Origin of the sequence: Pseudomonas sp. SK3(2021) (assembly GCF_016772375.1) — a bacterium.
In the GTDB taxonomy this organism is placed as follows: Bacteria; Pseudomonadota; Gammaproteobacteria; order Pseudomonadales; family Pseudomonadaceae; genus Aquipseudomonas; species Aquipseudomonas chlororaphis_I.
Genome location: NZ_CP061943.1, coordinates 5,962,329 through 6,018,737, shown reverse-complemented (window position 1 = coordinate 6,018,737; position 56,409 = coordinate 5,962,329). Strand labels below are relative to the sequence as shown.

The 56,409-nt window shown below is 59.2% G+C and carries 59 protein-coding genes (2 of these 59 running past the window's edge); 41 read left to right on the top strand and 18 right to left on the bottom strand.

Annotated features, from left to right (window positions below; genetic code table 11):
* The 36 genes from rpoB to bfr all read left to right on the top strand — a co-directional run.
* On the top strand, positions 1-728 hold the 3' end of the coding sequence (rpoB, locus tag IF690_RS26785) for a DNA-directed RNA polymerase subunit beta (RefSeq protein ID WP_007925957.1). The gene continues 3,346 nt to the left of window position 1, outside the view; only the last 728 of its 4,074 coding nucleotides appear in the window; the start codon falls outside the window, past its left edge; the stop codon is at positions 726-728.
* A 64-nt stretch (positions 729-792) separates the two neighbouring features.
* Positions 793-4,992, top strand: coding sequence for a DNA-directed RNA polymerase subunit beta' (gene rpoC / locus IF690_RS26780; RefSeq protein ID WP_202698089.1), 4,200 nt, complete (start codon positions 793-795; stop codon positions 4,990-4,992).
* A 200-nt stretch (positions 4,993-5,192) separates the two neighbouring features.
* Positions 5,193-5,564, top strand: coding sequence for a 30S ribosomal protein S12 (gene rpsL / locus IF690_RS26775; protein WP_003186084.1), 372 nt, complete (start codon positions 5,193-5,195; stop codon positions 5,562-5,564).
* 110 nt (positions 5,565-5,674) lie between these two features.
* A complete protein-coding gene (gene rpsG, locus IF690_RS26770) occupies positions 5,675-6,145 on the top strand; it encodes a 30S ribosomal protein S7 (protein WP_007925959.1) in 471 nt (156 codons plus the stop codon).
* Between the two features lie 30 nt (positions 6,146-6,175).
* Positions 6,176-8,302 (top strand): elongation factor G, encoded by a 2,127-nt coding sequence (gene fusA / locus IF690_RS26765; RefSeq protein WP_180922995.1) that lies wholly within the window; start codon positions 6,176-6,178, stop codon positions 8,300-8,302.
* A gap of 30 nt (positions 8,303-8,332) precedes the next feature.
* Positions 8,333-9,526, top strand: a complete 1,194-nt coding sequence (tuf, locus tag IF690_RS26760) for an elongation factor Tu (RefSeq protein ID WP_016702644.1) — start codon at positions 8,333-8,335, stop codon at positions 9,524-9,526.
* Between the two features lie 140 nt (positions 9,527-9,666).
* The gene (gene rpsJ / locus IF690_RS26755; RefSeq protein WP_003186070.1) at positions 9,667-9,978 is read left to right on the top strand and encodes a 30S ribosomal protein S10; all 312 of its coding nucleotides are present in this window, start codon (positions 9,667-9,669) and stop codon (positions 9,976-9,978) included.
* Positions 9,979-10,058: 80 nt separating this feature from the next.
* Positions 10,059-10,694, top strand: a complete 636-nt coding sequence (gene rplC, locus IF690_RS26750) for a 50S ribosomal protein L3 (RefSeq protein WP_007924205.1) — start codon at positions 10,059-10,061, stop codon at positions 10,692-10,694.
* A 12-nt stretch (positions 10,695-10,706) separates the two neighbouring features.
* Positions 10,707-11,309: a 50S ribosomal protein L4 gene (gene rplD / locus IF690_RS26745; RefSeq protein WP_058436289.1), complete on the top strand. Its 603-nt coding sequence runs from the start codon at positions 10,707-10,709 to the stop codon at positions 11,307-11,309.
* On the top strand, positions 11,306-11,605 hold the full coding sequence (gene rplW / locus IF690_RS26740; RefSeq protein WP_002555488.1) for a 50S ribosomal protein L23: 300 nt from the start codon (positions 11,306-11,308) through the stop codon (positions 11,603-11,605). The genes rplD and rplW overlap by 4 nt, the downstream gene beginning before the upstream one ends.
* Positions 11,606-11,619: 14 nt before the next feature.
* The gene (gene rplB, locus IF690_RS26735) at positions 11,620-12,444 is read left to right on the top strand and encodes a 50S ribosomal protein L2 (protein ID WP_007924198.1); all 825 of its coding nucleotides are present in this window, start codon (positions 11,620-11,622) and stop codon (positions 12,442-12,444) included.
* 16 nt (positions 12,445-12,460) lie between these two features.
* Positions 12,461-12,736, top strand: a complete 276-nt coding sequence (rpsS, locus tag IF690_RS26730; RefSeq protein WP_002555486.1) for a 30S ribosomal protein S19 — start codon at positions 12,461-12,463, stop codon at positions 12,734-12,736.
* A 13-nt stretch (positions 12,737-12,749) separates the two neighbouring features.
* Positions 12,750-13,082 carry a 50S ribosomal protein L22 gene (gene rplV, locus IF690_RS26725; RefSeq protein ID WP_003103908.1) on the top strand — a complete coding sequence of 111 codons (333 nt, stop codon included), beginning with the start codon at positions 12,750-12,752 and terminating at the stop codon, positions 13,080-13,082.
* Between the two features lie 13 nt (positions 13,083-13,095).
* The gene (gene rpsC / locus IF690_RS26720) at positions 13,096-13,782 is read left to right on the top strand and encodes a 30S ribosomal protein S3 (protein ID WP_007924192.1); all 687 of its coding nucleotides are present in this window, start codon (positions 13,096-13,098) and stop codon (positions 13,780-13,782) included.
* 12 nt (positions 13,783-13,794) lie between these two features.
* Positions 13,795-14,208 (top strand): 50S ribosomal protein L16, encoded by a 414-nt coding sequence (rplP, locus tag IF690_RS26715; protein WP_003228729.1) that lies wholly within the window; start codon positions 13,795-13,797, stop codon positions 14,206-14,208.
* Positions 14,208-14,399, top strand: a complete 192-nt coding sequence (gene rpmC / locus IF690_RS26710; RefSeq protein WP_002555481.1) for a 50S ribosomal protein L29 — start codon at positions 14,208-14,210, stop codon at positions 14,397-14,399. Before rplP ends, rpmC begins: the two co-directional genes overlap by 1 nt.
* 2 nt (positions 14,400-14,401) lie before the next feature.
* Positions 14,402-14,668: a 30S ribosomal protein S17 gene (rpsQ, locus tag IF690_RS26705; RefSeq protein ID WP_003194644.1), complete on the top strand. Its 267-nt coding sequence runs from the start codon at positions 14,402-14,404 to the stop codon at positions 14,666-14,668.
* Between the two features lie 23 nt (positions 14,669-14,691).
* Positions 14,692-15,060 carry a 50S ribosomal protein L14 gene (gene rplN, locus IF690_RS26700; RefSeq protein WP_002555479.1) on the top strand — a complete coding sequence of 123 codons (369 nt, stop codon included), beginning with the start codon at positions 14,692-14,694 and terminating at the stop codon, positions 15,058-15,060.
* 11 nt (positions 15,061-15,071) lie between these two features.
* Positions 15,072-15,386, top strand: a complete 315-nt coding sequence (gene rplX, locus IF690_RS26695; RefSeq protein WP_003186046.1) for a 50S ribosomal protein L24 — start codon at positions 15,072-15,074, stop codon at positions 15,384-15,386.
* 20 nt (positions 15,387-15,406) lie between these two features.
* On the top strand, positions 15,407-15,946 hold the full coding sequence (rplE, locus tag IF690_RS26690) for a 50S ribosomal protein L5 (protein WP_007924186.1): 540 nt from the start codon (positions 15,407-15,409) through the stop codon (positions 15,944-15,946).
* Between the two features lie 13 nt (positions 15,947-15,959).
* The gene (gene rpsN / locus IF690_RS26685; protein ID WP_003228726.1) at positions 15,960-16,265 is read left to right on the top strand and encodes a 30S ribosomal protein S14; all 306 of its coding nucleotides are present in this window, start codon (positions 15,960-15,962) and stop codon (positions 16,263-16,265) included.
* 208 nt (positions 16,266-16,473) lie between these two features.
* Complete coding sequence (rpsH, locus tag IF690_RS26680) at positions 16,474-16,866, top strand: 30S ribosomal protein S8 (protein WP_003228724.1); 393 nt, start codon at positions 16,474-16,476, stop codon at positions 16,864-16,866.
* A gap of 12 nt (positions 16,867-16,878) precedes the next feature.
* On the top strand, positions 16,879-17,412 hold the full coding sequence (gene rplF, locus IF690_RS26675; protein WP_007924185.1) for a 50S ribosomal protein L6: 534 nt from the start codon (positions 16,879-16,881) through the stop codon (positions 17,410-17,412).
* 10 nt (positions 17,413-17,422) lie between these two features.
* Positions 17,423-17,773 (top strand): 50S ribosomal protein L18, encoded by a 351-nt coding sequence (gene rplR, locus IF690_RS26670; protein ID WP_003186037.1) that lies wholly within the window; start codon positions 17,423-17,425, stop codon positions 17,771-17,773.
* 3 nt (positions 17,774-17,776) lie between these two features.
* Positions 17,777-18,277 (top strand): 30S ribosomal protein S5, encoded by a 501-nt coding sequence (gene rpsE / locus IF690_RS26665; protein WP_007924184.1) that lies wholly within the window; start codon positions 17,777-17,779, stop codon positions 18,275-18,277.
* A gap of 2 nt (positions 18,278-18,279) precedes the next feature.
* Positions 18,280-18,456 (top strand): 50S ribosomal protein L30, encoded by a 177-nt coding sequence (gene rpmD, locus IF690_RS26660; protein WP_003176408.1) that lies wholly within the window; start codon positions 18,280-18,282, stop codon positions 18,454-18,456.
* Between the two features lie 3 nt (positions 18,457-18,459).
* Entirely contained in the window at positions 18,460-18,894 is a 435-nt protein-coding gene (rplO, locus tag IF690_RS26655; protein WP_010220318.1) for a 50S ribosomal protein L15, read from the top strand.
* Positions 18,895-20,223, top strand: a complete 1,329-nt coding sequence (gene secY, locus IF690_RS26650) for a preprotein translocase subunit SecY (RefSeq protein ID WP_007924182.1) — start codon at positions 18,895-18,897, stop codon at positions 20,221-20,223. It begins immediately after the preceding gene.
* A 24-nt stretch (positions 20,224-20,247) separates the two neighbouring features.
* Positions 20,248-20,364: a 50S ribosomal protein L36 gene (rpmJ, locus tag IF690_RS26645; RefSeq protein WP_002555468.1), complete on the top strand. Its 117-nt coding sequence runs from the start codon at positions 20,248-20,250 to the stop codon at positions 20,362-20,364.
* A gap of 130 nt (positions 20,365-20,494) precedes the next feature.
* A complete protein-coding gene (gene rpsM, locus IF690_RS26640; protein WP_009045849.1) occupies positions 20,495-20,851 on the top strand; it encodes a 30S ribosomal protein S13 in 357 nt (118 codons plus the stop codon).
* Between the two features lie 30 nt (positions 20,852-20,881).
* Complete coding sequence (gene rpsK, locus IF690_RS26635) at positions 20,882-21,271, top strand: 30S ribosomal protein S11 (RefSeq protein ID WP_007924177.1); 390 nt, start codon at positions 20,882-20,884, stop codon at positions 21,269-21,271.
* A gap of 18 nt (positions 21,272-21,289) precedes the next feature.
* Positions 21,290-21,910 (top strand): 30S ribosomal protein S4, encoded by a 621-nt coding sequence (rpsD, locus tag IF690_RS26630; RefSeq protein ID WP_003176404.1) that lies wholly within the window; start codon positions 21,290-21,292, stop codon positions 21,908-21,910.
* A 22-nt stretch (positions 21,911-21,932) separates the two neighbouring features.
* Positions 21,933-22,934, top strand: a complete 1,002-nt coding sequence (locus IF690_RS26625; protein WP_007924176.1) for a DNA-directed RNA polymerase subunit alpha — start codon at positions 21,933-21,935, stop codon at positions 22,932-22,934.
* A 42-nt stretch (positions 22,935-22,976) separates the two neighbouring features.
* Complete coding sequence (gene rplQ, locus IF690_RS26620) at positions 22,977-23,363, top strand: 50S ribosomal protein L17 (RefSeq protein WP_007924175.1); 387 nt, start codon at positions 22,977-22,979, stop codon at positions 23,361-23,363.
* Between the two features lie 230 nt (positions 23,364-23,593).
* Positions 23,594-25,042, top strand: a complete 1,449-nt coding sequence (locus tag IF690_RS26615; RefSeq protein ID WP_202698088.1) for a catalase — start codon at positions 23,594-23,596, stop codon at positions 25,040-25,042.
* Positions 25,043-25,196: 154 nt separating this feature from the next.
* Positions 25,197-25,661, top strand: a complete 465-nt coding sequence (bfr, locus tag IF690_RS26610) for a bacterioferritin (protein ID WP_202698087.1) — start codon at positions 25,197-25,199, stop codon at positions 25,659-25,661.
* A 92-nt stretch (positions 25,662-25,753) separates the two neighbouring features.
* Here the strand turns inward: bfr and uvrA are convergent, their stop codons facing one another.
* The gene (gene uvrA, locus IF690_RS26605; protein ID WP_081359606.1) at positions 25,754-28,588 is read right to left on the bottom strand and encodes an excinuclease ABC subunit UvrA; all 2,835 of its coding nucleotides are present in this window, start codon (positions 28,586-28,588) and stop codon (positions 25,754-25,756) included.
* 180 nt (positions 28,589-28,768) lie between these two features.
* Between uvrA and IF690_RS26600 the strand changes: the two genes are divergently transcribed.
* Positions 28,769-30,163 (top strand): MFS transporter, encoded by a 1,395-nt coding sequence (locus IF690_RS26600; protein WP_202698086.1) that lies wholly within the window; start codon positions 28,769-28,771, stop codon positions 30,161-30,163.
* A 9-nt stretch (positions 30,164-30,172) separates the two neighbouring features.
* Complete coding sequence (locus tag IF690_RS26595; protein WP_009045846.1) at positions 30,173-30,685, top strand: single-stranded DNA-binding protein; 513 nt, start codon at positions 30,173-30,175, stop codon at positions 30,683-30,685.
* Between the two features lie 72 nt (positions 30,686-30,757).
* Here IF690_RS26595 and IF690_RS26590 read toward each other — a convergent pair whose 3' ends face one another.
* From IF690_RS26590 to IF690_RS26540, 11 genes are all read right to left on the bottom strand, one after another.
* The gene (locus tag IF690_RS26590) at positions 30,758-32,149 is read right to left on the bottom strand and encodes an amidase (protein WP_202698085.1); all 1,392 of its coding nucleotides are present in this window, start codon (positions 32,147-32,149) and stop codon (positions 30,758-30,760) included.
* Positions 32,146-33,537: an MFS transporter gene (locus IF690_RS26585; RefSeq protein WP_202698084.1), complete on the bottom strand. Its 1,392-nt coding sequence runs from the start codon at positions 33,535-33,537 to the stop codon at positions 32,146-32,148. Before IF690_RS26585 ends, IF690_RS26590 begins: the two co-directional genes overlap by 4 nt.
* 52 nt (positions 33,538-33,589) lie before the next feature.
* Complete coding sequence (gene purD, locus IF690_RS26580; RefSeq protein ID WP_202698083.1) at positions 33,590-34,840, bottom strand: phosphoribosylamine--glycine ligase; 1,251 nt, start codon at positions 34,838-34,840, stop codon at positions 33,590-33,592.
* Positions 34,841-34,867: 27 nt separating this feature from the next.
* A complete protein-coding gene (locus IF690_RS26575; RefSeq protein WP_202698082.1) occupies positions 34,868-36,070 on the bottom strand; it encodes an ATP-grasp domain-containing protein in 1,203 nt (400 codons plus the stop codon).
* Between the two features lie 27 nt (positions 36,071-36,097).
* Positions 36,098-36,562 carry a GNAT family N-acetyltransferase gene (locus IF690_RS26570; protein WP_202698081.1) on the bottom strand — a complete coding sequence of 155 codons (465 nt, stop codon included), beginning with the start codon at positions 36,560-36,562 and terminating at the stop codon, positions 36,098-36,100.
* A gap of 40 nt (positions 36,563-36,602) precedes the next feature.
* Positions 36,603-37,658, bottom strand: coding sequence for a TauD/TfdA family dioxygenase (locus tag IF690_RS26565; RefSeq protein WP_202698080.1), 1,056 nt, complete (start codon positions 37,656-37,658; stop codon positions 36,603-36,605).
* 10 nt (positions 37,659-37,668) lie between these two features.
* A complete protein-coding gene (locus IF690_RS26560) occupies positions 37,669-38,769 on the bottom strand; it encodes a ThiF family adenylyltransferase (RefSeq protein WP_202698079.1) in 1,101 nt (366 codons plus the stop codon).
* Positions 38,766-40,178: a glutathionylspermidine synthase family protein gene (locus IF690_RS26555; protein WP_202698078.1), complete on the bottom strand. Its 1,413-nt coding sequence runs from the start codon at positions 40,176-40,178 to the stop codon at positions 38,766-38,768. Before IF690_RS26555 ends, IF690_RS26560 begins: the two co-directional genes overlap by 4 nt.
* A 24-nt stretch (positions 40,179-40,202) precedes the next feature.
* On the bottom strand, positions 40,203-41,501 hold the full coding sequence (ectB, locus tag IF690_RS26550) for a diaminobutyrate--2-oxoglutarate transaminase (protein WP_252189521.1): 1,299 nt from the start codon (positions 41,499-41,501) through the stop codon (positions 40,203-40,205).
* Positions 41,502-41,587: 86 nt separating this feature from the next.
* A complete protein-coding gene (locus IF690_RS26545; protein ID WP_252189520.1) occupies positions 41,588-42,781 on the bottom strand; it encodes an iron-containing redox enzyme family protein in 1,194 nt (397 codons plus the stop codon).
* Between the two features lie 716 nt (positions 42,782-43,497).
* Complete coding sequence (locus IF690_RS26540) at positions 43,498-44,052, bottom strand: cysteine hydrolase family protein (protein WP_202698076.1); 555 nt, start codon at positions 44,050-44,052, stop codon at positions 43,498-43,500.
* A gap of 103 nt (positions 44,053-44,155) precedes the next feature.
* Between IF690_RS26540 and IF690_RS26535 the strand changes: the two genes are divergently transcribed.
* The 3 genes from IF690_RS26535 (at position 44,156) to IF690_RS26525 (ending at position 47,192) form a co-directional block, all read left to right on the top strand.
* Positions 44,156-45,163, top strand: coding sequence for a GlxA family transcriptional regulator (locus IF690_RS26535; protein ID WP_202698075.1), 1,008 nt, complete (start codon positions 44,156-44,158; stop codon positions 45,161-45,163).
* A 174-nt stretch (positions 45,164-45,337) separates the two neighbouring features.
* Positions 45,338-46,447, top strand: a complete 1,110-nt coding sequence (locus IF690_RS26530; RefSeq protein ID WP_202698074.1) for a DUF3182 family protein — start codon at positions 45,338-45,340, stop codon at positions 46,445-46,447.
* Positions 46,437-47,192, top strand: coding sequence for an alpha/beta hydrolase family protein (locus tag IF690_RS26525; protein ID WP_180922977.1), 756 nt, complete (start codon positions 46,437-46,439; stop codon positions 47,190-47,192). The genes IF690_RS26530 and IF690_RS26525 overlap by 11 nt, the downstream gene beginning before the upstream one ends.
* A 68-nt stretch (positions 47,193-47,260) precedes the next feature.
* Here the strand turns inward: IF690_RS26525 and IF690_RS26520 are convergent, their stop codons facing one another.
* The 6 genes from IF690_RS26520 to IF690_RS26495 form a co-directional block, all read right to left on the bottom strand.
* Complete coding sequence (locus tag IF690_RS26520; RefSeq protein WP_202698073.1) at positions 47,261-48,256, bottom strand: lysylphosphatidylglycerol synthase domain-containing protein; 996 nt, start codon at positions 48,254-48,256, stop codon at positions 47,261-47,263.
* Complete coding sequence (gene clsB / locus IF690_RS26515) at positions 48,243-49,544, bottom strand: cardiolipin synthase ClsB (protein ID WP_202698072.1); 1,302 nt, start codon at positions 49,542-49,544, stop codon at positions 48,243-48,245. Before clsB ends, IF690_RS26520 begins: the two co-directional genes overlap by 14 nt.
* On the bottom strand, positions 49,541-50,338 hold the full coding sequence (locus IF690_RS26510; protein WP_202698071.1) for an endonuclease/exonuclease/phosphatase family protein: 798 nt from the start codon (positions 50,336-50,338) through the stop codon (positions 49,541-49,543). The genes clsB and IF690_RS26510 overlap by 4 nt, the downstream gene beginning before the upstream one ends.
* On the bottom strand, positions 50,335-51,261 hold the full coding sequence (locus IF690_RS26505; protein ID WP_202698070.1) for a DUF72 domain-containing protein: 927 nt from the start codon (positions 51,259-51,261) through the stop codon (positions 50,335-50,337). Before IF690_RS26505 ends, IF690_RS26510 begins: the two co-directional genes overlap by 4 nt.
* A gap of 278 nt (positions 51,262-51,539) precedes the next feature.
* The gene (locus IF690_RS26500) at positions 51,540-52,751 is read right to left on the bottom strand and encodes an MFS transporter (protein ID WP_202698069.1); all 1,212 of its coding nucleotides are present in this window, start codon (positions 52,749-52,751) and stop codon (positions 51,540-51,542) included.
* A gap of 184 nt (positions 52,752-52,935) precedes the next feature.
* Positions 52,936-56,409: the 3' portion of a DEAD/DEAH box helicase gene (locus tag IF690_RS26495; RefSeq protein ID WP_202698068.1), read on the bottom strand. Its footprint extends 843 nt past the window's final position; only the last 3,474 of its 4,317 coding nucleotides appear in the window; the start codon falls outside the window, past its right edge; it ends in the stop codon at positions 52,936-52,938.

The window sequence follows — 56,409 nt, the reverse complement described above, 5'->3', positions numbered from 1 at the left end:
ACCCGTTGGGCGTACCTTCGCGTATGAACGTTGGTCAGATTCTCGAAACCCACCTGGGCCTCGCGGCCAAGGGGCTGGGCGAGAAGATCAACCGCATGGTCGAGGAGCAGCGCAAGGTCGCGGAACTGCGTAAGTTCCTGGACGAGATCTACAACCAGATCGGTGGTCGTAACGAAGATCTGGATAGCTTCTCCGATCAGGAAATCCTGGATCTGGCGAAAAACCTGCGCGGCGGCGTGCCGATGGCCACCCCGGTGTTCGACGGTGCCAAGGAAAGTGAAATCAAGGCCATGCTGAAACTGGCGGACCTGCCAGAAAGCGGCCAGATGCAGCTGACCGACGGCCGTACCGGCAACAAGTTCGAGCGCCCGGTTACTGTTGGCTACATGTACATGCTGAAGCTGAACCACTTGGTAGACGACAAGATGCACGCTCGTTCTACCGGTTCGTACAGCCTGGTTACCCAGCAGCCGCTGGGTGGTAAGGCGCAGTTCGGTGGTCAGCGTTTCGGGGAGATGGAGGTCTGGGCACTGGAAGCATACGGTGCTGCATACACTCTGCAAGAAATGCTCACAGTGAAGTCGGACGATGTGAACGGTCGGACCAAGATGTACAAAAACATCGTGGACGGCGATCACCGTATGGAGCCGGGCATGCCCGAGTCCTTCAACGTGTTGATCAAAGAAATTCGTTCCCTCGGCATCGATATCGATCTGGAAACCGAATAACACGTGACGCGAATCGAGAGCGGGGCAGGATTGCCCGCTCTCTGCTCCGCCAGGAGGAAAGGCCTTGAAAGACCTACTGAATTTGCTGAAAAACCAGGGTCAAGTCGAAGAGTTCGACGCCATCCGTATCGGATTGGCCTCGCCTGAGATGATCCGTTCGTGGTCGTTCGGTGAAGTTAAAAAGCCGGAAACCATCAACTACCGTACGTTCAAGCCTGAGCGTGACGGCCTGTTCTGCGCCAAGATCTTTGGCCCGGTCAAGGATTACGAGTGCCTGTGCGGTAAGTACAAGCGCTTGAAGCATCGTGGCGTGATCTGCGAGAAATGCGGCGTTGAAGTAGCGCTGGCCAAGGTTCGTCGTGAGCGCATGGCGCACATCGAGCTGGCTTCGCCGGTTGCCCACATCTGGTTCCTGAAATCGCTGCCGTCCCGTATCGGCTTGCTGATGGACATGACCCTGCGTGATATCGAGCGCGTTCTCTACTTCGAGAGCTACGTCGTTATCGACCCGGGCATGACCACTCTGGAAAAAGGTCAGCTGCTCAATGACGAGCAGTACTTCGAAGCGCTGGAAGAATTCGGTGACGACTTCGACGCCCGAATGGGTGCCGAGGCTGTCCGCGAGCTGCTGCACGCTATCGATCTGGAGCACGAAATTGGCCGTCTGCGCGAAGAAATTCCGCAAACCAACTCGGAAACCAAGATCAAGAAGCTGTCCAAGCGTCTGAAATTGATGGAAGCCTTCCAGGGTTCCGGCAACCTGCCAGAATGGATGGTGCTGACTGTTCTGCCGGTTCTGCCGCCAGATCTGCGCCCACTGGTCCCGCTGGACGGCGGTCGTTTCGCGACTTCCGACCTCAACGACCTGTATCGTCGAGTGATCAACCGTAACAACCGTTTGAAGCGCCTGCTGGATCTGTCCGCTCCGGACATCATCGTGCGCAACGAAAAGCGTATGTTGCAGGAAGCTGTCGACGCACTGCTCGATAACGGTCGTCGTGGCCGCGCTATCACCGGTTCCAACAAGCGTCCTCTGAAATCCTTGGCCGACATGATCAAGGGTAAGCAAGGTCGTTTCCGTCAGAACTTGCTCGGTAAGCGTGTTGACTACTCCGGTCGTTCGGTAATTACCGTAGGCCCGACCCTGCGTCTGCACCAGTGCGGCCTGCCTAAGAAAATGGCTCTCGAGCTGTTCAAACCGTTCATTTTCGGCAAGTTGGAAATGCGTGGCCTGGCCACCACCATCAAAGCCGCGAAGAAGATGGTCGAGCGCGAGCTGCCAGAGGTTTGGGACGTTCTCGCCGAAGTGATTCGCGAACACCCAGTGCTCCTCAACCGTGCACCGACCCTTCACCGTCTGGGTATCCAGGCGTTTGAACCAGTACTGATCGAAGGCAAGGCTATCCAGCTGCACCCTCTGGTCTGTGCTGCGTACAACGCCGACTTCGACGGCGACCAAATGGCCGTGCACGTACCGCTGACGCTGGAAGCCCAGCTGGAAGCACGTGCGTTGATGATGTCGACCAACAACATCTTGTCGCCAGCCAACGGTGAGCCAATCATCGTTCCGTCGCAGGACGTTGTATTGGGTCTGTACTACATGACTCGTGAAGCGATCAACGCCAAGGGCGAAGGTCGTGTGTTCGCGGATCTGCAGGAGGTTGACCGTGTGTTCCGTGCCGGCGAAGCCGCACTGCATGCCAAGGTCAAGGTGCGGATCACCGAAACCGTCAACGATCGTGATGGTGGCAGCGTGACCAACACTCGTATTGTCGACACCACTGTCGGCCGTGCGCTGTTGTTCCAGGTTGTGCCAAAAGGTCTGTCGTACGACGTCGTCAACTTGCCGATGAAGAAGAAGGCGATCTCCAAGCTGATCAACCAGTGCTACCGCGTGGTTGGTCTGAAAGAGACCGTGATCTTCGCTGACCAGTTGATGTACACCGGTTTTGCCTACTCGACCATTTCCGGCGTTTCCATCGGTGTTAACGACTTCGTTATCCCGGATGAAAAAGCCCGCATCATCGGTGCAGCCACCGACGAAGTGAAGGAGATCGAGAGCCAGTACGCCTCCGGCCTGGTAACCCAGGGCGAGAAGTACAACAAAGTGATCGACCTTTGGTCGAAAGCGAACGATGAAGTCTCCAAGGCGATGATGGCCAATCTCTCGAAAGAGAAAGTCATCGACCGTCACGGTGACGAGGTCGAGCAAGAGTCCTTCAACTCGATGTACATGATGGCCGACTCGGGTGCGCGGGGTTCCGCAGCACAGATTCGTCAGCTGGCCGGTATGCGTGGCCTGATGGCCAAGCCGGACGGTTCCATCATCGAAACGCCGATTACTGCGAACTTCCGTGAAGGTCTGAGCGTACTCCAGTACTTCATCTCGACTCACGGTGCTCGTAAAGGTCTGGCGGATACCGCGTTGAAAACTGCGAACTCCGGTTACCTGACTCGTCGTCTGGTAGACGTGGCGCAGGATCTGGTTGTAACCGAGATCGACTGTGGCACCGAACATGGCCTGGTAATGACTCCGCATATTGAAGGCGGTGACGTTGTTGAGCCGTTGGGTGAGCGCGTGTTGGGTCGTGTTATTGCCCGTGACGTATTCAAGCCAGGTACCGAGGACGTCATCGTTCCTGCCGGTACTCTGGTCGACGAGAAGTGGGTTGAGTTCATCGAGCTGAACAGCATCGACGAAGTGATCGTGCGTTCGCCGATCAGCTGCGAAACCCGCTACGGTATTTGCGCCAAGTGCTACGGTCGCGACCTGGCTCGTGGTCACCAGGTGAACATCGGTGAAGCTGTCGGCGTTATCGCTGCTCAGTCGATCGGTGAGCCAGGTACCCAGCTGACGATGCGTACGTTCCACATCGGTGGTGCGGCAAGCCGGACCTCCGCGGCCGACAGTGTTCAGGTGAAGAATGGCGGTACCGTCCGTCTGCACAACCTGAAGCACGTTGAGCGAGTGGATGGTCACCTGGTTGCTGTGTCCCGTTCCGGTGAACTGGCGATCGCTGACGACTTCGGCCGTGAGCGCGAGCGTTACAAGCTGCCGTACGGCGCTGTGATTTCGGTTAAAGAAGGTGACAAGGTCGACGCTGGCTCTATCGTGGCCAAGTGGGATCCGCACACTCACCCAATCGTGACCGAAATGAAAGGTACCGTGACCTACGTGGGCATGGAAGAAGGCATTACGATCAAGCGTCAGACTGACGAATTGACCGGTATGACCAACATTGAAGTTCTCGATGTCAAAGACCGTCCAGCCGCTGGTAAGGACATCCGTCCTGCAGTGAAGATGGTGGGTGACGATGGCAAGGATCTGCTGTTGCCAGGTACCGACGTACCGGCCCAGTACTTCTTGCCCGCCAACGCCTTGGTCGGTGTTGCGGACGGTGCGCGGATTGCGATCGGTGACGTTATCGCTCGTATTCCGCAAGAAACTTCGAAGACTCGTGACATCACCGGTGGTCTGCCGCGGGTTGCCGACCTGTTCGAGGCTCGTCGTCCGAAAGAGGCTTCGATCCTGGCTGAAGTCAGCGGCACCATCGCGTTCGGTAAAGAGACCAAGGGCAAGCGCCGTCTGGTCATTACCCCGAACGACGGTAGCGATCCGTACGAAGAGCTGATTCCGAAGTGGCGCCACCTGAACGTCTTCGAAGGCGAACAGGTAAACCGCGGCGAAGTTATCTCCGACGGTCCAAGCGATCCACACGACATCCTGCGTCTGCTGGGTGTGAGTGCGCTGGCCAAGTACATCGTGAACGAGATCCAGGACGTTTACCGTCTGCAGGGCGTGAAGATCAACGACAAGCACATCGAGACCATCCTGCGTCAGATGCTGCGTAAGGTTGAGATCTCCGAGTCCGGCGATTCCAGCTTCATCAAGGGCGACCAGATGGAACTGACTCACGTACTGGTAGAGAACGAACGCCTGAGCACGGAAGACAAGTTTGTCGCCAAGTTCACCCGCGTCCTGCTGGGTATCACCAAGGCGTCGTTGTCGACCGAATCGTTCATCTCGGCGGCCTCTTTCCAAGAGACCACTCGCGTACTGACCGAGGCGGCGGTAACCGGCAAGCGCGATTACCTGCGCGGCCTGAAAGAAAACGTGGTCGTGGGTCGCTTGATCCCGGCGGGTACCGGCCTGGCGTATCACAGCGAGCGTAAGCGTCGTCGTGATGCCGACAAGCCACTGCGCGTAAGCGCAAGTGAAGTTGAAGCTGCACTGACCGAAGCGCTGAATTCCAGCGGTAACTGAGGTCTGCAGTAGATTGAGATAGGGCCCCGGCTTTTCCGCTCACGAATCAAGACGATTTTGTCGAGGTTCGCTGATGGGGGAGGCCGGGGCCTTGCCTTGACTGGGGGCAAGATCCTCTTTAGACTCTTGTACCCCTAAATTTGGTGGGGCTTGCGCCCTGCCATTTTGTTTATGTCGAAAGACAACAGTGGAGCTAGTAGATGGCAACTATCAACCAGCTGGTACGTCAGCCGCGTAAGCGTATCGTCGAGAAATCCGACGTGCCTGCGCTGCAGAACTGCCCGCAACGTCGTGGCGTGTGCACTCGCGTGTATACCACTACGCCGAAAAAACCTAACTCGGCACTGCGTAAAGTATGCCGTGTGCGTCTGACCAACGGTTTCGAGGTTTCCTCGTACATCGGTGGTGAAGGCCACAACCTGCAAGAGCACAGCGTGGTGCTGATCCGCGGCGGTCGTGTAAAAGACTTGCCAGGTGTTCGTTACCACACCGTTCGCGGCTCCCTGGATACCTCCGGCGTTAAAGGTCGTAACCAAGGTCGTTCGAAGTACGGTACCAAGCGTCCGAAGTAATCGGCCGTTTTGCAGTTAATTATTTTATTGAGTCGATAAGAGTAAGGTCGGGCACGAGTCCTTTGGATCAACTGTCCCGAGCTAACCTGAAGACCGTTTGAGGGCTTATCATGCCAAGACGTCGCGTAGCAGCCAAACGTGAGATTCTGGACGATCCGAAATACGGAAGCCAGATCCTCGCCAAGTTCATGAACCACGTAATGGAAAGCGGCAAGAAAGCCGTTGCCGAGCGTATCGTTTATGGCGCGCTGGAAAAAGTTAAAGAACGCAAGAACAGCGATCCCCTGGAAATCTTCGAGAAAGCTCTCGACGCCATCGCTCCGCTGGTCGAAGTGAAGTCGCGCCGTGTTGGCGGTGCTACTTACCAGGTTCCGGTCGAAGTTCGTCCGTCCCGTCGTAACGCTCTGGCAATGCGCTGGTTGGTAGACTTTGCCCGTAAGCGCGGCGAGAAGTCTATGGCTCTGCGCTTGGCTGGCGAACTGCTGGACGCTGCCGAAGGCAAAGGTGCTGCAGTTAAGAAGCGTGAAGACGTACACCGTATGGCTGAAGCCAACAAGGCTTTCTCGCACTACCGCTTCTAATATCGGCATCATTCATTTTGCGAGGGCTTTATGGCTCGTACTACAGCAATCAACCGCTACCGTAACATCGGTATCTGTGCCCACGTTGACGCGGGCAAGACTACCACTACCGAGCGGATCCTGTTCTACACAGGTCTCAGCCACAAGATGGGTGAGGTGCATGACGGCGCTGCTACCACCGACTGGATGGTGCAGGAACAGGAGCGTGGTATCACCATTACCTCCGCTGCTGTAACTACCTTCTGGAAAGGTTCGCGCGGCCAGTACGATAACTATCGTGTAAACGTTATCGATACCCCGGGCCACGTAGACTTCACCATTGAAGTAGAGCGTTCGCTGCGCGTACTCGATGGCGCGGTCGTTGTGTTCTGCGGTACTTCCGGTGTTGAGCCTCAGTCCGAAACCGTATGGCGTCAGGCCAACAAATACGGTGTTCCGCGTGTTGTTTACGTGAACAAGATGGACCGTGCCGGTGCCAACTTCCTGCGTGTTGTTTCCCAGATCAAAAACCGTCTGGGTCACACTCCAGTTCCAGTTCAACTGGCTATCGGTGCAGAAGATAACTTCGAAGGTCAGATCGATCTGATCAAGATGAAGGCTATCTACTGGAACGACGACGACAAGGGTACTACCTATCGCGAGGAAGAAATTCCTGCCGATATGCTGGACCTGGCTAACGAGTGGCGCTCCAACATGGTTGAGGCTGCCGCCGAAGCCAACGAAGAGCTGATGAACAAATACCTTGAAGAAGGTGAGCTGACCGTCGAAGAGATCAAGGCAGGCCTGCGTGCGCGCACCCTGGCCAGCGAGATCGTTCCGGCTGTCTGCGGTTCCTCGTTCAAGAACAAGGGTGTTCCTCTGGTTCTCGATGCTGTCATCGACTTCCTGCCGGCACCGACCGAGATCCCCGCGATCAAGGGTGTTCATCCGGACAGTACCGACGACAACGAAATCGTTGACGAGCGTCACGCTGACGACAACGAGCCGTTCTCGGCTCTGGCGTTCAAGATTGCCACCGACCCGTTCGTCGGCACTCTGACTTTCGTTCGCGTTTATTCGGGTTTCCTGAGCTCCGGCGACTCCGTGATCAACTCGGTCAAGGGCAAGAAGGAGCGTGTTGGTCGTATGGTGCAAATGCACGCGAACCAGCGCGAAGAGATCAAGGAAGTACGTGCAGGCGACATCGCTGCTCTGATCGGTATGAAAGACGTCACTACCGGTGACACTCTTTGCGATATCGACAAGCCGATCATCCTTGAGCGTATGGACTTCCCTGAGCCGGTGATTTCGGTTGCTGTTGAGCCGAAAACCAAGGCTGACCAGGAGAAGATGGGTATTGCTCTGGGCAAGTTGGCCCAGGAAGACCCGTCGTTCCGCGTCAAGACTGACGAAGAAACCGGTCAGACCATCATTTCGGGCATGGGTGAGCTGCACCTGGATATCCTTGTTGACCGCATGCGTCGTGAATTCAACGTAGAAGCCAACATCGGTAAGCCGCAGGTTTCCTACCGCGAGAAGATCACTGTCGGCTGTGAAGTCGAAGGTAAGTTCGTTCGTCAATCCGGCGGTCGTGGCCAGTTCGGTCATTGCTGGATCCGTTTTGCTCCGGCTGACGTCGACGAAAAAGGCAATATCACTGAAGGTCTGGTGTTTGCCAACGAGGTCGTTGGTGGTGTGGTTCCGAAGGAATACATCCCGGCAATCCAGAAGGGTATCGAAGAGCAGATGAAGAACGGCGTAGTCGCCGGTTATCCGCTGATCGGCCTGAAGGCTACCGTGTTTGATGGTTCTTACCACGACGTCGACTCTAACGAGATGGCGTTTAAGGTAGCGGCCTCCATGGCGACCAAGCAGCTGCGTGAGAAGGGCAAGGGCGTAGTTCTTGAGCCGATCATGAAGGTTGAAGTAGTAACCCCTGAGGACTACATGGGTGACGTGATGGGTGACCTGAACCGTCGTCGTGGTCTGATCCAGGGTATGGAAGACTCGGTCTCTGGCAAGGTTATCCGTGCTGAAGTGCCGCTGGGTGAAATGTTCGGTTATGCGACCGACGTTCGTTCCATGTCCCAGGGTCGCGCGAGCTACTCCATGGAGTTCTCCAAGTACGCCGAAGCTCCGTCGAATATCGTCGAAGCACTCGTTAAAAAACAAGGCTAATCCAGCCCTTTAGGCAAGAGGTTCACTGTCGTGGCTAAAGAAAAATTTGAACGTAACAAACCGCACGTCAACGTTGGCACCATCGGTCACGTTGACCACGGTAAAACCACTCTGACCGCTGCATTGACTCGTGTTTGCTCCGAGGTTTTCGGTTCGGCTCGCGTTGACTTCGACAAGATCGACAGCGCCCCGGAAGAAAAAGCTCGTGGTATCACCATCAACACCGCGCACGTAGAGTACGACTCGAACATTCGTCACTACGCGCACGTTGACTGCCCAGGTCACGCCGACTACGTCAAAAACATGATCACTGGTGCTGCCCAGATGGATGGCGCGATCCTGGTTTGCTCGGCTGCCGATGGTCCGATGCCACAAACTCGTGAGCACATCCTGCTGTCCCGTCAGGTAGGCGTTCCGTACATCGTTGTCTTCCTGAACAAGGCTGACATGGTTGACGACGCTGAGCTGCTGGAACTGGTTGAGATGGAAGTGCGCGATCTGCTGAGCACTTACGACTTCCCAGGTGATGACACTCCAATCATCATCGGTTCGGCTCTGATGGCCCTGAACGGCCAAGACGACAACGAAATGGGTACTACCGCTGTTAAGAAGCTGGTAGAAACTCTGGATACCTATATCCCAGAGCCAGAGCGTGCTATCGACAAGCCGTTCCTGATGCCAATCGAAGACGTGTTCTCGATCTCCGGTCGTGGCACCGTGGTAACTGGCCGTGTTGAGCGTGGTATCGTTCGCATCCAGGAAGAAGTTGAGATCGTTGGTCTGCGCGAGACTCAGAAAACCACCTGCACCGGCGTTGAAATGTTCCGCAAGCTGCTCGACGAAGGTCGTGCTGGCGAGAACTGCGGCGTTCTGCTGCGTGGCACCAAGCGTGATGACGTTGAGCGTGGCCAGGTTCTGGTTAAGCCAGGTACCGTTAAGCCGCACACCAAGTTCACCGCTGAAGTGTACGTTCTGAGCAAAGAAGAAGGCGGCCGTCATACTCCGTTCTTCAAAGGCTACCGTCCACAGTTCTACTTCCGTACTACTGACGTGACTGGTAACTGCGAGCTGCCAGAAGGCGTTGAAATGGTAATGCCAGGTGACAACATCCAGATGACTGTCACTCTGATCAAAACCATCGCGATGGAAGATGGTCTGCGTTTCGCTATCCGTGAAGGCGGTCGTACCGTCGGCGCTGGCGTCGTAGCCAAAGTCATCGAGTAATCGACGACTCATGAAAAAGCCCCCGCTTGCGGGGGCTTTTTTATTGGGTTGACACTCTGTGGGACCGTCTATAGAATTGCGCCTCCTTTTAACGGGCGTATTGCGCCCGGTGGGAATAGCAGCCTGGAGTCTGAAATCCAATGCAAAATCAGCAAATCCGTATCAGGTTGAAGGCTTTCGACCATCGCCTGATCGACCAATCCACCCAGGAAATCGTGGAAACCGCGAAACGTACTGGTGCTCAAGTGCGTGGTCCTATTCCACTGCCTACCCGTAAAGAGCGGTTCACCGTTCTGGTCTCCCCGCACGTCAACAAAGACGCGCGTGACCAGTACGAGATCCGTACTCATAAGCGCGTACTGGACATCGTCCAGCCAACGGATAAAACCGTTGATGCACTTATGAAGCTTGATCTTGCGGCAGGTGTGGAAGTGCAGATCAGCCTCGGCTAAGACTCGGTCTTAGTCGTGTAACGCTCTGAAATGGGCGGCCATAGCGGGTGAAAGCCCCGTACACTCATGAGGTTTACAACATGACTATTGGTGTAGTCGGTCGTAAATGCGGTATGACCCGTATTTTCACCGAAGAAGGTGTCTCCATTCCGGTCACGGTCATTGAGATCGAGCCGAATCGCGTCACCCAGTTCAAAACTGAAGAAACCGATGGCTATCGTGCAGTGCAAGTCACTGTAGGTGAGCGTCGTGCTTCGCGCGTGACTGCTGCTCAAGCAGGTCACTTCGCTAAAGCGAACGTTGCTGCCGGTCGTGGCGTTTGGGAATTCCGTCTTGAAGAAGGCGAGTACCAAGCTGGCGATCTGATCAATGCAGAAATCTTCGCAGCTGGCCAACTGGTAGATGTTACCGGTCAGTCGAAAGGTAAAGGCTTCGCCGGTACCATCAAGCGTTGGAATTTCCGCGGTCAAGATAACACCCACGGTAACTCCGTTTCCCACCGCGTCCCGGGCTCTATTGGCCAGTGCCAGACTCCTGGTCGTGTATTCAAGGGCAAGAAAATGTCCGGTCATATGGGCGCTGAGCGCGTGACCGTGCAGTCCCTGGAAGTAGTGCGCGTCGACGCTGAACGCAATCTGTTGTTGGTCAAGGGTGCTGTTCCTGGCGCTACTGGCGGCAACCTGGTTGTACGTCCGGCGGCCAAGGCTCGCGGTTAAGGGGAAGCTGACATGCAATTAAATGTAAATGACGCTCAAGCGATCGAAGTTTCCGAACTGACATTTGGCGGCGAATTCAACGAGACGCTGGTTCACCAAGCAGTCGTGGCCTACATGGCCGGCGGCCGTCAAGGTAGCAAGCAGCAAAAGACCCGTTCCGACGTTTCCGGTGGCGGCAAGCGCCCATGGCGTCAGAAAGGTACTGGCCGTGCTCGTGCCGGTACTATCCGTAGCCCAATCTGGCGTGGCGGCGGTACCACTTTCGCAGCTCGTCCACAGGATCACTCCCAGAAGCTGAACAAGAAGATGTATCGCGCAGCAATGCGTTCCATTCTTGCTGAGCTGGTGCGTACTGATCGTCTGGTCGTGGTTCAGGACTTCGCTGTTGAAACTCCGAAAACCAAAGATCTGCTGGGCAAGCTGAACAGCATGAGTCTGACCGACGTTCTGATCGTGTCTGACGCTGTTGATCAGAACCTGTACCTGGCTGCTCGTAACCTGCCACACGTTGATGTGCGTGACGTGCAAGGTTCCGATCCAGTTAGTCTGATCGCATACGACAAAGTGTTGATCACTGTGTCGGCCGTGAAGAAATTCGAGGAGCTGCTGGGATGAACCAGGAACGCGTATTTAAAGTTCTGCTTGGCCCGCACGTTTCCGAGAAGGCTACGGTTCTGGCAGACAAGAAAGGCCAGTTCGTTTTCAAGGTTGCTACTGATGCAACCAAGCTGGAAATCAAGAAGGCCGTCGAAAGCCTGTTCAGCGTGAAAGTGGAGCGCGTTACTACCCTGAACGTTCTGGGTAAGAGCAAGCGCACCGCTCGCGGTCTGGGCAAGCGTAATGACTGGAAGAAGGCAGTTATCTCCCTTCAGCCAGGCCAAGATCTCGATTTCAGCAGCAGTGCTGAGTAAGGAAGGGGTGCATCATGGCAATCGTTAAATGCAAACCGACTTCCCCTGGCCGCCGTTTTGTGGTCAAGGTGGTCAATCAGGAGCTGCATAAAGGCGCTCCTCACGCACCGCTGCTCGAGAAGAAGTCGAAGTCTGGTGGTCGTAACAACAATGGCCGCATTACCACTCGTCACGTTGGTGGTGGTCATAAGCAGCACTACCGTCTGGTCGACTTCCGTCGCAACGACAAAGATGGCATCGCTGCCACTGTCGAGCGTATCGAATACGATCCAAACCGTACTGCTCACATCGCTTTGCTGCTGTACGCAGACGGCGAGCGTCGCTACATCATCGCCCCTAAAGGCGTGAGCGCTGGCGACCAGCTGATCGCAGGTGCCCTGGCACCGATCAAGCCGGGCAACGCTCTGCAACTGCGTAACATTCCAGTTGGTAGCACCGTACACGGCATCGAACTGAAGCCAGGTAAAGGCGCGCAAATCGCTCGTTCCGCTGGTGCTTCGGCTCAGCTGATCGCTCGCGAAGGTGTCTACGTGACCCTGCGTCTGCGTTCTGGTGAGATGCGTAAAGTCCTGGCTGAATGCCGTGCGACCCTGGGCGAAGTCTCGAACTCCGAGCACAGCCTGCGTTCGCTGGGTAAAGCTGGTGCCAAACGCTGGCGTGGCGTTCGCCCAACCGTTCGTGGTGTTGCCATGAACCCGGTTGACCACCCACATGGTGGTGGTGAAGGTCGTACCTCTGGTGGTCGTCATCCGGTATCGCCATGGGGCTTCCCGACTAAGGGCGCGAAGACTCGTGGTAATAAGCGTACCGACAAAATGATCGTCCGTCGTCGCAAGTAAATAGAGGGATACGACAGTGCCACGTTCTCTGAAAAAAGGTCCTTTTATTGATCTTCACCTACTGAAGAAGATCGAAGTGGCGGCGGAAAAGAACGATCGCAAACCAGTTAAGACCTGGTCGCGCCGTTCCATGATCCTGCCACAAATGGTCGGTCTGACCATTGCTGTGCATAACGGTCGTCAGCATGTTCCAGTTCTTGTGAACGAAGACATGGTCGGCCACAAACTGGGCGAGTTCGCCGGTACCCGTACATATCGCGGGCACGTGGCTGACAAGAAAGCCAAGCGTTAAGGGGTAAGGAACGATGGAAGTAGCCGCTAAGTTGTCGGGCGCTCGAATCTCCGCCCAGAAAGCCCGCTTGGTCGCCGACCAGATCCGCGGGAAGAAGGTGGGCGAAGCGCTCAACCTGTTGGCTTTCAGCAGTAAGAAAGCCGCCGAGATCATGAAGAAAGTGCTGGAGTCGGCCGTAGCCAACGCCGAGCATAACGAAGGCGCAGACGTTGATGACCTGAAGGTCTCCACCGTTTTCGTCAACGAAGGGCGTTCGCTGAAGCGCATCATGCCACGTGCCAAAGGCCGTGCTGATCGCATCGTCAAGCGGTCTTGCCATATCACTGTCAAGGTTGCTGACAAGTAACGGAGTCGAAGAGATGGGTCAGAAAGTACATCCCATTGGCATTCGCCTGGGAATCGTCAAGGAGCACACCTCCGTCTGGTACGCAGACGGTCGGACTTATGCGGACTATTTGCTCGCAGATCTGAATGTGCGTGAGTATCTCCAAGACAAACTAAAAAGCGCGTCCGTAAGCCGTATCGATATCCATCGTCCGGCTCAAACTGCACGCATCACCATCCACACCGCTCGTCCCGGCATCGTGATCGGCAAGAAAGGTGAAGATGTTGAGAAACTGCGTCAGGACCTGACCAAGCAAATGGGTGTGCCTGTGCACATCAATATCGAAGAGATCCGCAAGCCGGAGCTCGACGGTATGCTGGTTGCCCAGAGCGTAGCTCAGCAGCTGGAGCGTCGTGTAATGTTCCGTCGCGCTATGAAGCGCGCAGTACAGAACGCCATGCGCATTGGTGCCAAAGGCATCAAAATCCAAGTGAGCGGTCGTCTCGGCGGTGCTGAAATCGCACGTACTGAATGGTATCGCGAAGGTCGTGTGCCACTGCACACCCTGCGTGCCGATATCGACTATGCCACCTACGAAGCTCACACCACTTACGGTGTGATCGGTGTGAAGGTTTGGATCTTCAAAGGCGAAGTAATTGGTGGTCGCCAAGAAGAGCTGAAGCCACAAGCACCTGCGCCTCGTAAAAAAGCTGCTAAGTAAGGGGTACGCCAAATGTTGCAACCAAAGCGTACGAAGTTCCGCAAGCAAATGACCGGCCACAACCGTGGTCTGGCATTGCGCGGTAGCAAAGTCAGCTTCGGCGAGTTCGCGCTGAAGTCTGTTGCTCGTGGTCGTCTCACCGCTCGTCAGATCGAGTCGGCACGTCGTGCTCTGACCCGTCACGTAAAACGTGGCGGCAAGATCTGGATCCGTGTATTCCCGGACAAGCCTATTTCCAAGAAGCCACTCGAAGTTCGGATGGGTAAAGGTAAGGGTAACGTCGAATACTGGGTTGCCCAGATTCAGCCAGGCAAAGTCCTGTATGAAATCGAGGGTGTTTCTGAAGAGCTGGCGCGTGAGGCTTTCGCCCTGGCTGCTGCAAAGCTGCCGCTCGCCACCTCCTTTGTTAAACGGACGGTGATGTGATGAAAGCGAATGAACTTCGTGAAAAATCCGCACAGCAGCTGAACGAGCAACTGCTCGGCCTGCTGCGCGACCAGTTCAATCTGCGTATGCAGAAGGCAACTGGCCAGTTGGGGCAGTCTCATCTGCTCTCGCAAGTTAAGCGTGACATCGCTCGCGTGAAGACTGTGCTCAACCAGCAGGCAGGTAAGTAATCATGGCTGAAGCCGAAAAAACTGTCCGTACGCTGACTGGCCGTGTTGTCAGCGACAAGATGGACAAGACCATCACCGTTCTGATCGAGCGTCGCGTTAAGCACCCTATCTACGGTAAATACGTTAAGCGTTCGACTAAGCTGCACGCGCACGACGAAACCAACCAGTGCCACATCGGCGACAAAGTCACTATTCGTGAAACTCGTCCGATGGCCAAGACCAAGTCTTGGGCTCTGGTTGATGTTCTCGAACGCGCTGTGGAAGTCTAAGGGCTAAGGGTCGGAGAAATTATATGATTCAGACTCAATCCATGCTCGATGTGGCCGATAACAGCGGCGCTCGCCGCGTTATGTGCATCAAGGTGCTGGGTGGCTCCCATCGTCGTTACGCTGGTATCGGTGACATCATCAAAGTGACCGTCAAGGAAGCAATTCCTCGCGGTAAGGTGAAGAAAGGTCAAGTGATGACTGCTGTTGTAGTCCGCACTCGCCATGGTGTCCGTCGTGCTGACGGCTCCATCATCCGCTTTGATGGCAACGCTGCTGTTCTGTTGAACAACAAGCAAGAGCCGATCGGCACCCGTATCTTTGGGCCAGTGACCCGTGAACTTCGTACTGAGAAGTTCATGAAGATCGTCTCGCTCGCCCCAGAAGTGCTGTAAGGAGATCCGACATGCAAAAGATTCGTCGTGACGACGAGATCATCGTGATCGCCGGCAAAGACAAGGGTAAGCGCGGTAAGGTGCTTAAGGTTCTCGCTGACAACCGTCTGGTTGTTGGTGGTCTGAACCTGGTTAAGCGTCATACCAAGCCTAACCCGATGTCGGGCGTACAGGGCGGTATCGTCGAGAAAGAAGCGCCACTGCACGCTTCCAACGTCGCCATTTTCAACGGCGAAACCAACAAGGCTGACCGCGTTGGTTTCAAAGTAGAAGACGGCAAAAAAATTCGTGTCTTCAAGTCGACCCAAAAAGCGGTTGATGCTTGAACACTGCTAGGTAGAAGACCATGGCACGACTACAAGAGATTTACCGGAAGGAAATCGCTCCGAAACTTAAGGATGAACTTAAGCTTTCGAACGTGATGGAAGTTCCGCGCGTTACCAAAATCACCCTGAACATGGGTCTGGGCGAAGCGATCGGCGACAAAAAAGTCATCGAGCACGCTGTTGCTGACCTGGAAAAGATCACCGGCCAGAAAGTCGTTGTGACCTACGCTCGCAAATCCATCGCAGGCTTCAAAGTCCGTGAAGGTTGGCCGATCGGTGTCAAAGTGACCCTGCGCCGTGAGCGTATGTACGAGTTCCTGGATCGTCTGCTGTCGATCTCCCTGCCTCGGGTTCGCGACTTCCGCGGCCTGAATGCCAAGTCCTTCGATGGTCGTGGCAACTACAGCATGGGCGTGAAAGAGCAGATCATCTTCCCGGAAATCGACTACGACAAGATCGATGCTCTCCGCGGTCTGGACATTACCCTGACCACCACTGCCAAGAACGATGATGAAGGCCGCGCTCTGCTGCGTGCTTTCAAATTCCCGTTCCGCAACTGATTGGAGTAGGAAAATGGCCAAGAAGAGCATGAAAAACCGTGAGCTGAAGCGTCAGCTCACCGTTGCCAAGTACGCCACCAAGCGTGCAGCGCTGAAAGCTATCATCGTCGATCTGAACGCAAGTCCAGAAGCACGTTGGGAAGCTACCGTAGCTCTGCAGAAGCAGCCACGTGACGCAAGCGCTTCGCGCATGCGTAACCGCTGCCGCCTGACTGGTCGTCCGCACGGCGTTTACCGCAAGTTCGGCCTCGGCCGTAACAAGCTGCGTGAAGCTGCAATGCGTGGTGACGTACCAGGTCTGGTTAAAGCCAGCTGGTAATAGCTATCAAAGTCGCGGTGTTCGGGGTCGCAAGATCCTGACCACCGGTGGCCTTGAACATGAATCAAGCCCCTTTTGGGGCTTGATTCATTTCTGGGGTGTGTCTAGAATGACCGGCTCGCCTGAGCCCGTGTTTTTTGCCCGGAATTTCTCGGCGACAAGCTGTAGCCGCAAGGCTCATTTTTTTTGTATCAGGAGCGTCTAGCCCATGAGTATGCAGGACCCGTTAGCGGACATGCTAACTCGAATCCGTAATGCCCAGATGGCTGAAAAGTCCGTCGTAAGCATGCCGTCTTCCACGTTGAAGGTGGCTGTAGCAAAAGTCCTGAAGGACGAAGGTTACATCGCGGGTTATCAGATCAGCAGCGAAACCAAGCCACTGCTGTCCATCGAGCTGAAATACTTCGAAGGCCGTCCGGTCATCGAGGAAGTGAAGCGCGTTAGCCGTCCAGGCCTGCGTCAGTACAAGTCCGTTGAGGATCTGCCGAAAGTTCGTGGCGGTCTCGGCGTGTCTATCGTCTCCACCAACAAAGGTGTGATGACTGATCGTGCTGCGCGCGCTGCCGGTGTCGGCGGCGAAGTTCTTTGCACTGTGTTCTAAGGGGGGATAAGCATGTCTCGCGTCGCTAAGAACCCCGTTAAGCTGCCAGCTGGTGTTGAAGTTAAATTCGCCGGCCAACAGCTTTCGGTGAAGGGTGCCAAGGGCACTCTCGAACTGAACGTACACTCGTCCGTTGAAATTGTTCAGGAAGCTGGTGAGCTGCGTTTCGCTGCTCGCAACGGCGACCAACAAACTCGCGCAATGGCCGGTACCACTCGTGCGTTGGTAAACAACATGGTCCAGGGCGTAAGCCAAGGCTTCGAGCGCAAGCTCCAGCTGGTCGGTGTTGGTTACAAGGCGCAAGCAAAAGGCACAGTGCTGAACCTGGCCCTTGGCTTCTCGCATCCAGTGGACTACGAGCTGCCGGAAGGCATCACCGCTGAGACTCCTAGCCAGACCGATATCCTGATCAAGGGCATCGACAAGCAGCTGGTAGGTCAAGTGGCCGCTGAGATCCGCGACTTCCGTCCACCAGAGCCTTACAAAGGTAAAGGTGTGCGCTACGCGGACGAAGTCGTCCGTCGTAAAGAAGCCAAGAAGAAGTAGGGCATAGCAAATGACCGACAAAAAAGTTACTCGACTGCGTCGCGCTCGCAAAGCACGCCTGAAAATGCACGAACTCGAAGTCGTGCGTCTCTGCGTGTTCCGCTCTTCGCAGCACATCTACGCCCAGGTCATTTCGGCCGACGGCAACAAAGTCCTGGCAAGCGCCTCGACTTTGGATAAAGAACTGCGTGATGGCGCCACTGGCAACATCGACGCGGCCACTAAGGTTGGCCAGCTGGTCGCTACGCGTGCAAAAGCCGCTGGCGTCTCGCAGGTGGCTTTCGACCGCTCTGGCTTCAAGTACCACGGTCGCGTCAAGGCGCTGGCTGATGCTGCTCGTGAAGCTGGGCTGGAGTTCTAAGTTATGTCAAATAACGACCAAAAGCGCGACGAAGGCTACATCGAGAAGCTGGTTCAAGTTAACCGCGTAGCCAAAACCGTAAAAGGCGGCCGTATCTTCACTTTCACCGCGTTGACCGTGGTTGGTGATGGTAAAGGTCGCGTTGGCTTCGGCCGTGGCAAGTCGCGTGAAGTGCCTGCTGCGATCCAGAAGGCAATGGAAGCTGCTCGCCGCAACATGATCCAGGTTGATCTGAACGGCACCACTCTGCAGTACGCAATGAAGTCCGCTCACGGCGCTTCGAAGGTGTACATGCAGCCTGCTTCTGAAGGTACCGGTATCATCGCTGGCGGCGCTATGCGTGCTGTCCTCGAGGTTGCTGGCGTTCAGAACGTTCTGGCCAAGTGCTACGGCTCGACTAACCCAGTAAACGTGGTTCATGCCACTTTCAAGGGTTTGAAAGCAATGCAGTCCCCTGAATCCATTGCCGCCAAGCGTGGCAAAAGCGTCCAGGAGATCATCTGATCATGGCTACCGTTAAAGTAACGCTGATCAAAAGCATGACCGGCCGCATCCCTAACCACAAGCTGTGCGTTAAGGGTCTGGGTCTGCGTCGCATCGGTCACACTGTAGAAGTCCAGGATACTCCCGAGAACCGCGGGATGATCAACAAGGCTTACTACATGCTGCGTGTCGAGGGTTAATCGATGAAACTCAATGATCTGAGTCCAGCGCCGGGTTCCCGCCGCGAAAAGCATCGTCCGGGCCGTGGTATCGGTAGTGGTTTGGGTAAGACTGGTGGCCGTGGTCACAAAGGTCAGACTTCCCGCTCCGGTGGCACCATTGCTCCAGGCTTTGAAGGCGGTCAACAGCCGCTGCATCGTCGCCTGCCGAAGTTCGGTTTCGTATCCCTGAAAGCCATGGATCGCGCAGAAGTGCGTCTGTCCGAGCTGGCTAAAGTGGAAGGCGACGTCGTCACCGTGCAGTCCCTGAAAGATGCCAACGTGATTAACCAAAACGTACAGCGTGTGAAAATCATGCTGTCCGGCGAAGTTACTCGCGCTGTGACTATCAAGGGCATCGCAGCCACCAAAGGTGCGCGTGCGGCTATCGAAGCAGCTGGCGGCAAGTTCGAGGAATAAATGGCTAAGCAAGGTGCTCTCTCTGCGCTCGGCAAAGGCGGTATGTCTGAACTCTGGGCTCGTCTGCGTTTTCTGTTCTTGGCGATTATCGTCTACCGAATAGGCGCACACATCCCGGTTCCAGGTATCAACCCTGACCGACTCGCAGACCTGTTTCGACAGAATGAGGGGACCATTCTTAGCTTGTTCAACATGTTTTCCGGCGGCGCGCTGGAACGGATGAGTATCTTTGCACTGGGGATCATGCCGTACATCTCGGCATCGATCATCATGCAGTTGATGACCGCCGTCAGCCCGCAGCTGGAGCAGTTGAAGAAGGAAGGTGAAGCTGGCCGTCGCAAGATCAGCCAGTACACCCGCTACGGCACTGTCGTCCTAGCTCTTGTTCAGGCCATCGGCATGTCCGTTGGCCTGGCGGGGCAGGGCGTTGCGTTCACTGGTGACTTTGGCTTCCATTTCGTCGCGGTATCCACTTTTGTGGCTGGTGCGATGTTCATGATGTGGCTGGGTGAGCAGATTACTGAGCGTGGTGTTGGCAACGGTATCTCGATGTTGATTTTCGCAGGTATCGTCGCCGGTCTTCCGAGAGCGATCGGGCAGTCTTTCGAGTCTGCGCGTCAGGGTGATATCAATATCTTTGCCCTGGTTGCCATCGGTTTGCTGGCAGTAGCGATTATCGGTTTTGTGGTGTTCATTGAGCGTGGTCAGCGTCGTATTGCTGTTCACTATGCCAAGCGTCAGCAGGGCCGCAAGGTGTTTGCTGCGCAGACTAGCCACTTGCCGCTGAAAGTGAATATGGCAGGCGTAATTCCTGCTATTTTCGCGAGCAGCATTTTGCTGTTCCCGGCTTCGTTGGGTGCCTGGTTCGGTCAGTCTGAAGGTATGGGCTGGTTGCAGGACATCTCGCAGTCGATCGCTCCTGGTCAGCCGTTGAATATTCTGCTGTTTAGTGCAGGGATTATTTTCTTCTGCTTCTTCTATACGGCGTTGATGTTCAATCCGAAAGACGTAGCGGAAAACCTGAAGAAGTCCGGTGCCTTTATTCCGGGTATCCGTCCAGGTGAGCAGTCTGCGCGCTACATTGATGGTGTTCTGACCCGCTTGACCATGTTCGGTGCTCTATATATGACGGCCGTCTGCCTGTTGCCCCAGTTCCTGGTGGTTGCAGCAAACGTTCCGTTCTACCTTGGCGGGACCTCGTTGCTGATCGTGGTCGTGGTTGTTATGGACTTTATGTCGCAAGTACAATCGCACCTCGTTTCGCACCAGTACGAATCCCTGATGAAGAAAGCCAACCTGAAGGGTTACGGCAGCGGCATGCTGCGCTGACCCATAAGGTTCGAGGAGTTGGTGATGAAAGTTCGTGCATCGGTGAAAAAGCTGTGCCGTAACTGCAAGATTATTCGCCGCGAAGGTGTTGTTCGAGTAATTTGCAGCGCGGAACCGCGTCACAAACAGCGCCAAGGCTGAGTGTGATTGTGCTTCAAGCCCAGCAGCTAGTGCGCTGCTGGGTTGATTATTTGTTATTACAGCGATATTATCTCGCGCCCTATTTCTTGGCTTCCGGGGCGTAGGTAGCTGTCAATTGGAGTCCCACTGAATGGCCCGTATTGCAGGCGTTAACATTCCAGATAACAAGCATACTGTTATCTCGCTGACCTACATCTATGGTGTTGGTCGCACGACTGCGCAGAAAATCTGTGCAGAGACTGGGGTCAACCCAGCCGCAAAGATCAAGGATCTGAGCGACGAGCAAATTGAACAGCTGCGTGGCGAAGTGGCGAAGTTCACCACTGAAGGTGACCTGCGTCGCGAAATCAACATGAAAATCAAACGCTTGATGGATCTGGGCTGCTACCGCGGTCTGCGCCATCGTCGTGGTCTTCCAGTGCGCGGTCAGCGTACCAAGACCAACGCGCGTACTCGCAAAGGTCCGCGTAAGCCGATCCGCAAGTAATCGCACCAGCGAATCGACAGGAATTTAGTCATGGCAAAACCTGCTGCTCGTCCTCGTAAAAAGATTAAAAAGACAGTGGTTGATGGCATCGCCCACATCCACGCGTCTTTCAACAACACCATCGTGACCATCACCGACCGTCAAGGTAACGCTCTTTCCTGGGCAACCTCCGGTGGTTCGGGTTTCCGCGGTTCCCGCAAGTCCACCCCGTTCGCTGCTCAAGTAGCTGCTGAGCGTGCTGGTCAAGCTGCGCTGGAATATGGCCTGAAAAACCTCGACGTTAACGTCAAGGGCCCAGGTCCAGGTCGTGAATCCGCAGTCCGCGCTTTGAACGGCTGTGGCTACAAGATCGCCAGCATCACCGACGTGACGCCAATCCCGCACAACGGGTGCCGTCCGCCGAAGAAGCGCCGCGTGTAATCCAGGAGATTGTAAAGAATGGCTCGTTACATTGGTCCAAAATGCAAACTGGCTCGTCGCGAAGGCACCGATCTCTTCCTGAAGAGCGGCGTGCGCGCGATCGAATCCAAGTGCAACATCGAAGCAGCACCTGGTATCCACGGCCAGCGCCGCGGTCGCCAGTCCGACTACGGCACCCAGCTGCGTGAAAAGCAGAAGGTCCGTCGTATCTACGGCGTTCTCGAGCGTCAATTCAGCGGCTACTACAAAGAAGCTGCTGGCAAGAAAGGTGCAACCGGTGAAAACCTGCTGCAACTGCTCGAATGCCGTCTGGACAACGTTGTATACCGTATGGGCTTCGGTTCGACTCGTGCCGAATCCCGTCAGCTGGTATCGCACAAGTCGATCAGCGTAAACGGTCAGACCGTTAACGTACCGTCCTACCAGGTTCGTGCTGGTGACGTGGTTGCTGTTCGCGAGAAAGCAAAAAACCAACTTCGCATTGTCCAAGCTCTCGATCTGTGTGCCCAACGTGGCCGCGTAGAATGGGTAGAAGTAGACACTGAGAAGAAGTCGGGCGTTTTCAAGAACGTTCCAGCTCGCAGTGATCTGTCCGCCGACATCAACGAAAGCCTGATTGTCGAGCTCTACTCCAAGTAAGGGCTAGAAAATAGGTGCATCCATGCAGATTTCGGTAAATGAGTTCCTGACACCCCGCCATATTGATGTGCAGGTTGTCAGTCCAACCCGCGCCAAGATCACCCTCGAGCCTCTCGAGCGTGGTTTTGGCCACACCCTGGGCAACGCGCTGCGCCGCATCCTGTTGTCCTCAATGCCCGGCTGTGCAGTAGTCGAGGCCGAGATTGACGGTGTGCTCCACGAGTACAGCGCCATCGAAGGTGTACAGGAAGACGTAATTGAAATCCTGTTGAACCTTAAAGGTCTGGCTATCAAGCTGCACGGCCGTGACGAAGTTACGCTGACCTTGTCGAAGAAGGGTTCGGGGGTGGTTACCGCTGCCGATATTCAGCTGGATCACGATGTCGAGATCGTTAACCCCGATCACGTAATCGCTAACCTGGCGTCTAACGGCGCCCTGAACATGAAGCTCGTAGTAGCTCGTGGTCGTGGTTATGAGCCGGCAGACTCGCGTCAGAGCGATGAAGACGAAAGCCGCAGCATCGGTCGCTTGCAGCTTGACTCTTCGTTCAGCCCGGTTCGCCGTATCGCATACGTGGTGGAAAACGCCCGTGTCGAGCAGCGTACCAACCTGGACAAGCTGGTTATTGATCTGGAAACCAACGGTACTCTGGATCCTGAAGAGGCTATCCGTCGTGCTGCAACCATCCTGCAACAGCAGTTGGCTGCGTTCGTCGACCTCAAGGGCGACAGTGAGCCAGTGGTAATCGAGCAGGAAGACGAGATCGATCCGATCCTGCTTCGCCCGGTTGACGATCTGGAACTGACTGTACGTTCGGCTAACTGCCTTAAGGCGGAAAACATTTACTACATCGGCGACCTGATTCAGCGTACCGAAGTAGAACTGTTGAAGACTCCGAACCTTGGCAAGAAATCCTTGACCGAAATCAAGGACGTTCTGGCCTCCCGCGGTCTGTCCCTCGGCATGCGCCTCGACAACTGGCCGCCTGCAAGTCTTAAGAAGGACGACAAGGCGACTGCCTGATCGTCGTAATCACCGAACGTTGTGTTTGGTAAGGAATGAACCATGCGTCATCGTAAAAGTGGTCGTCACCTGAGCCGCACCAGCTCGCACCGCAAGGCCATGTTCCAAAACATGGCGGTGTCGCTGTTCGAGCACGAGCTGATCAAAACTACACTGCCGAAAGCCAAAGAACTGCGCCGCGTTGCTGAGCCGCTGATCACTTTGGCCAAGACAGACAGCCTGGCTAACCGCCGTCTGGCTTTCGACCGTACTCGTTCGAAAGCTATCGTTGGTAAGCTCTTCAACGACCTGGGCAAGCGTTACGCTACCCGTGAGGGTGGCTACCTGCGCATCCTCAAGTGCGGTTTCCGCGCTGGCGACAACGCGCCAATGGCGTACGTCGAGTTGGTTGATCGTGCTGTCGGCGGTGAAGCTGTATCCGCTGAGTAAGACGTCAAATACAAAGAACCGGGCCTAGTGCCCGGTTTTTTGTGCCTGCAAGAAATGCGCGGTTCGTACAAGCTTCTACCTTGTTTAGGTCTGCACTATGTATAGGGGGATAGTTAGTTATTTTCTATTGATGTCTGCAAATTAATGAATTTGTGGCTGTCATGTTGATGATCGATACTCCCCAACAAGGCGATTAGCCGGCAGTTCACGACTGACAGAGGAAGATCCGCATGAACCAGAACAAAACGCTTACCACCGCAAGTGGCGCTCCAGTCGCCGATAACCAGAATTCCCGTTCTGCTGGCCCTCGTGGCCCGCTGCTGCTCGATGATTTTCATCTGATCGAGAAGCTTGCCCACTTCAATCGCGAGAACATTCCTGAGCGTCGCGTGCACGCCAAGGGCTCGGGTGCCTACGGTACTTTCACCGTGACCCGGGACATCACCGAATACACCAGCGCCAAGCTTTTCGAGTCCGTGGGTAAGCAAACCCCTACCTTCCTGCGTTTCTCGACCGTAGGTGGCGAACGTGGTTCGGCTGATACTGAACGCGACCCGCGAGGCTTTGCCCTGAAGTTCTATACCGAAGAAGGTAACTGGGACATCGTTGGCAACAACACGCCTGTGTTCTTTATTCGCGACCCACTGAAGTTTCCCGACTTTATCCACACTCAGAAACGTCTGCCTCAGAGCAACCTCAAGAGCGGCCAGGCGATGTGGGACTTCTGGTCGCACTCTCCCGAGGCGCTGCACCAGGTCACCATCCTGTTCTCGGATCGCGGGATTCCGGACGGCTATCGTCATATGCACGGCTTTGGCAGCCATACCTACAGCCTGATCAACGCCAAGGGCGAGCGTCACTGGGTGAAATGGCACTACAAGACCAAGCAGGGCATCAAGAACCTGGCGCCGGCCGAGGCTGCCCGCCTGGCGGGCACCGACCCGGATTACGCCCAGCGTGACCTGTTCAGCGCGATTGAGCGCGGCGACTTCCCGAAATGGAGCGTGTGCATTCAGATCATGACCGAGGCTGAGGCGGCCGCTCACTACGAGAACCCGTTCGATGTGACCAAGACCTGGTCACAGAAGGAGTTCCCGCTGATCGAGGTCGGTGAGCTGGAGTTGAACCGCAATCCACTGAACTATTTCGCGGAAGTCGAGCAGGCAGCCTTTGGTCCTAGCAACATGGTTCCAGGTGTCGGCCTGTCGCCGGACCGTATGCTGCAAGGCCGCGTATTCGCTTACGCCGACGCTCATCGCTACCGTGTCGGCACCAACCACCAGCAACTGCCGGTCAACGCCCCACGCAGCCCGGTGAACAGCTACCAGCGTGATGGCGCCATGGCCTTTGGCAGTAACGGCGGAGCGGCGCCGAACTACGAGCCGAACAGCTACGCCGACGCGCCGAAACAGGCTCCTCGTTACGCGGAGCCGGCCCTGGCCCTCAGCGGTGCGGCCGATCGTTATGATCACCGTGAAGACACTGACTACTACAGCCATGCTGGCGCTCTGTTCCGCCTGATGAACGATCAGCAGCAAGCCCTGTTGATCAGCAACATTGCCGGTGCGATGGCGGGTGTCAGCTCGGATGTGGTCCAGCGTCAGCTGCAACATTTCTTCAAGGCTGACCCGGCTTATGGAGAAGGCGTCGCAAAGGCGTTGGGCGTACAGCTTAACTAAGTCTAAACGAGAAGCAGAACCGCCCTCATTCGGGCGGTTTTTGCGTTTTTTCGGCTATTTTTCTCTGAAAGTCTTCACTTTTTTAGCGTTTTACAGTGACCTGAAAGTCAGCTTGGTTCAAAATACTGACTTTCAAGCAGGGAGATGTAGGGCGATGCAAGGTCACCCGGACGTAATCGATTACCTCAACACGTTGCTGACGGGCGAACTGGCAGCACGTGACCAATATTTCATCCATTCGCGCATGTACGAGGACTGGGGCTTCAGCAAGCTCTACGAGCGCATCAATCACGAGATGGAAGAAGAGACTCAACACGCCGATGCATTGATGCGCCGCATCCTGATGCTTGAAGGCACGCCACGCATGCGCCCTGACGATCTGGATATCGGCACCACCGTGCCGGACATGTTCGCCGCCGACCTGCGCCTGGAGTACAAGGTTCGCGCAGCGCTGTGCAAGGGCATCGAACTGTGCGAGAAGCACAAGGATTATGTCAGCCGCGACATCTTGCGTGTGCAGTTGGCCGATACCGAGGAGGACCATACCTACTGGCTGGAAAAGCAGTTGGGCCTGATCCAGTCGATCGGTCTGGAAAACTACCTGCAGTCGCAGTTCTGATGCGCTAGCCAGCACCTGCAGGCAAATGCAGGGCTGACGGGTGCAAAAAAAGCCCCTGCCATTTCACAATGGCAGGGGCTTTTTCATTGGGCTCAGGCCCGGTCGCGGGTCAGCAGTGGCTTGAGATAGTAACCGGTATGGGATTGCGGCATCTCTGCCAATTGCTCCGGTGTACCCACGGCAATGATCTGTCCGCCCTTGGAGCCACCTTCCGGCCCCAGGTCCACCAGCCAGTCGGCGGTCTTGATCACGTCCAGGTTGTGCTCGATCACCACTACGGTGTTGCCGTGGTCGCGCAGGCGATGCAGAACGTCCAGCAACTGCTGGATATCGGCGAAGTGCAGGCCGGTGGTTGGCTCGTCGAGGATGTAGAGGGTCTTGCCGGTGTCGCGCTTGGACAGCTCGCGAGACAGCTTGACCCGCTGCGCTTCACCGCCGGACAAGGTCGTCGCCGACTGCCCCAGCTTGATATAGGACAATCCGACGTCCATCAGCGTCTGCAGCTTGCGCGCCAGCGCCGGCACCGGGTCGAAGAACTCCCGCGCCTCCTCGATGGTCATTTCCAGGACCTCGTGGATGCTCTTGCCCTTGTATTTGATCTCAAGGGTTTCGCGGTTGTAGCGCTTGCTCTTGCACACATCGCACGGCACGTAGATGTCCGGCAGGAAGTGCATTTCCACCTTGATCAGGCCGTCGCCCTGGCAGGCTTCGCAGCGTCCGCCCTTGACGTTGAAGGAGAAGCGGCCCGGACCATAACCGCGCGAGCGCGATTCGGGAACCCCGGCAAACAGTTCGCGGATCGGCGTGAACAACCCGGTGTAGGTCGCCGGGTTGGAGCGGGGTGTGCGACCGATCGGGCTCTGGTCGATATCCACCACCTTATCCAGATGCTGCAGACCATTGATGCTGTCGTGCGCAGCGGCTTCCAGCGTGGTCGCGCCGTTCAGCGCCGTGGCACTGAGGGGGAACAGGGTGTTGTTGATCAGGGTCGATTTGCCCGAGCCGGAGACACCGGTCACGCAGGTCAGCAGGCCGATCGGAATTTCCAGGTCGACGTTGCGCAAGTTGTTGCCGCGGGCGCCCTTGAGGGACAGCGAAAGTTTCTTGTTGCGCGGTGTACGCTTGGCCGGCACGGCGATTTTCACCCGACCGGACAGATACTTGCCGGTCAGCGAATCGGGATGGGACATCACCTCGTCGGGAGTGCCCTCGGCGACGATCTGCCCGCCATGCACGCCGGCGCCCGGGCCGATGTCGACCACATAGTCGGCCAGGCGAATGGCGTCCTCGTCGTGTTCGACCACGATCACCGTGTTGCCGATATCCCGCAGGTGCTTCAGGGTGCCCAGCAGACGGTCGTTGTCGCGTTGATGCAGGCCGATGGAGGGTTCGTCGAGGATGTACATCACCCCCACCAGGCCGGCGCCGATCTGGCTGGCCAGGCGAATGCGCTGGGCCTCGCCGCCGGACAGGGTGTCGGCGCTGCGATCCAGGGTCAGGTAATCCAGGCCGACGTTGACCAGGAACTGCAGGCGCTCGCGGATTTCCTTGAGGATCTTGTCGGCGATCTCGCCACGGCGTCCGGTCAGCGACAGGGTACCGAAATAGTCGGTGGCATCGCCGATCGGCAGGCTGGTGACGGCCGGCAGGGTCTTCTCGCCGACCCACACGTGGCGCGCTTCACGGCGCAGGCGAGTGCCGCGGCAGTCCGGGCACGGCTGGGTGCTGAGGAACTTGGCCAGTTCCTCGCGCACGGTGGCCGACTCGGTCTCGCGATAACGACGTTCCAGGTTCGGCACTATGCCTTCGAACGGGTGCGAGCGTTTGACGATATCGCCACGATCGTTGAGGTACTTGAAGTCGACGTTCTGCGTGCCGCTGCCGTTGAGGATGACCTTCTGCTGGTCGGCCGGCAGCTGGTTGAACGGCACTTCCAGGCTGAAACCGTAATGCGATGCCAGCGAGCCGAGCATCTGGAAGTAATAGACGTTGCGCCTGTCCCAGCCGCGAATCGCCCCTTCGGCGAGGGTCAGCTCGCCATTGACCAGGCGCTTGATATCGAAGAACTGCTTGACCCCCAGGCCGTCGCAGGTCGGGCAGGCGCCGGCCGGGTTGTTGAAGGAGAACAGCTTGGGTTCCAGTTCGCTGATGGCGTGGCCACAGATCGGGCAGGCGAAGCGCGCGGAGAAAATGATTTCTTCGCCGGGTTCGTCGTCCATGGGGGCCACCAGGGCAATACCGTCGGCCAGCTTCAGCGCAGTCTCGAACGACTCGGCCAGACGCTGCTGCAGGTCGGCGCGGACCTTGAAGCGGTCGACCACCACATCGATCGAGTGCTTCTTCTGTTTATCCAGCTTCGGCAGCTCATCCAGTTCGTAGAGCTTGCCGTTGACCCGGGCGCGGACGAAGCCCTGGGCGCGCAGCTCCTCGAAGACCGACAAGTGCTCGCCCTTGCGCTCGCGAATCACCGGCGCCAGCAGCATCAGCTTGCTGCCTTCCGGCTGGGCCAGCACCAGGTCGACCATCTGGCTGACGGTCTGGGCTTCCAGCGGGATGTCGTGATCCGGGCAGCGTGGCGTACCCACGCGGGCATACAGCAGGCGCAGGTAGTCGTAGATCTCGGTGATGGTGCCCACGGTGGAGCGCGGGTTGTGCGAGGTGGATTTCTGCTCGATGGAAATCGCCGGCGACAAACCTTCGATGGTGTCGACGTCGGGTTTTTCCATCATCGACAGGAATTGCCGGGCATAGGCCGACAGCGACTCGACATAACGGCGCTGGCCTTCGGCGTACAAGGTGTCGAACGCCAGCGACGATTTGCCGGATCCGGACAGGCCGGTGATGACGATCAGTTTGTCCCGTGGCAGGGTCAGGTCGATGTTCTTCAGGTTGTGGGTTCGGGCCCCACGAATCAGGATCTTGTCCAAAGTGGCCTCGCTCGGCGGGCGTCGAAAACGTAGGAGTATAAGGGCAAATACTGGATGGATGCACACTATCAAATGAGGTCTGTACAGCTGTAGATGAAACCTGCGCGGCAAAGCGTCGCCATATACCCCGTCAATCGATCGGACTGGTAGAATCGCCGCCGGTTCACACGAGGTTTTTCCATGCATGATCCCCACAGCGAGCGCATGAGTGGCGCCGAGACCCGCGCGGCAAGCGGTCTGGCCCTGGTGTTCGCCTTCCGTATGCTTGGCATGTTCATGGTGTTGCCGGTCCTGGCGACCTATGGGATGGATCTGGCAGGAGCGACCCCGGCCCTGATCGGGTTGGCGATCGGCGCTTACGGCCTGACCCAGGCGATTTTCCAGATCCCGTTCGGGATCATTTCCGACCGTATCGGCCGTCGTCCGGTGATTTACCTGGGGTTGATCGTCTTTGCCCTGGGCAGTGTGCTGGCAGCTAACGCCGATTCGATCTGGGGCGTGATCGCCGGGCGCATCCTGCAGGGCGCCGGGGCGATTTCCGCGGCGGTCATGGCGCTGTTGTCGGACCTGACCCGCGAGCAGCATCGCACCAAGGCCATGGCCATGATCGGCATGACCATCGGCCTGTCCTTTGCCGTGGCCATGGTAGCCGGCCCGCTGCTGACCCGCGCTTTCGGTTTGTCCGGGCTGTTCTTCGCCACCGGCGGCATGGCGCTGCTGGGTATTTTCATCGTCGCCTTCATGGTGCCGCACTCGACCGGTCCGTTGCAGCACCGTGAATCCGGGGTCGCGCGCCAGGCTCTGTTGCCGACGCTCAAGCATCCGGACCTGCTGCGCCTGGATCTTGGTATCTTCGTGTTGCACGCGATGCTGATGTCGAGCTTCGTGGCCTTGCCGCTGGCTCTGGTGGAAAAGGCCGGCCTGCCCAAGGAACAGCACTGGTGGGTCTACCTCACCGCACTGTTGATCTCCTTCTTCGCCATGATCCCGTTCATCATCTACGGCGAGAAGAAACGCAAAATGAAACGAGTTCTGCTGGGCGCGGTCGGTACGCTGCTGCTCACCGAGCTATTCTTCTGGGAGTTCGGCGACAGCCTGCAGGCGCTGGTGATCGGCACGGTGGTGTTCTTCACCGCGTTCAATCTGCTGGAAGCTTCGCTGCCGTCGCTGATCAGCAAGGTTTCACCGGCCGGCGGCAAGGGTACGGCCATGGGGGTCTATTCCACCAGCCAGTTCCTTGGTTCGGCACTGGGCGGCATTCTCGGCGGCTGGTTGTTCCAGCATGGCGGTTTGTCGGTTGTGTTCCTGGGTTGTGCAGGACTCGCTGCCCTGTGGTTGGCCTTTGCTGTTACCATGCGCGAACCTCCTTACGTGACGAGCCTGCGCTTGCCGTTATCGCCCGAAGCGATCCGCGAAGCCGGTCTGGTCGAGCGCCTGAAGGCCGTTGTTGGGGTAACAGATGCAGTGATGGTGGCCGAAGAAGCCGCCATTTACATCAAATTGGACACCGAATTATTGGATCGCGCGACCCTCGAGCAGCTGGTCAACCCAGCCCGGTCGGCGTGCGAAGCCTAGGAGAACGTTATGGCCCGTGGGGTTAACAAAGTCATATTGGTCGGCACTTGCGGCCAGGATCCTGAAGTTCGCTACCTGCCTAACGGTAACGCCGTGACCAACCTGAGTCTGGCCACCAGCGAACAATGGACCGATAAGCAAACCGGTCAGAAAGTCGAGAAGACCGAGTGGCACCGTGTGTCGATGTTCGGCAAGGTCGCGGAAATCGCCGGCGAGTACCTGCGCAAAGGTTCGCAGGTCTACATCGAGGGCAAGCTGCAGACCCGCGAGTGGGAAAAAGACGGTATCAAGCGCTACACCACTGAAATCATCGTCGACATGCAAGGCACCATGCAGCTGCTGGGCGGCCGTCCACAAGGCGACCAGGGCCAGGGCATGGGCAACTCCGCGCCACGTCCGCAGCAGTCGCGTCCGCAGCCTTCGCAGGCGCCACAACGCGAATCGCGTCCAGCGCCTCAGCAGTCCTCGCCACAGCCGGCGCAGAACTTCGACGACAGCTTCGATGACGATATTCCGTTCTAAGGCCAGCCTTGGACCGCGGTTCGAACAAAGCCTTTGGTGCGCATGCACCAAAGGCTTTTTTGTTGCCCCATTTCAGTTGGGAAGCAGGAACGCTGGCGGGTGTATTGAGTGCCAGGGCGTCTGGGCCTCATAGGCGCGAGCAAGGTCGATGGCGATGTGCTCCTGGTTTCGCTTGCAGACGAATTGCAGCGAGCAAGGACGGTTGTCTGCTGTAAAACCCGCAGGGACGGCAATTGCGCATAGGCCCAGAAAGTTGACGAAGCGAGTGAAGTGATTGGGCGGCGCAAGGTGTTCGATATCGTCCACGGCGCAGGCGGGCATTTGTGTGGTGGGCAGGACTATGGCTTCGACCTGATCATAGATGCGCTCGAACAGGGTACGCAGCGTGGCCATTTCCTGCAGGGCATTAAGGTATTCGGCCTGGGAGATCTCGGCACCGCGTGACAGTCGCGCCCGAACCGACTCGCCCAGGTCGCTTTGAGCGTCGGCATGAAGCGTTCTGTAGTTGGCCAAGGCCTCATAAAAAGTGATCAGGGAGTTTTTCTTCAGGCACTCCTCCAGGGGCATGGGGAATACGCCGGCCCGGGTCTGGATGCCGGTGGTTCGCAGCACTGCAATGGCGGTGTCGTAGCAGGCCAGGACGTCAGCAGAGACCCATGAGCGCTCATGCAACGGCAAGGTGGCCACGCGATACTGGCTGAGCACCACCTGTCCGAAGCGTTCTGCATTGTCCGTAAGGCATTGGCGTATGGGCTCGTCGAGCAGATGAGCATAGAGCAGCGATGCATCTTCGACAGATCTGGCAAGGACGCCCACCGAATCGAGCGTCTGGCTCAGAGGAACGACATCGCTCATTTCGATCTGGCCGTGGCTGGGCTTGAGGCCGACAATGCCGCACCAGGAGGCGGGAATACGCACCGAACCGCCAGTATCGGTCCCCAAGGCCCAGGGGGTCAGCCCGCTGGCTACGGCTACCGCCGATCCACTACTGGATCCGCCGGGTGCCAACTCTGTCTGGCGGCTCCACGGATTGCGTGGAGTCGCGAAATGTTCATTGACGCCAAAGGCGCCAAGGCCGAATTCGACGGTGTGAGTCTTGCCCAGGATGACCATGCCTTTGCTTAACAAGCGCTCGACAACCGTCGAAGTCGCTTGTGCTCGACGGTGCTTCCAGCACAAGGAGCCCGCCGTCGTAAGTTCGCCTTTCACATGGAACAAGTCTTTCAGGGCAATGGGCATGCCGTGCAGCGAACTTGATGCCTGTCCACTGCTTATGGCCTTGCACGCCCTGTGTGCCGCTGCGCGGGCCTGGCATTCATAGATATCGACAAAGGCGTTCGAGGAGGTTCGAGCGTCGAGGATACGTTTCAGGAACGCCTCGGTCACTTCGACCGGCGACAGATCCCGGGCCTGGATCAGCGTCATGAGTTCAATGGCGGTCAGTTGGGTGATAGGGGTCGTCACTCCGCCTTCTCCGGGTCAGGCAGCTCGGCATAATCGTTGCGCTCATCGCTGACAAACACGATCGACATGACCAGGATCGACAGCGTCGCGATGACGATCGTCAGAACGGCCAGTTTCATATGTCTCAGAAAAAACTCGGCGTCGGTGACGAAGTGCCCGAACACCGCGACTCCAAATGCGGAACCTATTTGTCCAGTCGCTCTGGAAAAGCCCGCGGCGATGCCGGTGTATATCTTCGGCGTGCTTTGCATGAATACCGAGGTGGACATGGGCGCCCCAAGTCCTCCTCCGAATCCGATCAATATCAGGGGGATGAGCAACCAGGGGTAGTGCGTGGAGTATTGAGGCAACAGTAGTCCACAAAACCCGACCAGACGGATGAAGGCACCGGCGATCATCAACTGGCGCGGCGGGAAGCGGTCCACCCAGCGTCCGGATACCTTGTTGCCGACAATCACACAGAGGGACAGGGGTAGCAGGGCAAGTCCGGTTTCGATCGCGCTGTAGTGCAGGTAGTCCTGGAAGTAGAACGTGAGGATGAACAGGGTGCCGAAGAACGAAAAGGCTCCGGCAAAAAAAATGTAAGCGATGGTGCTGAAGTTGGTATTCCTGAACAGCGTCAGGGGCAGCATCGGATGAGGGCCATGGACCTCGATCAGGACAAAGGCGATCAGCGACGTCGCACAGGTCAGTACGCCCAGCAGCAGATAAATGGAGTCCGTGTTTAGCCGGGGATATTCGATCAGTATTGCGATGAGGCTCAGCAGCATCACCGTGACAGTGAACTGTCCTTTCAGATCGAGGTGTTTTTCCTTATGGGGCGCTATCGGGGGCTCGATGCGAGATGTCAGCCAGACACCCAGCAGGCCGACGGGAATGTTGACCAGGAATATCGAGCGCCATGACAGGTATTGAGTCAGGAGCCCGCCTATCAATGGCCCCATTACCAGCGCGATCCCTCCCCAACTGGCCCAGCTGGCAATGGCTTTTGCCCGTGCGGAACTCTCTGTATAGGTATGCGTGATCAGCGCCAGCGAGCTGGGCACCAGCAACGCCGCACCAATTCCCTGGCATGCCCGCCCAGCCAGCAGCTGCGTCGCGCTGGCGCTCAGACCGCATAGCAGTGAGGCGACGACAAACAGCAGCAGGCCGACCATATAGACAGTTTTCGCGCTGAGACGGTCGCACAGGGCGCCCCCCGACAGCAGCAGGCTGGCAAAAATTACCAGATAGACGTTAACCATCCATTGCAGCGTATCGGTGCCGATGGCCAGTCCATTTCTGATCGCTGGCAGGGCGACATTGACGATAGAAGAGTCGAGAAGGACCAATATGTAGCTGATATTGGCCGCCAGTAGCACGAGACGCTGGTTCTTGTCGGTATTCATCATGGCTCTATGTCGTCGGGGTACCGGCGCCAGGAACTGGCGCCAGGAAGGATCAGCGTGCGCCGAGGGTCGCGATATCTTTTCGGTAATGCATGCCATCGAAGTGAATCTTGCGTGCCACCGCGTAAATACGTTCCCGTGCCGCTTCAAGCGTATCCGCTGAGGCGCTCAGCGAGATGATTCGTCCACCCTTGGTCACCAGTTGGCCCTGCGCACTTGATACGGCGGCATGAAAGATCTTTGCCTCCTGCTCTCCCGAAGGAAGCGAGATGACGTCGCCGGTGCGTTTTACGCCTGGGTACCCGGCGGAGCTTATTTGCAGTGCTACCGCGTATTTGTCGTTCCAGCGGACCTCTGCCTGGTGCAGTTGTCTTGCCAATGCCAGTTCGAGCAACGGGCCCAGTTCACTGTCCATGCGTTCGAGCATCGTGAACAATTCCGGGTTGCCGAGGCGGCAGTTGATTTCCAGCAGATGGACTTCCTGCTCCGGGTCGATCATCACGCCGAAGTACAGGAAGCCCAGGTAGTCGATTGCATCCTCCTTGATGGCCCTGATCGTCGGCTCGACGAGACGGTCGATGATCTTCTGCGACAGCTCCTGGGAAATGACCGGTGAATACGCTCCCATCCCCCCGGTATTGGGGCCCTTGTCGTTATCGTGCAGTCTTTTGTAGTCGCGGCTTTCGACCATGGGGACGTAGTGGGTGCCATCGAACAGGACGGTAAAACTGACTTCTTCGCCCACCAGGAAATCTTCAACGATGATTGGCCCTCCATAGGTGGTGAACATGTGCTCGATCGTCTCGTCGACGGCCTGCCATTCATGAGCGATCACCACGCCAAGGCCACCGTTGGCCATGCCATCGACCTTCAGGACGAGGGGCAGGGAGCGTGTATGGGCGTACTGTCGGGCGCTGGGGGCGTCTGCGAACACTTTGAAACCGGGCGTAGGGATCTTGTGTCGTTGCATGAACTGTTTGGAGTATTCCTTTGACCACTCAAGTTTCGAGGCTTCTCGGGTAGGCGCCAGAACCTTCAGGCCACGCTCTTGAAAATAGTCCACGATACCCGCGGCCAGTGCCTGGGTCGGGGTAATCAAGGTGTAGTCCACGTCGTACTGGGCCGCGGCGTTTGCCAGGCCGGGTATATCGGTGGTCTCCACCTCCAGATTCTCGACTTTCGGTTCATCCGCCGTACCCGGGCTGCCGGGGGCTACATACACTTTCTCGACCTGATCGGACTGGATCAGCTTCCATGCCAGTGCATGTGCACCCGAGCTGCAACCTACGATTAGCACTTTCATATAACGCTCCCTGTGTATGGAAGAGGACTATCTACTCGTCAGTTTCGCGGACTCCCACAGGACCGAATCGTTCAGCCAGTCGTGGAAGGTGTCGATACGCTCCAGCAGTTGCTCATCGCTGTCGCCGACCAGAATCGCGCTAAGCACATCGTCGGTGTAGGTTTGGGCAGGCTGGTAGGCCAGTCCTTCCATGCCGGTGATACATAGGGTGCTGACCCAGTCGAAGGGTAGGGAGGCAGGGATCTTCACAAGCCGGTCGTCACGTACCGGAACGCGGATCGATGCCGCGACACAGGTAGGCGAGCGCCCGATGGGCAGCTCGTCTTCGATGCCTGCGCAGGCCCTGATCCAGGCCTTGTGAATGTTGATGCCATAACTCAGTTCGATCAGTTCGCCAGTCAGGGAGCCTGCCGTTCGTGCCGCGATCTCGCACAGTACCAGCCGATCGTCCGGGGTCTGGAAGATTTCCGCATGGAAGCCTAGGGGGGAGGTTTCGGGCAGCGCGGCAATCACCTTGCGGGTGAACTCGATCAGGCGTCGGGCGATCGGGGTGCCGGGCTCCAGGGTGCGACTGCCAAACGTGCCGGCCCGCTGGAAATCCAATGAGCCGTTGATGTAGGCGCACGGTGCAAAAAAGGTCCTGCCCTCTGCCGTCAAAACCCCATTGACGTGGAACATCCGACCTTCGACGAATGACTCGATCATGTAGCCGTCGAGCGTTGGCTTGTGGAACAGCGCAGCCAGGTCCGAGCGGCTTTTGATGACCTGGATATCTTTTGAGCTGCAACCATCGACCGGCTTGATGACGCTGGGGTAGCCATGGCGTTCGATGAATTCAACGACATCCAGCGACGATCGCAGGCGCTTGAAGTGGGCGACGGGGATATCGGCCCTGTTCATATGTTCCTTCATGACCACTTTATCGCGGTAGGCGATGGCGCTTTCCAGGCTCTGGCCCGGTACGCCGAGGTGTTCGCGCAAGCGGGCGGCACGGATCAAGTCGAATTCCGAGTGCGGCAGGATTCGGGAAAACCGGGTGCTTGCCGCGAAGTCCAGCGCGGTGATTTCGGCCTGCGAATCGGCGTCCAGATCCTCCAGGCGCTTGACCAGACGGTACTTGTGCTGGGATGGGAAGGGGGTCGAGCTGATCAGGTACAGGTCCTGGTCCCGCTCGGCCAGCCATTGGGCGAAATCTATTTTGATGCTTCTGCCTAAACACAAGATAGCCATGTCATCTCCCTGTCATTGGCCGGTGTTTCAGTCCAACGGCTGGATCGGTTTGCGCATGAACAGCCGTGCATTGCCCCTGGGATTGCACTCGACGCGGCCGAACACCTCATAGCCGTTTTTTTCGTAGAACGCCGGCGCCTGGATTTCCATGGTGAACAGCAGGGCGGTCCGGCATCCGCGAAGGGCGGCCAGGCGTTCGGCCTGGCGCAGGATCTGAGCGCCGTAGCCTTTGCCGCGTAGGCTGTCGGGCAGATAGAAGTAGTTGATGAAGAACACTCCCAGGGATGTCCTGCCGACCAGACCGCCTATCACCTCGCCGCTGAGAGGGTCGGTGACCGTGAGATCCAGGGGCTCGTTGTCGCTGATTCCGGTTTGCGACACATTGTATTGATCCAGCAACTCATTGATCCGGCCACGACCGGCGGCCGGGGCGTTCTCGTGAACCGTGACGACAAAGTCGTGCTGGCGATCCAGGTGTTTCACTTCTGTCATTTCGAAAGTCCAACGTGCAAGAGAGAAAGGGGGCGCCGGCTCATCGCGTTGTTCCGGTCCGACTGGCCATGTGGTGCTCGTTACCCTGGCTGTCCTGATCCGTTTCAAGGTAGAGAAGCTCGTAGTCGCTACCCCGGGCCTTGAGTACGGGAACGACAGGTCGTCCGTCAGGAACGTCCAGCCACAACCGCAGCAAGTGCCGCTTCTGGGTGTCCGAGTCCTGGAATTCGGTACGCGAATGCAGGGTGGTGTAGTTGTTCAGGAACAGGATCTCCCCTGGCTCCAGCAGGAATGTGAGCTGAAAGGATTTTCGATTGCAGATCTCGTAGAAGGCTTTCAGGGCAGCGTCCAGTCTTTCGGGAAATGCCTGCCCCAGCGTCTGGGCGGCGGCCCGCATGTAATTGCCCACGCACATCGAACTCAGGATGCTGCCGACCCGGGAAAACACCGGAATCCGGTAGTCCGTTACCGGCGTGTGGGACTGAGAGCGTTCCGCGGTGGCATAGGGATAACCTTCGTACAGCACCGGCAGCAGCTGCGGGTTTTCGGCCACCAACTGGTTGTGCACCGCCAGGCCACTGACAATCTCCGTGGTCCCGCCGCTGGCGGCCCCACTGAGGCACAACAGCCCGATGATCTCGAAGGCGTCCGAATGGAACCCGAGCTCTCTGTTGGACAGGTAGCCGCGATTCTTGGGATTGGACGGCTCGTGGCGGACATGGCCGATACGATCGCCGCGAGAGCTCTGTACCACGGGGCGCCCCAGGTGCAGGGCCAGCCCCCAGAACAGGCGTTCGAGGGCTTCGCCGGTGAAGCGAGCAATGTCGATGCCCTGCAGCACCGCGACTCCGGGACCGTCCTGAAGCGCCTGGTGCAACTTGCCCAGCAAACCCTGAATGGCAGGCGCTGCGAAGTCCTCCCGAGTCAGGCTGTACATCGGCTTGTGGGCGCTATTGGCCAGCAGTTGCTCGATGCATTGCAGCTCGGGCTCACCCATGTTCAGCAGGACATCGGCCTTGGACTTGAGCGTGGCCGCGGTCCAGACGGCGGGGTCGTCGACCGCGACGGGCGAATGCCCGTTGTGTTCGATGTTCATCGGGGACTCCTCAGGCGCTGCAGACCGTGCAGGCGGGATGTTGCGGTTTGTCGATAATGGTCGTTTGCAGGGTCGCGAAATCGATGGTGACCAGCTTCCCCGCCGAGCTCATGGGCCAGCCGACCAGATGACGCACGATGTCCGCCGACATCATGCCGCCCACGGTCATGGCGCAATGGCTGAAGGCCGAGGTCGCCGGGATCAGGTCATGCTGTTCGCGATACTGACGGGTGGCATGGTGATCGGGGTTGTGTTCCTGGGACCATTTTTCGTCACAGCGAAAACAGCCGGACTGCCCGGGAAATTTGGTCCAGAGCATGCCCATGCCGGCCGAGACGCTGTTGAAGACCGCTGGTACGCCTCTGGCAAAGCAGGCATCGCTGATCCAGCGATCAGCAGCGATCACCGGACGATCGATGGCGGCGACGATGATGTCGGGCTTGAACTCGTCGATCAGCCGAGTGACGGCCTCGGTGCCGGTCAGGCGCTCGAAGACGGTATTTACCCTGACGTCCGGGTTGATGGCGCTCAGTCGGGCCTTGAGCCCATCGACTTTTCTCAGGCCGATATCCTGGACCGTGAACAGCTGGCGGTTGAGGTTCCCCAATTCGATTTCGTCGAAATCCACCAGGGTGATGGTCCCGCAGCCGGCCATTGTCAGGGCGGTCGCCGTGCAACTGCCCAACCCTCCGCAGCCGAGCATCAGGACATGCCCCTTGAGCAGGCGGGTCTGTAGCTCGGCCGGTGTCCGGCCGTCCCGGGTCAAGGCCGCAAAGCCATTGAGATTGCGAGAGTAGCGGTCGGTCTGGTCGGGCCGCAGGTGCTGGGGCTGGAAGAACGAGCGGTCCTGGAGCAGATTCTGTACCCGCAGGTCCTCGACCAGCGCCAAGAGCTCATCGTACTGAGCCGGATGGCCCTGGGTATCCAGTTGCTGGGCAATCCAGGCCAGGTCGTTCTGACCGTTCATCAAGTGAAGGGCGATGTACTTCCAGCCATCCGGATCGTCGAGGATCAGGCTTGCGTCACCCTGTCGGGTACCTCGATGAATGGCCACGCGATGGGCATGAATGGGGACGGCCACTATGGTCGCTTGCAGTTGCGGCAGATTCATCGAGCGAGCTCCTTGAGGGTAATGACGGGAAGCAGGATGCCTTTGCGGCCTACATTCATGACCGGGTCGAAACTGGCACGTGCCTGGAAGCCGGCGAAGCGCCCGCCGTATACGTAGGTATCCACTCCTGACCACATCGACTCGGTCACGCCGAGTTCTGGATGAACGGCAGAAAGCGTCCGGCCCTGGATGTACTGCTGAACCACGAAGCTGTGTGGCCCTTCCAGTGCGCTGCAAATCCCCTGCTCCCATTGTTCCTGTGTTGCGAAAGGCCCTACCAGCAGACCTTCACCACGGGTCGCGTTTGAGGGCTTCAACACCAGGTGTGGGCGATGCCGCCTGACATAGCTGATCAGGTCGATCGGCTGTCCCTGGGGGGTGCTGCTCTTGCCGGCAGCCAACAGACGGGTCCAGGGAATGTGCGTGCGGCACAGCTCCCGATCTTCCTCGGGCAGCAGCGCCAACATCTTGGGATCACTCAACAGGGCCATGATGGCCTTGTCCGCAAGGGGCCACTGGCTGATCAACGGATTGAGGAACGTCACCTCTGCGTTCGACGCCGCTTCGAGATACTCACTGACCAGCGGTTCGTCGATAAGGTCGCGCAAGTCGAGTTTGTTGTAGGTCATGTCGATGACGCGTCCCTGGGGGTCGACCAGGTGGCCGTCGCGCCGCTTGAGGTCGGCCGCATCGACCTCCTCGGTAGGCACGCCGAGGCGGTTCAGGCCGGCAACCATCTGGGTCACTTCGTTTTTGAAGCGCCCTTTGAAGGTCACGATGGCCGCTCGCCGGGCCGGTTGTCCGACGCGCTGAAAGTGGGTGCTCAGGAGCTCCTTGAGGAACAGGTCCGGGTCGCTCACGAAGGGTTGGAAATCGACACTGTGGCCGATGCCCGCCAGCAGGGGATTGTCGATCTCGGCCCAGAGGCGGCCGGCCAGTCCGTTCTGGATCACACCGCCGGGGCAGTCGGTATTGGTCTCCAGAATCCGGTAGACGCCCTCGCTGTCGAATAACCCGTCGAGTCTGAAAATACGTACCAGCGGCGAATGCTTCGGCAGGTTGAAGGTCAGGTGTTCGCTGTTCTTGTAGGCAGGAAACAGCGCGCGTACCTGTTCGTTCTCGACATAGATTTTCGCGGCGTGATCGAACACCCGGGCAAAACCTTCGCCGAGGCTCTGCAATTGCGCGACCGTCTCGTTCGGCAGGATCAGGGGGCGGATGGAGACGGGGTAGCTTTTACCTTCGAAATTCAGCCCTTCGCTGGACAGCGAATCGCAAAAACGTTTTTGCGCCGCGATCAGTCGTTTGCGCGCATCCGCTGTCAGGCGGGTGAGGGATTGCTCGATGAGGCGATCATCCGCCTCGAAAAGGCTGGTGTTGGGCGTGCAGGCTAAGGCGTTATTGTTCATATGGATTTCCTCGGGCTTGGACGATTATTTTTTTGCAGCGCTACTCAGGGCGCGGCCCAATTGGGCGAGCCCTTTGTCGAGGGACTGTGGGTCGATGGTGAGCGGAGGGAGCAGTTTGATGACGTTGTCCTGCGCGCCGCAGGTTTCGACGATCAGTCCGCCGGCATAGGCCTGGGCACTGACCTGCTGGGTGGTGGGGGCATCGGGCAGCTCGATTCCCCAGATCATTCCCAGTCCGCGGACAGCCTTGATCAGTTGGGGCCAGGTCTCTTGCCAGTGTGCAAGGGTGTCGGCGATCTGTTTCGAACGCTGGCCCAGGGCGTCCATGAAGTCGCGGTCCTGCCAGTAGCGCAGCGCCTGGGTGGCGGCGATGAACGCCAGGTTGTTGCCACGGAAGGTGCCGTTGTGCTCTCCAGGCTGCCAAAGGTCCAGCTCGGGCTTGATCAGTACCAGGGACATGGGTAAGCCATAGCCGGAAATGGACTTGGCCAGGCAGACGAGATCGGGCTGGATGCCCGCCCTCTCGAAGCTGAAGAAAGTCCCGGTTCGCCCGCATCCGGCCTGAATGTCATCGACGATCAGCAGAATGCCGTGGCGGCTGGCCAGTTGGGCGAGACCTCGCAGCCATTGGGGGCTGGCAACGTTTACACCTCCTTCGGCTTGCACCGATTCGACGATGAACGCGGCCGGCAGGTCGATCCCCGATCCGGGTGTGGTCAACATGTTTTCCAGCACGCTCAGGCTGTCCACCTGCTGGCCGAGAAATCCTTCGTAGGGCATCCGGGTGATATCCGGCAACGAAACACCGGCCGCGGCACGCTTGGCGCTTCGGGCCGATGCGGCGAGGGCTCCCAGGGACATGCCATGAAACGCATTGCTGAAGGCGACGATGTTGGTTCTGCCGGTGACTTTACGGGCGAGTTTCATCGCTGCTTCGATAGCATTGGCGCCGGTCGGGCCGGTGAATTGAAGGCGGTAGTTCAGTGCTCTGGGGGCCAGGATGACCCGGTTGAATGCCTCGATGAAGGTTTTCTTGGCGCTGGTGTGCAAGTCCAGGGAATGGGTAATACCGTCGCTTCGCAAGTACTCCAGTAATACCTCCTTGATCATTGGATTGTTATGTCCATAGTTCAATGAACCCGCCCCGGACAGAAAGTCGATGTACGAAGTGCCATTGATATCGGTCAATATCGAATTGCGCGCGGTGGCGAAAATGGCTGGGAACTTTCGACAGTAACTTCTGACTGCGGACTCGTGATTGAAAAAAGTATCGGCGGGGTCTTCACTGATTAGTGAGGCCGCTTCGGCAATTAAGTTATTCACGTCAATATCCTTCCAGTGGAATTAACTTCACTTAAATCCAGGTAGTGAGATTGAATGGCGGTGAGCTACGGCATGCAGGTGTCGGTTCAGAGCTCTTCGCGAATGACGATTTTTCCCTGGCTGGCCAATAGCGGAGAGTTCTCGCAAGCGATATATGAGACTGTTTGCTGATGGTCGCTGACATGGTAGTGCCCGGCCCAGGCGGGCACATAGATTGCGTCGCCGGCTTCCCAGTGAAGAACTTTCTCTTCAATGTAAGTGGCACCACTTCCGCTTAGAACATAAATGACGGTTTCGTAGTTATGTCTGTGCAGGCGGGTTTGTACGCTGGGAGCGAGTTGTTCCAGGCTCATGCGCATTGTTTGCACCGGCAAATCCACGACACTGCTTTTCTGGCTCGATATTGGCGTGGCTCGTGGCGCGCCACGCTCGCCCTCGACTGCAACATGCAACAAGCGGCGCGGCAGCTGGATAGGAACAGTGGTCACGGCATTCAACCAGGTGAGTTTGTCCGGCTGTGCGGGCTGCTCATCATGAGAGTGCGCAGGTTCCTGGCCGACCTTCTGCCAGATGGCATCGAACATTGTGCAGCGCTTGAGAATGATCTGACGCCCGATGTCCTTGGCCAGGAGTCTTGCTCCAGGGGAACACTGGACCAGCTGTTCCAGGATGCCCAGCATCGTGATCGCGTGGTCTTCATCCTCTTCGATGTGTACACGGAAGAACTCCAGGCCTTCCTCGCTGACATTCAGGCGCTCCAGGGCCTGCAGGACGGGCCTGTAGATCAGCGGCACGATCGCTTCGGCACCCATGCACAGGGCCGCGAGACCCTCGATGGCGTTTTCGGAGCGACAGAACTCCATGACAGCCTGAGTGAAGTCCTGGGTTTGCGGCAAGGCCTTTTCGGCCATGGCATGGGTTCCGGTGGCGCGCAGGGTTCTCTGGAACAGCTCTGCATGAGTCACTTTGCCCACGCCGTCGATCCCCATTTCCTCCTGCATGTTCTCCATCAGGTGCCTGATGTCATCCAGGCTCTCAAGCCGGTTGATTATGGCGCAGAGAAAGCGGGTGAAGTTGCGAGAGTAGTGATGATGTTGTACCAGGAAAAAGCGCATGCCTTTTAAGGAGACATTCCCCTCTTGCATGGCCAGGAGCAGCGGATGGTTAACCAGTTGATTCAGCGAGTCGCTATCCAGCCATGTATCCCATATGGATCCGCCAGTAAGGTCCTCAATAATATCGATTGCGAGTTCACGGGGTACGGCACTTTCCAATTTCACTATCGATCTCCTTGAAGAAGTAATAGTTTCAGGGATGAGTAAACCCGCCACGCCGGATAAAGCACGATATGCCGGTTCAGAAGGGCATGAGTCGTGCTGTTTATCGCTGTTGGATATATTGCCAAAGAATCGCGTCATGACCGCTGCGGAATTATTTAGTGAATAAATAATCCTGTCAGGGATAGCGAAAATAGATAAGGCAGTTCAGGGGTTAAAGCTCATCGACGAATCCTTTCTTATTAGTGTAAAAACCAGCTATTCATCATTTCCATGATGTGGAGGTTATGAATAGCTTCGACTATTTAGGGTGTCAAGAGAAATTGGATCCAGGACTCGGGTAGGAATGATCTGGACTGATATTAAGATGATTCCACCGCTTCGAGGGTAGGCAAATTTGATGACTGTAATCATTAACTTGGCGACGCATGAGGCATTTTTTTTTGCGCCTCACTGCCACAGGTATTTCGTCGGATCACCTGTGCCGAGGGGGATTTTCGCCGTCTTTTTTATTGCATGTTGGCCAGCATCTTCCGTGCCTGAGGTGAAAGGCAACTCAGGCCCGGGGGTATTGTTACGTCAACGGTGATAATCGCCAGAGAGCGTTCGCTGGAAGATAACCCCAAAAGGCCGCACAGCGAGTGAACGCTGTGTGGCCCTACAGTGAAGCCGGGGGGAAGCCTGGCTTTGCCAGCCCTGGTGCAGGCGGCCTGACAGAATCAGCGGCTGCCCGCCAGAAACTCATCGGTGGACACCACGCTGGCGTAGGCGAATCCCAGGGCCGACATGAAGGCGGCATGCACCTGGGCCGCCGGCACCACCACGCCATTGAATTCGAGGTCGCGGGTGGCACAGGCGTCGTGGATCACCGTGACGCCATAACCCAGGTCGGCGGCGGCGCGGGTGACGCCGTCGATGCACATGTGGCTCATGCTGCCGACCACCACCAGTTGCTCGATGTCGTGCTGGTCGAGGATAGCTTCGAGCTCGGTTTCGCGGAACGAATTGACGAAGTGCTTGAGCACCACCGGCTCGTCGGCGCGGTTGCTGACCTTGGGGTGCAGTTGCGCGCCGCTGGAGCCGGGGGTGAAGAAGGGCGCGCTCTCGGAGGTGAATTCGTGGCGGATATGCACCACCTGCCGGCCGCTGTCACGGAAGGCCTGGATCAGCCGCGCAGCGTTGTCGGCGGCGGCTTCGACACCCACCAGGGGCCACTTGCCGTTGGGGAAGTAGTCGTTCTGGATATCGACTACGATGAGTGCTTGCTTGGCCATGGGTGTGTCCTCTGAAGTAGTGGTTGGCTGTGGAGTCCAGTATTGACCCCGGCGGGCCGGTCGAGGATTGGCCGCACCGACAATAGAAGGGGGAAAACTGACAATGGGTATGGAAAGCGCAGTCGCCGAACTGGGCGTGCTGATCTATCCCGGGGCACAGATGGCCGCGGTGCATGGCTTGACCGACCTGTTCGGGGTCGCCAACCGTATCGCCGCCGAACAACGCAGCACGCAGTTGCCGCTGTTGCGCATCAGCCACTGGCAGGCGCAGGTCGACCAGGTACCCGTACGGGTGTACGACAGCCATCCAGGTGCCGAGGGTTCGTTGCTGGCGGTGTTGATCCCACCCTCGGTGGCCGGTTTTTCCCAGGCGCAGGCACCGCAGGCGCTGACCCACTGGCTGTGCCAGCAGCATGCCAATGGCGCGACCCTGGGCGGGGTCTGTGTCGGTTCGATCCTGCTGGCCGAAAGCGGCCTGCTCGACGGTCGCAGCGCCACCACTCACTGGACTTCGGCGAAGCAGTTCGCCGAGCGCTACCCGAACATCCACCTGAACGCCGACAAGCCGATCGTCGACGATGGCGACCTGATCACCACCGCCGGCCTGATGGCGTGGTCCGAGCTCGGGCTGCGTATGGTCGACCGCCTGCTGGGCCCGAGCATCGCCAGTGGCACCGCGCGTTTTTTGGTGATCGAGCACAGCGACAGCGCCAGCCAGTGCGGCAGTAACTTCGCGCCGATCCTCGGCCACGGCGATGCGGCGATCCTCAAGGTGCAGCACTGGCTGCAGGGTAATGGCGCAGTGGACGTTTCCCTCGCCGTCATGGCGCAGCAGGCCGGGCTGGAGGAGCGCACCTTCCTGCGGCGCTTTCGGGCCGCCACCGGGCTCAAGCCCACTGAGTATTGCCAGCACTTGCGGGTGGGCAAGGCCCGGGAAATGCTCGAGTTCACCAACGGCACCATCGACCATATCGCCTGGACGGTCGGTTACCAGGACCCGGGGGCGTTCCGCGCCACCTTCAAGAAGATCACCGGGCTGGCACCCAGCGAATATCGCGCGCGTTTCGGCGTGACGCCGCCGACACCGCTGGCGCGGGCGGGGCAGGGTTGACCCCGCGGGTCGTGCAAAATACCGGGCGGCGCCGGCCGATCGTGCAAAATAAAACAGGCCAAATGCCAGCGGCGATGGCATAGAGCGCTTATCCAGGGGGTATTCGACTCCCCCCGGGCCTTGGCGTGATCCCTGCACCCTTCCTTGTGCATTCATCACACGTAAGGGGGACGCATGACCCCGACGCAACGCAAGAAGCGGCTGGTCGCGCACTCGGTCCACCCTGGTGCCTCGCAGCATGTCGTGGAGACCAATCGCGCGCTGGCCCGCTGGCTGGCGCAAATCCTCGGGCTGGAATTCGCCGGTGACTACGACCCGCTCGTGCATGGGCAGGGCGAGCTGTACCTGGTGCCGACGCAGACCATCGTCGGCCCCGCCGCAGCCCGGCAATTGCGGGTCAGGGGGCCGGACGACCTGTGGGGCGGGTATGTCGAGCATGACTTTATCTGCACCAAGGCCATCACCCATGGCCTGTTGAACAAGAATGCCGTGGCCCCGCCGGGCTGGGCGCCGTTGTTCTCCCAGCGGGTGCGCAATGTGGTGCTGGACGGCCTGAGCGTGTTTTCCCTGAATGACGCCCGGCCAGCGGCCAGCCATTTGCTTTACAGCGGGCCGATCCGCATGAAGCCGATCCATGCCTGCGCCGGTCGTGGCCAGCGGGTGATCGCGAGCCTGGAGCACTTCGACGAGCTGCTGACGCAACCGGACGTCGCCCGGCAGTTCAATGACGGCGTGGTGCTGGAGCAGGATCTGCAACAGGTGGTCACCCGCAGCGTTGGCCAGTCCTTTATCGCCGGCCATGTCCTCAGTTACTGCGGCCAGCAATACCTGACCGAGGATTCCGGCGGCGAGCAGGTCTACGGTGGCTCCGAGCTGTTGGTGGTGCAGGGTGGCTACCCTGAGTTACTGGCGCTGCAACTGCCGCCGGAAGCGCGCCTGGCAGTGCAGCAGGCCCGGGTTTTCGACGCCGCCGCCGATGAGGCCTATCCGCGCTTTTTCGCCTCGCGACGCAACTATGACATCGCCCAGGGGCTGGACGCCGAAGGCCGGCAGCGCAGCGGCGTACTCGAGCAGTCGTGGCGCATGGGCGGTGCCAGCAGCGCCGAAGTGGTGGCTTTGCAGGCCTTTATCAACCATCCGGGTATGCGCGTGATTCGTGTGTCCGCGGTGGAAACCTATGTCGACCGGCCCTTGCCGGTCGATGCCATCGAGGTCTATCGCGGGCCCGCGGAGCGTGGTGACTTTCTTCTCAAATATGTAACGGTCAAATCCTATGACGGCTAGAAGCGAAAGCATTCAAATCGACATCGATGACGAGCAGATGAGCGGGACCTTCCTCAGTCCCAGGTCGAAAGTCCCCGGCGTACTGTTTGTCCACGGCTGGGGCGGGAGCCAGGAGCGCGACCTGGAGCGCGCCCGGGGCATCGCCGGGCTGGGCTGCGTGTGCCTGACCTTCGACCTGCGGGGCCACGCCGGCAGCGGCATCCCGCTGAACCGCGTGACCCGCGAAGACAACCTGCGCGACCTGTTGGCGGCCTATGACCGCCTGTTGGCCCATCCGGCCCTCGATACCTCGGCGATCGCCGTGGTGGGCACCAGTTACGGTGGCTACCTGGCGAGCATCCTGACCTCGCTGCGACCGGTGCGCTGGCTGGCGCTGCGGGTTCCGGCGCTGTACCGGGACGAAGCCTGGAACAGCCCCAAGCGCGACCTGGACAAGGCCGACCTGCTGGATTACCGCAGCAGCCTGGTGCGCATGGACAGCAACCGGGCGCTGCATGCCTGCGCGGCGTTCACCGGCGATGTGCTGTTGGTGGAATCGGAGACCGACGAGCATGTGCCGCACGCCACCATCATGAGCTACCGCGCGGCCTGCCAGCAGACCCATTCCATGACCCACCGGATCATCGACGGCGCCGATCATGCCCTGAGCGACCCCGTGTCGCAGCAGGCCTACACCTCGATCCTGGTGGACTGGATCACGGAAATGGTGGTGGGAGAACGGTTGAGCATCATTCAGTCGCGATAGTCGGGAGCGCTGGTTGAATGGAGCGTACGCTTGCTCCTGGAGAGGATGCGCGCGTTTGTCCGTTAGCGTCAGTTGCCTTTGCGCGGCTTTTTCTCCACGCGCAACACCTTGGCCCTGGCCTCTAGCAGCAGGTACATCAGCAGCGCGATCAGCAGCGGCAGGATGAAGTAGATCGCCCGGTAGGCGATCAACCCGGCCAGCAGGCTGCCGCGGGACACCTCATGTTGCAGCAGGGCGATAAACACCGCCTCCAACACCCCGAGCCCCGCCGGAATATGGGTAATGACCCCGGCGATACTGCTGATCAGCAGCACCCCGAGCACCACCGGGTAATCGAGCTTGCCGGGCAGCAGGGTGAAGATCACCGCCGCCATCAGCGACCAGTTGAGCGCGCCCAGGGCCAGTTGCAGCAGGGCCATGGGCAACGAGGGCAAATTGATCTCGACCCCGCGTATCGACCACTTGCGCCGCCGGGAAAACCGACAGGCCGCCAGGTAACCCGCGGCCAGCACCAGCAGCAGGACTCCCAGCCCCTGCAACGCGCCGTTGCTGAGCTGCCAGCCGGGCGGCAACTTCATCAGGCCACTGGCGAATACCGTGCCGGCCACGGCCATGTAGCCGAACCAGTTGGTGGCCAGGCTCAGGCCGAGGATCTTGGCGATGTTGCCGGTGCTTACCCCGAGCCTGGAATACAGCCGGTAGCGCATGGCGATCCCGCCGACCCAGGTGCTGAGGTTGAGGTTGAACGCGTAGCTGATGAACCCCACCGGCAGGATCTGCCGCCAGCCGAGGTTCTGCCGGATGTAGGTGCGACCGATCAGGTCGAAGCAGGCGTAGACCAGGAAACTGGCCAGGGTCAGGCCTGCGGCGATGGCCAGGGTGCGCACCTTGAAGTCGGCCAGGGTGCTGAGCACTTCGCTCCAGTCGATGCGTCGGGCCAGCAGGGTGAACAGCACGATCAACAGCAGGAAGAAGGCGATGGTCAGCGGTTTCTTCAGGCGTTGCCAGCGCGACCGGGAGTGCGATGCGGCGGGTGTCGAGCCATGGGCGTCAGTGCGGCTCACGGGGCAACTCCCGCTGGGTGGCGGCCTGGCCGAAGGGCTTCAATTGCGGCTTGTGGGCGGGCAGCCAGCCGGCCCAGGCCGGAAAGTGACGCAGGATGTGAAACACCAGGAACCCCACGGTCAGGCGCCACAGGCGGCCACGCCCGGAGCCCTTGGCCGGCATGGCCTGGCAGTGGTCGCGGCTGAGCCGGTCGAGGCGCTCGAACAGGTCGTGATTGAAGGCCCGGTCGCGGATCAGCACATTGGCTTCCAGGTTCAGCGACAGGCTCAGCGGGTCGAGGTTGCTTGAACCCACGGTGCTCCAGTCGTCGTCCACCAGCGCCACCTTGCCGTGCAGCGGCCGTTCGCAATATTCGTAGATGGTCACGCCATCCTTGAGCAGGTAGTCATAGAGCGTGCGTGCCGCCAGCCTGGCCACCAGCATGTCCGGCTCGCCTTGCAGAATCAGCCGTACCTCGACACCACGGCGCGCAGCGTTGCGGATCTCGCGCAGCAGCCGGTAGCCGGGGAAGAAGTAGGCATTGGCGATCACCACCCGTTGCCGGGCTCCACGCAGCACCTGGCGGTAGACCTCTTCGATATCGCTGCGGTGCAGGCGGTTGTCGCGATAGACCAGGCGCACCTGGCCGTCATGGTCGGTCAAAGCCAGCTGCGCGCGGCGCTGCCGGCGGCGTTGCCACCAGTAGCGGGCGCGGGCCGGGCGGTCGCCCTGGCTCAGGGCGAAATGATGGATATCCACCACCGCCGGCCCCTGGATCTCTACCGAGTAATCCTGCTTGGCCTGGGGACCGAAATCGGCCAGGTGATCGGCGGAGAAGTTGATCCCGCCGACAAAGGCGATGCTGCCGTCGACCACCACTATCTTGCGATGCAGGCGGCGGAACCAGTTGGTGCGCACCCCGAGAATCGGCTGCGCCGGGTCGAATATCTGCAAGCGCACCCCGGCGTTGCTCATGGCGGCAAGGAATTCGGGGCTCAATTCGCCGCAACCGAAGCCGTCCAGGCTGACGATGACCCGTACGCCACGCTGGGCGGCCTCGATCAGGATACGGTGCAGCTCGTGGCCGACCTTGTCCTCGAAAAGGATGAAGGTCTCCAGCAGGATCTCGTGCTGCGCCTGGCGCAGCACTTCGAACACCCGGGGGAAATAGGCTTCGCCATTTTCCAGCAGCACCACCCGGTTGTTGCTGTGCCAGCCATATTCGAGGTCCGTCCGTGGCGGCTCGTGGGCCAGCCCGGCATCGGGCAGGCTGTCCACCGTGGTTTTTTCCAGGGGCATGTCGTTCATAGCTCGACCTCGACCGACAGCGGCGCGTGATCGGAGAGATGGGACCAGGGATGGGAGGCCAGTACCTGGACCCGGTGGACCTTCAGGTGACGCAGGTAGATTCGGTCCAGCCGCAGCAGCGGCAGGCGCGCGGGGAAGCTGCGCGCCGGCTTGCCCTGCTGGCTGACAAAGGCCTCCTGCAAACCGCTGGGGGCAAGCCGCGCATCGGCGCGTAGCCGCCAGTCGTTGAAGTCGCCGGCGACGATCAAGGGCGCGTCGGCGGGAAGCTCGGCGATCAGTTGCAGCAGCAGGTCCAGTTGTTGCTGGCGGTGGCTTTCGCGCAACCCCAGATGCACGCAGATGGCATGCACTTCCAGGGCATCGCCGGGCAGGCGCAGCACGCAATGCAGCAGGCCGCGGCTCTCGTGCCCGGACAGCGAGATGTCGAGGTTGTCGTAGCGAATGATCTGGAATTTCGAGAGCAGCGCATTGCCGTGGTCGCCTGCCGGGTACACCGCATTGCGTCCATAGGCGAACTGCGGCCAGATGCTGTCGGCGAGGAACTCGTATTGCGGCATGCTCGGCCAGTTGTTGTAGCGCTGCGGGTGCTGGTCGTGGGCGCCGTGCACCTCCTGCAGGAACACCACGTCGGCGGCCACGCTGCGCACCGCCTCGCGCAGTTCGGGCAGGATGAAGCGCCGGTTCAGGGCGGTGAAGCCCTTGTGGGTGTTCACCGTCAGCAGCGTGAAGCGGCGCGCGACGGCAAGCCCGAACGCGGGCGGCACCGGGTTGTTGGCCGACTCGTCATGGCTCATGGCAGCACCCCTGGCGGGGCGGGTTCGCCAGGCACCGTCGCCAGAGCCTTGTCGAGCCCGAAGCGCTGCAGCAACCGACGGGCATCGAAGGGCGCACGGACCTTCAGGTCATTGTCGAAATAGCAGAACACCTCCCGGCTCTTGCGCGCCCTGGGCGGGTGGCGGGCGTCGATCAACCGGGCATCGGCGGGTTGTTTGCCGCTGTGCCAGGCTTCGATCCGGTCGCCCCAGCGCTTCAGGGCCTGGGGCGTATAGCCACTGGCGTACAGCTCCTTGTCGCCGTGCAGCCGCAGGTAGACGAAATCGCCGGTCAGGTCCTCGCAATAGGGCCACTTGCCGGCGGTGTCGGCCACCACCAGCGCCACGCCGTACTGGCGCAGCAGGTGGGTGAATTCGGGCACAACAAAGCTTGCATGGCGGATTTCCACGGCATGACGCATGGCTTTTTTGCCGTAGGCCTTGGTGCTGGTCTGGCCGTTGAGGCGTGGTTCGTGCTGGCGGGCGAGGGCGGCGGCCTGTTCGGTATCGGCGGGCAGTTGCTCAAGAAAGGCGCCGAACAGCTCGGCGTCGAACTGAAAGCTGGGTGGAAACTGCCACAGGATAGGTCCGAGCTTGTTCTTGAGTTCCAAGACGCCCGAGGCGAAGAAGTTGGCGATCGGCTTGTGTACATCCCGCAGCTGCAGGATATGGGTGATGTAGCGCGGTGCCTTGACGCTGAACACGAAGTCCCTGGGCGTATCGGCATACCAGTCGGCATAACGCTCAGGGGTCTGCAGCGCGTAGAACGAACCATTGATTTCGATGCTGTTGACTGCGCGCGAGGCAAATTGCAGCTCGCGCTTCTGCGTCAGCCCCTCGGGGTAGAAGTCTCCCCGCCAGGGCTTGTAGCGCCAGCCGGAAATACCGATATGAATCGCCGCCATGTCCGCTCCCGTCCTAGGGTCTTCGAACTGCCTTTGTCTTTTGATGACTGCCCGGCTGGCGGGAAAGTTTCGACCTTCCTACGGACGGCACTTTTCATCCTGTAGGAGCGAGCTTGCTCGCGATGGACGTTAACGATAATGCGCGTCGAGTGGATGAACGCGGCGCTCTCAGGTCCATCGCGAGCAAGCTCGCTCCTGCAGTGGCGCCACTATCATCCTTGACTGATCGGCATTCGCCGGCCAGGGCTGCGTTTTTCGGGGCGGGCCTGCTGGCGGGCTCAGTGCCCGACCACCACCCGGCTCGTCCCCTCGGCCGGCTCGGCGTACACCGGGCCGAGGCGATCCAGGCGCCCGCTCCAGGCGGTCAGGGCCAGGGCGCCCAGTACCACCAGGCCGCCGATCCAGGCGGTGTGGATCAGCCCCAGATGGGCGACGATCAGGCCGCCACCCCAGGCGCCGCCGGCAATGCCAAGGTTGAAGGCAGCAATGTTCAGGCCCGAGGCCACGTCCACCGCCTGCGGGGTGTGGCGTTCGGCCTGGCGTACCACGTAGACCTGCAGGCCCGGCACGTTGCCGAAGGCCACGGCACCCCACACCAGCACGGTGGCCAGTGCCAGCCAAGGGTTGCCGGCGGTGAAGGTGAGCAGCAACAGCACGCCGGCCAGCAGGGCGAAGATGATCTTCAAGGCGCTGATCGGGCCGCGCTTGTCCGCCAGCTTGCCGCCCCAGATGTTGCCCACGGCGACCGAGATGCCATAGACCAGCAGCACCAGGCTGACGGTGCTGGCGCTGAAGCCGGAAATGTCCTGGAGAATCGGCGCGAGAAAGGTGAAGGCGATGAACGAGCCGCCGTAGCCTACCGCGGTCATGGCGTACACCAGCAGCAGGCGCGGTTGTTTCAGCACTTGCAGTTGTTGCAGCAGGGATGCCGGTTTGCTGTGGGCGATGTTTTTCGGCACGTAGATCAGGCTGCCGATAAAGGCGATCACCCCCAGCGCGGACACGGCGAGGAAGGTTTCGCGCCAGCCGAAATGCTGGCCGATAAAGGTCCCCAGCGGCACGCCGGTGACCAGGGCCACGGTCAGGCCAGTGAACATGATGGCAATCGCGCTGGCGGCTTTTTCCTTGGGCACCAGGCTGGTGGCGATGGTCGAGCCGATGGAGAAGAACACGCCATGGGCCAGGCCGGTGACGATTCGCGCCAGGACCAGGGATTCATAGCTGGGCGCTTGCCAGGCCAGCAGGTTGCCGAGGGTGAACAGCACCATCAGCGACAGCAGCAACAGTTTGCGCGGGACCTTGCCGGTCAGCGCGGTGAGCACCGGCGCGCCGACAGCGACGCCCAGGGCGTAGAGGCTGACCAGCAGCCCGGCGGACGGCAGGCTGACGCCGAGGTCGGCGCCGATGGTGGGTAACAGGCCAACGATGACGAACTCAGTCGTCCCGATGGCGAAGGCGCTCAGGGTCAGCGCGAGCAAGGCAATGGGCATGGCTGCAACTCCGGTGGAAGGGATGATGGAGCGCAGTGTCCGGATTTGACTCGTGCGGAAAAATAGCGGTTTCGGTATTTGATATTTGACCTGTGGGCAAATATCGAATGGCCAGGCTTCTGTAGAAGCGAAGCTTGCTCGCGATAGGCGCGGCGCGATGCACCAGCCTGATCGCGCTCAGGCGTCAGTGGCGAATCAACCGGGTCCGCAGCTCAAGGCTGGTCTGCGGCTCGAGGTCCAGCCAGAAATGCTGTTTGCCGGCGATCTCGGCGGCGGCGGGCAGGCCGTCGCGGTACACCAGCCGGTTGCCGGCCAGGGCCGGGACCTTCTGCCCGGGCAGCAAGGTGCCGGCAAGGTTCAGCGGATCGACGCCACACACCGCGATCAGGCTGCCATCCAGCGGGCGCCGGCGAACTTCGCGCAACAGGGCGATGGCCTCGGGCAGGGCGAACTGCTCGCCGGCCAGGCCACTGACAAAACGCCCGCCACGGATTTCGCCGCGGGCCTCCAGCCGATGGAAGGTGCGCAGCAGTTCGCGCCAGCTCGGTAGCCAGTCGGCCTCGCGCTCCAACAGGCGCCAGAACACCACGCCATAACGTCGCAACAGGGTCATGGCGATATGTTCGAGGGTCGCCGCTGGCATTGCCCGCGCATGGCTGCCGACACCCTCCAGTACCTGCGATGGACGCCGTAGCAGAGCCCAGCGCCCCGCATCGTCCATGCCACCGACCAGTGCTCCGCGCCCGCGCCGGCTGCCGCGGGCCTGGCGCTTGCTGGCCGGGGTGATCAAGGCGCGCAGGCCGGCAAAACTGTCGGCGTTCACCAGCCCGGCGGCCACCAGTTCCTGCAGGGCGATCTCCAGTTCGGTGCGCAGGACATGGGCTTCATGCTGTAACTCATCGAAGAACAAGGCGCCGTGCTGGCTCAGGGCTTCATGGACCTTCTGTGCCTTGGGCGACAGCTCGCTGCTGTCGGGCTGCGCGCCCAACCCGCTCCACAGCGCGACCTGGCTGCGGGGCAGCAACACGATCGGCGTGTTGCGCAGGGTCGCGCCGGCGGTTTTATGCGGGGCGCTGAGCCGGCTCCAGACCACCTTGCCGTTGCGGCACAGCTCATCCAGCCAGGTGGCGGAGTAATCCTTGATCCGCGCCGGCAGCAGGTCGCTGTCCCAGGCGCCGGCCGCGGCGGCATAGCCTTCGAACTGGGCGACCGTCTGCGCCAGCATGGCGCTGCCCTGGCCCTGGGTGGCGCTGGACAGGTGCTGCCAGTCGAACAGAAAGCGCATCAGATCCTGCAGCGCCACCGGTTCGATTTCCCGGCGCAGGCGTTTGACGGTGTAGCGATGAATCCGTGCCAGCAGATGCCGTTCGCACCACTCCTCCCGGGCCTCGCCGGGGCTGAAGCGGCCGCGCAGCACATAACCTTCGCTTTCCAGTTGCGCCAGAGCCTGGGCGACCTCGCCGGCGCTCAGGCCCAGGGGCGCGGCGATGCTCTCCAGTGGCAAGGGGCCGAAGCCACTGAGCCGGGCTCGAATCGCCTCCACCAGCGCTTCATCGCGCTGCCAGTGCTCGTCGAAGCCGGGCGGAGCCGCGAGGACCGGTTGCAGCGGCGCCTGTGGATAAATCGCCCGCAGGCAACCCAGGCGCTCGACGGCCAGCCACAGGGCCTGCCCGCCGCCGATCCGCAACCGGCTGGCGCGCCCACTGTCCGCCAGGGCTTGCAGCCAATCGGTCCACCGCGGGTTGGCCTGGGCCTCGTGCTCGCCGATGCAGGCCAGGCTCATCAGCGCTTCATGCATTTCATCCGGGTTGCCGGGGGCGGGCCAGGCTTCCTCGCGCACCGACTGGATGGCCTCGGCATCCAGGGCGCCAAGGTCGTCGCTGGATTCCGGGTCGCTCCAGCGGCGGCTGAGCACGGCCTGGGTCCGCCGCTCCTCCAAAGGCGCATCGTCGAGGAAGGTGTAAGGCCGGGCGCTGAGAATTTCCGCGGCCAGGGGCGAGGGCGCCGGCAGGTCGCGGCAGATCAGGCGCAGCTCGCCGCGTTCCATGCGCCGCAACAGCTTCAGCCAGCCCTCGCTGTCCATGGCTTCGTGCAGGCAGTCGTTCAGGGTCTGCTCCACCAGCGGGTGGTCGGGAATCTGCCGTTCGCCGGCGAGGTTTTCCAGGCAGGCGATCTGGTCGGGAAACACACTGGCGATCAGGTCTTCGCTTTTCATCCGCTGGATCTGCGGCGCCACCTTGCGCCCGCCGACAAAGCGCGGCAGCGCCAGGGCCACGCCGGCATTCCAGCGCCAGCGCACGCCGAACAGCGGTGCATCCAGCACGGCCTGGACCAGGATGTGTTCGGCACTGTTGCTGTGCAAGTAACGCCAGACTTCATCGAGTTCGAAACTGTGGCTGGTGGACAGCGACAGCACGATGGCGTCTTCGCTGGCGGCGGCCTGCAATTCGAAGTTGAAGGTGCGGCAGAAGCGCTTGCGCAGCGCCAGGCCCCAGGCGCGATTGATCCGGCTGCCGAACGGCGTGTGGATGATCAGTTGGGTACCGCCGGACTCATCGAAAAAGCGCTCCATGATCAGCGTGTCCTGGGACGGCAGCGCGCCCAGGCTCTGGCGTGCGCGGGCCAGGTAGTCGACCAGTTGTCCGGCGCTGGCGGCGTCCAGGCCAAGGCTGTCGCCCAGCCAGTCGAGGGCCGGTTGCAAGTGGCCGGGCGTGGCGCCGAGCAGTGCGTCGAGCCGGGCCAGCAGGCGCGCCACGGCAAACGACAGCTCGGTGCTGCGCCCCGGGGCTTCGCCAAGCCAGAACGGGATGGTCGGCGGCTGGCCGTGGGCGTCCTCGACCCGTACCCGGCCGGTTTCCACCCGCAGGATGCGGTAAGAGGTATTGCCCAGTTGGAACACATCGCCGGCGATGCTTTCCACCGCGAAGTCTTCGTTGACGCTGCCGATATTCAGCGCCTGGGGCTCCAGCAGCACGGCGTAGTCGGCGTTGTCGGGGATGGTGCCGCCGCTGGTCACCGCCGTCAGTTGGCTGCCCCGGCGGCCGCGCAGGCTACGGTTGACGGCATCGCGATGCAGATAAGCACTGCGAATGCCCTGGCGCCCGTTGTAGCCCTCGGCGAGCATGCGCAGCAGCGCCTGGAAATGCCCTTCGTCGAGGTCGCTGTAGGGCGAGGCGCGGCGGATCATTGCCAGCAGCGGCTGCTCCTGCCATTCCTGGTTGCTGACTTCGGCGACGATCTGCTGCGCCAGCACATCCAGCGGCGCCCTGGGGATCTGCAGGGTGTCGAGTTCGCCGCGGTGCACGCAGTCGAGCAGGGCGGCGCATTCGATCAGGTCGTCGCGGGTCAGGGCGAACAGCCGGCCCTTGGGCGTGCCGCCGACCTGGTGCCCGGAGCGCCCGACCCTTTGCAGGAAAGCCGAGATCGAGCGCGGCGAGCCGACCTGGCACACCAGGTCGACATCGCCGATATCGATGCCCAGCTCCAGCGAGGCGGTGGCGATCAGCACCTGCAAATCGCCGCGCTTGAGGCGCTGTTCGGCGTCCAGGCGAAACTCCTTGGCCAGGCTGCCGTGGTGGGCGGCTACCGCATCCTTGCCCAGGCGCTCGCTCAGGTGGCGGCTCAGGCGCTCGGCCAGGCGCCGGGTGTTGACGAACAC

Bases quoted from the DNA above. Each gene is read 5' to 3' on its own strand.
- rplV (WP_003103908.1), top strand. From the start codon at position 12,750: ATGGAAGTAGCCGCTAAGTTGTCGGGCGCTCGAATCTCCGCCCAGAAA.
- rpsM (WP_009045849.1), top strand. From the start codon at position 20,495: ATGGCCCGTATTGCAGGCGTTAACATTCCAGATAACAAGCATACTGTT.
- IF690_RS26570 (WP_202698081.1), bottom strand. From the start codon at position 36,562: ATGACAGAAGTGAAACACCTGGATCGCCAGCACGACTTTGTCGTCACG.
- rplF (WP_007924185.1), top strand. From the start codon at position 16,879: ATGTCTCGCGTCGCTAAGAACCCCGTTAAGCTGCCAGCTGGTGTTGAA.
- rpsE (WP_007924184.1), top strand. From the start codon at position 17,777: ATGTCAAATAACGACCAAAAGCGCGACGAAGGCTACATCGAGAAGCTG.
- rpmC (WP_002555481.1), top strand. From the start codon at position 14,208: ATGAAAGCGAATGAACTTCGTGAAAAATCCGCACAGCAGCTGAACGAG.
- rpsQ (WP_003194644.1), top strand. From the start codon at position 14,402: ATGGCTGAAGCCGAAAAAACTGTCCGTACGCTGACTGGCCGTGTTGTC.
- rpsK (WP_007924177.1), top strand. From the start codon at position 20,882: ATGGCAAAACCTGCTGCTCGTCCTCGTAAAAAGATTAAAAAGACAGTG.
- fusA (WP_180922995.1), top strand. From the start codon at position 6,176: ATGGCTCGTACTACAGCAATCAACCGCTACCGTAACATCGGTATCTGT.
- rplP (WP_003228729.1), top strand. From the start codon at position 13,795: ATGTTGCAACCAAAGCGTACGAAGTTCCGCAAGCAAATGACCGGCCAC.
- clsB (WP_202698072.1), bottom strand. From the start codon at position 49,544: ATGAACGACATGCCCCTGGAAAAAACCACGGTGGACAGCCTGCCCGAT.
- IF690_RS26505 (WP_202698070.1), bottom strand. From the start codon at position 51,261: ATGGCGGCGATTCATATCGGTATTTCCGGCTGGCGCTACAAGCCCTGG.
- rplC (WP_007924205.1), top strand. From the start codon at position 10,059: ATGACTATTGGTGTAGTCGGTCGTAAATGCGGTATGACCCGTATTTTC.
- rplO (WP_010220318.1), top strand. From the start codon at position 18,460: ATGAAACTCAATGATCTGAGTCCAGCGCCGGGTTCCCGCCGCGAAAAG.
- rplX (WP_003186046.1), top strand. From the start codon at position 15,072: ATGCAAAAGATTCGTCGTGACGACGAGATCATCGTGATCGCCGGCAAA.
- rpsG (WP_007925959.1), top strand. From the start codon at position 5,675: ATGCCAAGACGTCGCGTAGCAGCCAAACGTGAGATTCTGGACGATCCG.
- rpsH (WP_003228724.1), top strand. From the start codon at position 16,474: ATGAGTATGCAGGACCCGTTAGCGGACATGCTAACTCGAATCCGTAAT.
- IF690_RS26565 (WP_202698080.1), bottom strand. From the start codon at position 37,658: ATGAACATCGAACACAACGGGCATTCGCCCGTCGCGGTCGACGACCCC.
- IF690_RS26560 (WP_202698079.1), bottom strand. From the start codon at position 38,769: ATGAATCTGCCGCAACTGCAAGCGACCATAGTGGCCGTCCCCATTCAT.
- IF690_RS26615 (WP_202698088.1), top strand. From the start codon at position 23,594: ATGAACCAGAACAAAACGCTTACCACCGCAAGTGGCGCTCCAGTCGCC.
- IF690_RS26525 (WP_180922977.1), top strand. From the start codon at position 46,437: ATGACGGCTAGAAGCGAAAGCATTCAAATCGACATCGATGACGAGCAG.
- rplD (WP_058436289.1), top strand. From the start codon at position 10,707: ATGCAATTAAATGTAAATGACGCTCAAGCGATCGAAGTTTCCGAACTG.
- IF690_RS26535 (WP_202698075.1), top strand. From the start codon at position 44,156: ATGGGTATGGAAAGCGCAGTCGCCGAACTGGGCGTGCTGATCTATCCC.
- rplB (WP_007924198.1), top strand. From the start codon at position 11,620: ATGGCAATCGTTAAATGCAAACCGACTTCCCCTGGCCGCCGTTTTGTG.
- IF690_RS26595 (WP_009045846.1), top strand. From the start codon at position 30,173: ATGGCCCGTGGGGTTAACAAAGTCATATTGGTCGGCACTTGCGGCCAG.
- IF690_RS26600 (WP_202698086.1), top strand. From the start codon at position 28,769: ATGCATGATCCCCACAGCGAGCGCATGAGTGGCGCCGAGACCCGCGCG.
- IF690_RS26540 (WP_202698076.1), bottom strand. From the start codon at position 44,052: ATGGCCAAGCAAGCACTCATCGTAGTCGATATCCAGAACGACTACTTC.
- rpsN (WP_003228726.1), top strand. From the start codon at position 15,960: ATGGCCAAGAAGAGCATGAAAAACCGTGAGCTGAAGCGTCAGCTCACC.
- IF690_RS26510 (WP_202698071.1), bottom strand. From the start codon at position 50,338: ATGAGCCATGACGAGTCGGCCAACAACCCGGTGCCGCCCGCGTTCGGG.
- IF690_RS26530 (WP_202698074.1), top strand. From the start codon at position 45,338: ATGACCCCGACGCAACGCAAGAAGCGGCTGGTCGCGCACTCGGTCCAC.
- rplQ (WP_007924175.1), top strand. From the start codon at position 22,977: ATGCGTCATCGTAAAAGTGGTCGTCACCTGAGCCGCACCAGCTCGCAC.
- rpsJ (WP_003186070.1), top strand. From the start codon at position 9,667: ATGCAAAATCAGCAAATCCGTATCAGGTTGAAGGCTTTCGACCATCGC.
- rpmJ (WP_002555468.1), top strand. From the start codon at position 20,248: ATGAAAGTTCGTGCATCGGTGAAAAAGCTGTGCCGTAACTGCAAGATT.
- rplE (WP_007924186.1), top strand. From the start codon at position 15,407: ATGGCACGACTACAAGAGATTTACCGGAAGGAAATCGCTCCGAAACTT.
- IF690_RS26625 (WP_007924176.1), top strand. From the start codon at position 21,933: ATGCAGATTTCGGTAAATGAGTTCCTGACACCCCGCCATATTGATGTG.
- IF690_RS26575 (WP_202698082.1), bottom strand. From the start codon at position 36,070: ATGGCTATCTTGTGTTTAGGCAGAAGCATCAAAATAGATTTCGCCCAA.
- rpsC (WP_007924192.1), top strand. From the start codon at position 13,096: ATGGGTCAGAAAGTACATCCCATTGGCATTCGCCTGGGAATCGTCAAG.
- rplW (WP_002555488.1), top strand. From the start codon at position 11,306: ATGAACCAGGAACGCGTATTTAAAGTTCTGCTTGGCCCGCACGTTTCC.
- rplR (WP_003186037.1), top strand. From the start codon at position 17,423: ATGACCGACAAAAAAGTTACTCGACTGCGTCGCGCTCGCAAAGCACGC.
- rpmD (WP_003176408.1), top strand. From the start codon at position 18,280: ATGGCTACCGTTAAAGTAACGCTGATCAAAAGCATGACCGGCCGCATC.
- IF690_RS26585 (WP_202698084.1), bottom strand. From the start codon at position 33,537: ATGAATACCGACAAGAACCAGCGTCTCGTGCTACTGGCGGCCAATATC.
- IF690_RS26555 (WP_202698078.1), bottom strand. From the start codon at position 40,178: ATGAACAATAACGCCTTAGCCTGCACGCCCAACACCAGCCTTTTCGAG.
- rplN (WP_002555479.1), top strand. From the start codon at position 14,692: ATGATTCAGACTCAATCCATGCTCGATGTGGCCGATAACAGCGGCGCT.
- IF690_RS26500 (WP_202698069.1), bottom strand. From the start codon at position 52,751: ATGCCCATTGCCTTGCTCGCGCTGACCCTGAGCGCCTTCGCCATCGGG.
- rpsL (WP_003186084.1), top strand. From the start codon at position 5,193: ATGGCAACTATCAACCAGCTGGTACGTCAGCCGCGTAAGCGTATCGTC.
- purD (WP_202698083.1), bottom strand. From the start codon at position 34,840: ATGAAAGTGCTAATCGTAGGTTGCAGCTCGGGTGCACATGCACTGGCA.
- secY (WP_007924182.1), top strand. From the start codon at position 18,895: ATGGCTAAGCAAGGTGCTCTCTCTGCGCTCGGCAAAGGCGGTATGTCT.
- rpsD (WP_003176404.1), top strand. From the start codon at position 21,290: ATGGCTCGTTACATTGGTCCAAAATGCAAACTGGCTCGTCGCGAAGGC.
- bfr (WP_202698087.1), top strand. From the start codon at position 25,197: ATGCAAGGTCACCCGGACGTAATCGATTACCTCAACACGTTGCTGACG.